Source organism: Spiroplasma sp. ChiS, assembly GCF_002968355.1.
Lineage (GTDB): Bacteria > Bacillota_I > Bacilli_A > Mycoplasmatales > Mycoplasmataceae > Spiroplasma > Spiroplasma citri.
In genome coordinates, this window is record NZ_PUUH01000183.1 from 1 (window position 1) to 57,671 (window position 57,671).

Sequence of the window (57,671 nt, forward strand, 5' to 3'; positions counted from 1 at the left end):
TTATGGTTGATTTTTGTAATTTTTATTATATTATTTAATTAATAAATTAATTAATAAAGATTTGTTGCACTTCATTTTACATAATTCATATCTATTAAACCATAAAAAATAATTATTTTTTATAATTATACTTAAGTATAATTTGGCGAGTATTTTCCGAGCCAATTGACTTTGAAATTACTTCTGGAAATTTTAAAACATTAATATGAACTAATTTTCGTTGTTCTTTATTCATAACAGGTAACAATTGCTCTTTTTTTGATGATAAAACTCTATTAACAACACTTTGCACAGCTTCCATTAACATTAATTTATCATAATTAAAAATAATAATAAATTTAAAATCATTTTGAAATTTACGACTAACATATGTATGCAATAATGTTTCTAGAATAAAAACAAAATCAAAAATATTAATATTTATTTTGAAACCTTTAATATTTAATGTAATTAAAAATTGTTTATTAGAATATGAAAAAGACATCTCATAATCTTTCGTTAATAAGATATCGTTGATAATACTGTCTAAATGTTCTTTACAAAAAGAAATAATATCATTAATTTCAAAAAAGGTCACTTCTATTCGCTGAAAAAATCATTTTGTTGATAATTCAGTTTTATAAAAAAATTTTTTACTTGAATTATTTAAAAATTCTCTAATTTTTTTTTGCGACTTAAATTTTTTTATGAAAATCATTAATCTTTATTTTTTACTTTCTTATTATGTAAAGAAAATTTAGATTTTTTAGGTTTTGATTTAACCGGATTATAAGAAATTTTATCGGCATTATTTGTTTTTATTTGTTTTGTTTTTGTAATCTCAATATTTTCAACATTATTATTAGTTGTTTTTAAATGTGGCTTTCGAACAAATAAATGCTTAATTTTTTGTCCAAATGGTTCTCTGTTTTTATTTTTTTTACTTCGTTTCTTAACTCGTAAAAAATGAAATCCTAATGTTTGTAAAATTTGAATAAAGGCTGAGAAAATCCAATAAATAGCAACCCCAGACGCGATTGAAATTGTAACTACGAAGAAGACAACAATCATTACTCCTTGCATAATAAATTGCCGTTTACGTGCTTTTTCCTGTTCCTTTGTAATAACTCTTGTTTTACGAAGGTTTAAAATAGTTGGTAAAATCATTGAAAGAATTTGAATTGGCAAATATACAAATAATAAAGCTAAATAAACATAATTTCCACTAGTAATCATATCTCATGGTTTTTCAATTAAAGAAATTTGCCCAATTGTGGCCATTTTTAATTCTCGTGTTGCTCTAACAACAGTATACATCGCAATTAAAAACGGAATTGATAAAAAGGAAGAACCAATTGTTGATAATGGTGAAACTCCTTCTTTTCGATACAACTGCATCATTTCCATTTGTTGTTTTTGTTTTGCCGCCAGATCTTTTGAACCTTTATACTTGGCCTGAATTTCTGCTTGTTTAATTTGCATTAATTGCATTTTGTCTTGATTTCGTTGTGCTTTTCAACTAAACATTAAAGTAATTAAACGCACAATTAATGAAGTTAAGAACAGTGCACCAATAATTCCTGCACCATTGTCTAATCCACCAAAACCATAAATTAAATTAACTAAAATTCAAGCAACAGGGAATACAAAACAACCATAAAACGGTGAAGATGTTTTAACAAAAGCATCAGATCATGTTCTAATTGCTAAATATGGATATTCATATAATTGTCCATTTTCAAAATGAAAAAAGTGTTCTTTCCCAACATTAGCGTATCCTAAAATAATTTCAAAGAAAACTCCTGGTTTATATACTTTTTGACCAGAAACATCTAAAATTTGGGTAGTTCCATATTTTGGAACCATCATTTGCCCACAACCTCATAACATTGATATAATTAAAAAAAGATACAAGACTAATTTTGTTCATTTCCAGGCAATTGAATATCAAGGTTTTCGTGTTTTTTTCCCATCTGAGAAAATATAATCACGATAGTTCACTATTTCGCCTCCTTTTTACATTTTGATTTTCTTTAATAAAATTTCTTTATTAATTAAATAACTATTGCTAAAATATGATTTTCGAACAATGATGATTTGATCGTAACCTTCTGTTGCTGAAAAATCAAAATTTAACATACTTCGAATTTGTCTTTTTACTTTATTTCTAACAACGGCATTTCCTAATTTTTTACCGACAGATATTCCAAAACGATGATAATTAAGATCATTTCTTTTAAAATAAATAAAATAAGGGTTAGTTTTAATAAAAAAACGGTTATTTATTATTTTTTGAAATTCATAATTTTTTTTAACAATAAATTTTTTTTTCACATTTCAACACAAATAGAAAAATAAAGTATTTTATCAACTTTTTTAAGCTGATAATACTTTTCTTCCTTTCGCTCTTCTTTTACTTAAAACTTTACGGCCTGAAGCTGATTCCATTCTTGCTCGAAAGCCATGTGTTCTTTTATGTTTAATTTTACTTGGTTGTCACGTTCTTTTCATTACTAGCACCTCCTTATGATATAAATTATTAAGACATCATATGAATAATATATTAATTAATAAAAAATATCAATTAAAAAAATATTTTTTTAAAAATAAAAAAAATAGAGATGCTATGTTTCTTATCCCTATTTATCTTTCTACTTAAAATAATATTATTTTGTGTAATTTGGTGGTTCTTTGGTAATTGCAATATCATGGGGATGTGATTCTTTTAAACCATTATTTGAAATTTCCACAAACTGAGCTGTTTTTTGTAACATTAAAATATTTTTTGCACCACAATAACCAAAACCGCTTCGTACACCACCAATAAATTGAAATAAAATATCACTTAATTTACCTTTTAATAAAACTCGTCCTTCAACTCCTTCTGGAACTAATTTACGATTCTTATCTTGAAAATAACGATCAGCACTACCTTTTTTCATAGCAGCTAATGAACCCATTCCCATATATGTTTTATATTTTTTACCTTCAACAATCATTTCTTCACCGGGTGCTTCAAATGTTGAAGCAAAAACTGAACCCATCATTACAGCGTTAGCACCAGCTGCAAGTGCTTTAACAACATCACCAGAATATTTAATTCCACCATCAGCAATGACTGGAATTTCTTTTCCTTTGCAAGCCTCATAGACATCATTAATAGCTGTCATTTGAGGAACTCCAACTCCAGCAACAACTCTTGTTGTACAAATACTTCCTGGCCCGACACCAACTTTAATTGCATTAGCACCAGCTGCAATTAAATCTACCGCTCCTTGAGCAGTAACAACATTCCCAACTATTAAATCAATGGTTGGAAAAGCTTTTCTAATTTTTTGAACCATATTAATAATACCTTGACTATGACCGTGTGCTGAATCAACAACAATTACATCAACTCCAACTGCAACAAGTTTTTCAACACGTAATAATGTACTTTCATCAATTCCAACTGCTACACCAACTCGTAATCGCCCTTGTTCATCTTTACAAGCATTAGGATATTCATCACGATTATTAATATCTTTAATGGTAATTAACCCAGTTAAAATATTTTTTTCATTAACAATTGGCAGTTTTTCAATACGATTATTTAGCAAAATATTTTTTGCTTGCTCTAAATCAATCTTTTCATGAGTTGTAATCAAGTTTTTTACAGTCATAAATTTATCAACCGAAGCAGTTAAATCATGACATGCTCTAATATCACGATTTGTAATTATTCCTAATAATTTGTTTTCTTCATCAACAATTGGCAGACCCGAAATACGATACTGAGCCATAATATTTTCAGCATCCTGAACAGTCATTGTTGGTTTTAATGTTATTGGATTAATAATAAAACCGGATTCATTACGTTTAACTTTTTCAACTTCTGCCACTTGTTTATCAATTGATAAATTTTTATGAATAATTCCAATACCACCTTCGCGAGCAATTGCAATTGCCAATTTTGATTCAGTAACAGTATCCATTGCTGAAGATATAAAAGGAATATTTAACTCAATATTTTTTGTTAATTTAGTTCTTAAATCAATCTGATATGGCAAAATATCTGATTTTTGTGGAACTAATACTAGATCATCAAAGGTATAAGATTTTTTAATTTGCATGTTTCTTCCTCCAAAATATTTAATACAAAAAATTTAATAAAAGAAACATGACCATTAAAACCAATTAATAAAAGGTCTTAACAAATTAAAAATAAATTAAGACCTATAGTATTTAATTTAAGGTTAATTGTATAGACACTAGACCATATTTCTAGTATATATAGGATTATTGTAAGTATTAAATTATATTAATTATAACAAAAAAATAAAATAAACCAATAAAATTACCATTTAAATTAGATTCTATTATTGTTTGTACTTACTCATATAACTTCACTTTTCTAAAATTTTTAAAGTTTAACTTATTACTTATAAATTTCAAACATTTATTAAAAACATTCGATATTTTACAAAAATTTGCTTATTATGAAATTTTATTACTTTCCACAATAAAAAATGATTTACACCATAAAATGTTAATAATGTGGAAAACAATAAAAATATTCAATAAAAACAATGCTTTTAAAGAAAATATAAAAAATATTTAATGTGGAAAACAATTAATTTTTATTAATTTTACTCATTTTTTAGTACTTTTCCACATCTTTTATTTATAATTAATAACGATAAAAACTATTGGAGATGAAATTAATGAACACAAAAGAATTATGGATTGAAGTTAAAGAAATATTATCTCGTGATGAATCAGTTTCCCCAGAAATTTATAACTACTATATTAGTGACACAAACTTATATACTGTATCTGATAATAACTGCTTAATTACAACAAAATCAGAAATTGCAATTGGTGTTTTTGAAGCAGGATTAAATGAAAAAATTAAAAATATCTTAAAAAAGATAACTGGAATACAATATAATATTTCATTTGAATTAGAAAAAAATATCAATAAGCAAGCATCTGTAATTAGTAAAATTGACACATTAACAGAAAACAATAACCTTGCTTACTATGAAAATTATACTTTTGAAAATTTTGTTCGTGGTGATTCTAATCACGAAGCAATGCAAGCAGCTTTAGCAGTTGCTTTAGATCTTGGAAAAAAATGAAATCCATTATTCATATATGGAGACTCTGGACTAGGAAAAACACATCTATTACATGCAATTGAAAATAAGGTAAATGAAATTTATAAAACAAATAACCGAGTAAAATATTTAAAAGCTGATGAGTTTGGAAAAATTGCTATGGATATTTTAAACCAAGGCCATGAAATTATTGAAGCTTTTAAAACATCTTATGACATTTACGATTGTTTATTAATTGATGATATACAATTATTAGCAAAACGAAATAAAACAAATGAATTATTTTTTCATATTTTTAACTCATATATTGAAAAAAATAAACAAATTGTAATCACTTCTGATAAATATCCTGATGATCTAGGCGGTTTTGAAGCTAGAATTATTTCTCGTTTTTCATATGGTTTAAGTATTGGCTTAGATTCACCAGATTTTGAAACAGCACTTAAAATATTAGAACAAAAACTAAAACATCAAAATAACTTAGGATTATTTTCAGAAGAATCACTAGAATTTATTGCTTTAAATTTTAACAGTGATGTTAGAAAGTTAGAAGGAGCAATTAAACGATTATTATTTTTAGCTGTTATGAACAAAAAACCAAATGAAATTATTACATTAGCTGATGTTGAAAAGGCATTTAAAAATGCCCCCCTGCAAAATAATGAAAAAATTACCCCTAAAAAAATTAAACAAATTGTTGCTGACAATTACAATATTACTATCAAAGCAATGATGAGTAAATCACGAGTTAGTAATGTTATGCAAGCACGACAATTAGCAATGTATTTTTGTAGAACATTACTAGATGAACCATTTACAAGAATTGGAACAGAGTTCGGTGGCAAAGACCACACAACTGTGATGAATAGTGTTAAAAAAGTTGAAGCACACATTAGTACAAACAAAGAATTTAAACATTTAGTAAATGCAATTCGTAGAAAAATTGAAGGAAGATAGCACATTATTTTCCACGATTGTTTTTTAATAAAAAATAATATTATTCAAAACTTTATCAAGTTTTCCACATTTTCTACAATATAATACTAATAAATAAAAAACAATATTTTAACAATGGTATATAATTATTTATATATTACAAAATATACTAAAGTAAGGAGTAACAAAATGATTGTAAACATTAAAAGAGATAAAATATTAGATGAATTATTGAAAGTAAGTCGGATAATTTCTCAAAAGACTTTAATTCCTTCATTATTGGGAATTTTAATTGAAGTTAAAAAAGACAAAATTACTTTTACTACTTCTGATGGTGATACATCAATTAAATCAGAAATTATGGGTAATGATTTAAATATTACTCGAATTGGAAGTGTCTTAATTAAAAATAAATTTATTGTTGAAGTTATTCGTAAAATTGAAGATGAATTTATTACATTAGAAGTAGTTGAGGGCAATTTAATTAAAATTAAAGCAAATAATTTTGATTCAGTTTTAAATACATTAAACTCAGCAGATTATCCACATTTATCATTTGAGACAGAGGGTAAAGAAATAATTTTTACAAGTACAGTATTAAAAGAAATTATTTCACAAACAAGTTTTGCAATTGGAGAAAAAGAAAAGAGAATAGTTTTTAATGGTTTAAATATTAAAACAGATCAAAATAATAAAAAATTAATAATTACTGCAACTGATTCATTTCGATTATCATGTAAAAAGATTGACTATAGTAATAATTATAATTTTGATGTTATTATTCCTGGAAAATTTATTAATGAAATTGGGCGTTTAATTTCAGAAAATGATCAAGAAATTAAAATGAAAATTACTGATAAGTCAGTTAGCGTTATTATTAATAATACAATTGTTCAAACAAAAATTATTGAAGGAAAATATCCTGATACAAGTAAAGTTATTGCAACTTCCTTTAATACTTCATTAACAATCAATAATCGTGAACTAATTAAAATTATTGAGCGAGCTAGTGTTTTATCAAATGAGACGATGACAACAATTGTTACATTAAAAATAAAAGAACAAAAAGTTTTAGTTACTTCATTTACACAAGAAATTGGTAACACAGAAGAAGAAATTAGAGACTTTAAAGTTGAAGGAGCAGACCAAATAATTGCTTTTAATTCAAAATATATTTTGGATGCTTTAAAAGCCTTTAAAACAAAAGAAATTACAATTAAAATGATTGATGAAACAAAACCATTAATTATTAATGCTAATGATGATCCAACATTACAACAATTAGTTTTACCAATTCGGTCATATTAAAAACTCATTACTGAGTTTTTTTATTTTATAACTTTTTTATAGGGTTAAATTAGACACTAAAAATATAAAAATATTTTTTAGGAGAATATTTAAAATATATTTGATAATTTAGCCCTAAAATTAGGTAATAATGGTAAAATAAAAGAAAGCGGAAATGGAGAGAATTATTTATGGGTGATAATTATAATTCAGAATCAATTCAAATTTTAGAAGGTTTAGAAGCAGTTCGAAAACGACCAGGGATGTATATTGGTGCGACAAATGCAAGAGGTTTACATCATTTAGTTTGAGAAATTGTTGATAACTCAATTGATGAAGTTTTAGCTAATTTTGCTAATAAAATTAAAATTATTCTTAATAAGGATGAATCAATTACAGTTATTGATAATGGACGTGGAATTCCAATTGAAATTCACCCAAAAACAAAAGTTTCAACATTAGAAACTGTTTTTACTATTTTACATGCAGGAGGAAAATTTGATTCAAATACATATAAAATTTCTGGAGGTTTACATGGTGTAGGAGCTAGTGTTGTTAATGCTTTAAGTAAATATTTAAAAGTTGAAGTTAGAAAAAATAATAAAAAATATGTAATGGAATTTCATAATGGTGGTCAAATTTTGACACCAATTAAAGAAGTTGGTTCAACTTCAGAAACTGGAACAACAGTAACTTTTTTACCAGATGAAAATATTTTTAAAGAAACAACAATTTTTAGTTTTTCAACAATTCAAAATCGAATTAAACAATTAGCTTTTTTAAATAAAGGCTTAGAAATATCATTAGTTGATTTACGAGAAGAAGATGAAGAAAAAACTGTTCTTTATCAATTTAATAATGGAATTAAAGATTATGTTTTAGAACTAAATAAAACAATTGGGACACCATTAAACGATGTTTTTTATGTGGAAGGAATAGAAGATAATATTGTTGTTGAATTTGGTTTACAATATAATGATAATTATTCAGAAAATATTTTTTCTTTTTGTAATAACATTAATACCCATGAAGGTGGAACTCACGAAGAAGGTGTTAGATTAGCCATTGTTCGTGAAATAAATAATTATTTTAAAAATATTAATAAAAATAATAAAGGTAATGAAGATAAATTTACTTGAGATGATATTAAAGAAGGAATGACAATAATAATTTCTATTCGTCATCCTGATCCACAATATGAAGGTCAAACTAAAACAAAATTAGGAAATAGTGAAGTTAAAAAAAATGTTTCCAATATTGTTGGAAAAGGATTAAGTAGTTATTTGTTAGAAAATCCAGAAGATGCAAAAAAAATTATTGAAAAAATAAGTTTATCGTTAAAAGCAAGAATTGCTGCACAACGTGCAAAAGAAACAACACGTCGTAAGATAGTTATGGATAGTTTTTCATTACCAGGTAAATTAGCAGATTGTGAAACAAAAGATGCTAAGATAGCTGAACTTTATATTGTCGAAGGAGATTCTGCTGGTGGAAGTGCTAAATCGGGCCGAAATCGAAAATTTCAAGCAATTTTACCGTTACGAGGAAAAATTTTAAATGTGGAAAAAGCAAAACAAATAAAAATATTTGAAAATAATGAAATTAATTCAATTATTACTGCATTAGGAGCAGGTATTAAAGATAATTTTAATGATAAAAAATTACGTTATCAAAAGGTAATCATTATGACTGATGCTGATGTTGATGGCGCACATATACGAATTTTACTATTAACATTTTTTTATCGTTATATGAAAGATTTAATTGAAAATGGCAATATTTATATTGCTCAACCACCATTATATAAAATACAAAATAGTAATCAGATTCGATATGTTTATAGTGATAATGAATTAGAACTTTATAAAGAAGAATTATTAAAACAAAATAAAAATTATACAATTCAACGTTATAAAGGTTTAGGAGAAATGAATCCAGAACAATTATGAGAAACAACAATGGATCCAGAACGGCGTTTATTACTGAAAGTTTCTGTTAATAATGCATTTGAAGCAAATTTAATTTGTAATGAATTAATGGGTGAAAATGTTGAACCACGGAAAAAATTTATTCGTGAAAATGCAAAATATGTTAAAAATTTAGATGTCTAGAAGGGAGGTATAATGATGAAATCAGAAAATGATGGATATGATTATGATGGTAAAATTCGTGATATTGATATTGCTGATGAAATGAAAAATGGTTTTTTAGATTATGCAATGTCAGTTATTGTTTCACGTGCAATTCCTGATGTTCGTGATGGATTAAAACCAGTTCATCGACGCATTATTTATGCAATGTGAGATTTAAAAATGACTTACGAAAAACAACACAAGAAATCAGCACGAATTGTTGGTGAAGTAATTGGGAAATATCATCCCCATGGTGATACTGCTGTTTATGAAGCAATGGTTCGGATGGCACAAGATTTTTCTTATCGTTATCCTTTAATTGATGGTCATGGAAATTTTGGTTCAATGGATGGTGACGCTCCAGCGGCAATGCGATACACGGAAGCAAAAATGAGTAAAATTGCTGGTGAACTAATCAAAGATATTGAAAAAGAAACAACAATTTTTATTGATAATTATGATGGTAGTGAAGAAGAACCGACTTTTTTACCAGGATATTTTCCAAATTTATTAGTTAATGGTGCTAGTGGAATTGCTGTTGGAATGGCAACTAATATTCCACCCCATAATTTGAATGAAGTAATTGATGGAGTTATTGCGGTAACAAAAAATCCTAAAATAACGACCGTTGAATTAATGAAAATTATTAAAGGACCTGATTTTCCAACTGGGGCATTAATTACGGCTGGAAACGGTTTAATTAAAGCTTATGAAACAGGTAATGGGGCAATTACAATTCGTTCAAAGATTGATATTGAAGAAAATAATAATAAAAGACGAATTATTGTGTCAGAGATTCCATATCAAATTAATAAAGCAAAATTGTTGGAACGAATTGCAGAATTAGTTCGCGATAAAATTATTAATGGAATTAGTGACCTTCGTGATGAATCAAACATGGAGGGGGTTCGTGTTGTTTTAGAATTAAAACGTGATGCTCAAGAAAATGTTATTTTAAATAAATTATATAAATTAACGCCACTCCAAACTAATTTTTCGTTAAATATTTTAGCATTGTACAAAAACCAACCAAGAGTAATGGGATTAAAACAAATTTTAAAATATTTTATTGAACATCAAATTGATATTATTATTAAACGTAGTCAATTTGAATTAAAGAAAAATCGTAATCGTTTAATCATTTTAGAAGGATTAAAAATTGCTCTTGATAATATTGATGAAGTAATTGCAATTATTAAACAATCACAAACAACACAAATTGCATCAGATGCCTTGATTAATAAATTTAATTTAGTAGGTGAACAAGCACGGGCAATTTTAGAAATGCGCTTACAAAGATTAACCGGATTAGAAATTGAAAAAATTAACAATGAAATTAAGGATATTAAAGTGGCAATAACCGAATTAGAAGAAATTATTAATAATAGTGAAAAACAAATTGACATTATGATTACGGAATTAACAGAAATTAAGAAAAAATATGGTGATGAGCGTCGAAGTCAAATTATTAAAGAAGAGCTAACAGAAATTGATCCAGAAGAATTAATTCGCCGGGAAGACATTTTAATTATGTTAACACAAGATGGTTATGTTAAACGAGTATCTGATGATACTTTTAAATTACAAAATCGTGGTGGGAAAGGGATTATTGGTTTAACAAATATTGAAGATAGTTTAAAAAAAATTATTAGTGCTAATAGTATTGACTCATTATTAATTTTTTCAAATTTTGGGAAAGTGTATAAATTACGAGCTTATAATATTGAAACATATTCACGGCATGCACGGGGATTACCAATTATTAATTTAATTGCAATTGATAAAACAGAAAGTATTCAAACAATTATTGCTGTAGATGAATCAATTTCAACAGAGGATAATTTATTTTTCGTAACAAAAAAAGGTCTTATTAAAAAAACAAAAATAAGTGAATTTAAGCAAATTCGCCAAACAGGAAAAGTAGCAATTGAATTAAAAAATAATGATGAATTAGTAAGTGTGATTATTACAAAAGGATATGATGATGTTATTATTGGAAATAATATTGGAAAAGTAATTCGATTTAATGAAAAGGAAATTAGACCAATGACGCGACAATCAGTTGGGGTTAAAGGAATTGCTAATGATGCTACTGGAGAAACAATTGGGGTGAGTTCAGGGCGGTCTGCGAAATATGTTTTATCAGTAACTGAAAATGGTTATGCAAAAAAAACACTAATTAAAGATTATCGTTTAACAGGACGAAATACTAAGGGTGTTAAGTCAATTAACTTAACAGATAAAACAGGATATTTAAAATTTGTCCAAACTGTAGATGGTGATGAAGACATTTTAGTAGGAACAAAAAAAGGAAATATTATTCGTGTTTCTCTAGAGCAAATTCCATTATTTGGACGAACAACATCAGGTGTTAAAATTATGCGATTAGAACAAGATGATAAATTAGAAGTTATTGAAATTTTAAAAAAGAAAATTAACATTGAAGGAGAAAGATAAAAATGTTAGATCAAAAAGGAATTGTTGAAAATTTTGACGAAGTAATAAAAAAATTAAACCGCCGTCATGATGATTTTTCATATTTACAAGATATTAAAAAATTATCAGTTCAACGTCGCGAATTAATTGGTAAATCAGAAAAATTAAAAGAAAAACGAAATCTTGAATCAAAAAAAGTTGGAACCTTAATAGCAGAAAAAAAAGACCAAGAAGTACAAAAAAATAAAAAATTAATTAATACAATTAAACAAGAAATAGAAATAATTGATGGACAACTAGATGAAGTTGAAAAAAAAATTAAAGCAATTTTAGAAGTTACGCCTAATATTCCAGATGATTCAGTTCCTAGTGGGGAAGATGAAAATGATAATGTTGAGATTCGTAAATGAGGTAAAATCTCAAATCATCAGAAAGTAAAAGAACATTGAGAAGTAGCAACAAAATTAGACTTAATTGATTTTGATCGGGGAACTAAAATATCAGGTTCACGTTTTGTAGTATATAAGGGAATGGGAGCCAAATTGGAACGTGCTTTAATGAACTTTATGTTAGATGAACATGCAAAACGAGGATATATTGAGATTGAACCACCAATTTTAGTACAACCACAAATTATGTATGGTACGGGAAACTTGCCAAAATTTAAAGAGGATTTATATTATATTGAAAAAGATAATTTATATTTAATTCCAACTGCAGAAGTACCAGTAACTAACTTATACCGTAAAGAAATTTTGGAAAAAGATCAGTTGCCAATTTATCATACTGCTTATACACCATGTTTTCGTCAAGAATCTGGTTCTGCTGGGCGTGATACAAAAGGAATTATTCGTTTGCACCAATTTAAGAAGGTTGAAATGGTTAAATTTACTACAGAAGAAGCTTCATTTGAGGAATTAGAAAAAATGGTATTAGATGCAGAAAATATTCTCCAATTATTGGAAATTCCATACCGTGTAATCTTATTATGCTCAGGTGATATGGGATTTTCTTCAACAAAAACATATGATGTCGAAGTATGAATGCCTGGTCAAAATAAATATCGTGAAATTTCATCTTGTTCAAATTGTCTTGATTTTCAAGCACGCCGGATGAAATTACGTTATCGTGATAATAATGAAATTAAATATGTTCATACTTTAAATGGTTCAGGTTTAGCAATTGATCGTTTAATTGCTGCCATTTTAGAAAATTATCAAAATAAAGATGGAAATATTACAATTCCAAAAAAATTACAACCTTATTTTCAAAACCAAACTGTTATTGTCTAAAATGTTTCACGTGAAACATTGCGGATTTTAATAAAAAGGATATGCAAAATAAAATTCTATGCTATAATTATTTATGTCATTACAATAGTTACATTTGAAATTGGTCAGGATCGGAAGGTAGCAGCCATAAGACTAAGGACTATGTGTAATGACATTTTTTATGATAAAGGTGAATTTATGAAAGATACTACATTAATTTTCAATAAATTATATAAGTTATCACAACGAGCATATAAGAAAAAACATGTTCCAATTTCTGCATTAGTTGTTGACCAAAGTGGTAAAATTATTGCCATTGCATATAATAAAACAAGAAAAAATTCAGTAACAACGCACGCTGAGATTTATGCTTTAAATCAAGCATGTCGAAAAAAAAGAACAAATAAAATTAGTGATTGTTCAATATGAGTTACTGTTGAACCATGTATGATGTGCCTAGGAGCAATAATTAATTCAGGAATTAAAGTTATTAATTATTATTTATCAAATGAAAAATATGGTTTTTTAAAGTCTAATCATACTTTTGATGTCTCAAAATTAAAAGTTCAACATATTAGAAAATATGAAGAAAATATGATTTTAAAAGATTTAATGAAGAAATTTTTTGAACAATTAAGATAGAATATTTGTAATTAAAAGAGTAAAATAAGATTATTATAATAACAATATTGGACGGAGGCATAAAAATGGATTATATTTCTTTATATCGTAAATATCGACCAAATAATTTTGATAAAATTGTTGGGCAAATTGAAATTAGAAAAGCTTTGAAAAATGCAATTATAAATAATACATTTTCACATGCTTATTTATTTTCAGGACCACGAGGGACAGGGAAAACTTCGATTGCAAAAATATTTGCAAAAGCAATTAATTGTATTAATTTAGATAATGGAAATCCGTGTAATGAATGTGCCAGTTGTAAGGAAATAAACCGTGCCGGAGCAGTTGATGTGTTTGAAATTGATGCTGCTTCAAACAATGGTGTTGATGAAATTAGAGAAATTAGAAATAATGTCCAATTACTTCCTACAATGACAAAATATAAAGTTTATATTATTGATGAAATTCATATGTTAACTAATTCGGCTTTTAATGCATTATTAAAAACATTAGAAGAACCACCACAACATGTTGTTTTTATTTTAGCAACAACTGAAAGTCATAAGATTCCCGCAACAATTATTTCACGTTGTCAACAATATAATTTTCGTAAAATATCAAAAGTTGAATTAGAAAATAATATTATTAATATTTTACAAAAAGAAGAAATTAAATATGATTTGACTGCAATTAAAGAAATTGCCCTTTTAGCTGATGGTAGTGCTCGCGATTCGCTAAGTATTCTAGAACAAGTAATTATGTTTTCTGATCGTAATGTTACCTTGGAAAATGTGAATATTATTTTTGCAACAGTTTCAAAAACCATTAAATTAAAATTGTTAAAAGATATTTTAGAATATAAAACAACTGAAGTTTTAATCGCTAGTAAAAAAATTTACCAAGCGGGTTCTGATTTTGAAGTTTTAACATTAAATTTGTTAGATATTTTAAAAGAAATTTTTGAGTTTAAACAAACTAATAATTTAATTTTTTTAAGTTTATTATCAGAAGAGCAAGCAAAAGGATTTGCTGAACAATTAAGTTCAAAAGAATTAATTATGTTACTTGATTTATTTATTGAAGCAGCAAGTAAAATGCGAAATAGTAAAACACAAGAAATGTATTTTGAATTAATTTTATTAAAAGCTTTAGCAATCTTTGAAAATAATATTAAAAATTTAGAAGCTTTAAAATTAAGTGATTTAATGATTTTAACGTATGAAGAGGGAAAAGAAATTAATCATCATAAAACAGAACAAATTTCTATAAATAAAAAAATAATAGAAAATAATTATGAAAAAAGTCAAGTTCAAATTTTAAAAGATGATCTTATTGTAGAGAAAAAATTAAAAACCAATGATGAAGTAATTCATTTAAAAGAGCCAAAATTACCTAATAACCAACTATTATTTCATAATTTTTCATTATTTGATGATGAAGAACCTAATATTACTTCTTTTAATAACATAGAATTACAACAAGATAAAATCATAGTAGATGAAAATGATATTCAAACTAATTTTAAACAAACAAAGGAAAAAGAAAGTTTTGAAACAATTGGATCAGAACAAGTTTCTTATGGAAAAGAATTAGAAGGAATAAATGACTTGCAAAAATATCGTGATGATATGAAAAATAAAATTAATATTTATGAATTTTCTAATATTAATTATTCTAATAATCAAATTTTTAATATTTTAATTAAAGCTAGTAAAGAAGAACGAGAAAAATTTGAAAGTAAATTTATGGAATTAATTAACGAAAAAAGTAAAGTAGTTCAATTAGATAAACTAATTAGTTTCTATGATGTTAAATATGCGGCTGCATCAGAACAAGGGCTGATTATTGTAACTAATACAAAACCAGAAGCAAATTGAATTAGTTTTGAAATGTGTGATTGAGAATTTCGTAATAAGATTTTCCAAGCATTTGATTTTGATTTTATTATTATTGCCTTAAGTGAAAATGAGTGAAATAATGTTCGCAATGATTATGTTAAAATTAGACAAGCAAATAAATTACCGCAACCAACATTAATTGATGTTGAAGAGTTTTACCAAAATTTATTAGTTAAACAAATTGATAACTATGAGGAACATAAAGATGTTCTTGAAACTGGTAAACAAATTTTTGATAACATTAAGATAGTTGAATAATTGATTGGAGATTTAAAATGAATTATTAAGAATTAATTATGGAATTAAAAACTATTTTAGGTGTTGGTAAAAAACTGCTGAAAGAATTTTTAATAAATTAATTATTAAACCATCATTATTACAAACATTAGAACATGTTTTTAATGAAATAAAAAATAATTATCATCAATGTCCAATTTGTTCAACATTAATGCAAAACAATGTTTGTTTGTTTGTTTTGCCATAATGATTTACGTGATCAAACAAAACTTTGTGTTGTTAGCAATTTCTTTGATATTATAAAAATTGAAGCAACAAAAGTTTTTAATGGAGTTTATCATGTTTTAAATGGTGAAATTAATGTAAAAAATGGTATTACACCAGATAAATTGACTTTTCCTGCGTTAGAATCCCGAATGAATGATAAAATTATAAAAGAAGTTATTATTGCTGTTGGTGCTACTTTTGAAGGAGAAGTAACAGCTCAATACTTAAAAACATTTTTGCAATCTTTTGATATAAAAATATCACGTTTAGCACAAGGCATACCAATTTATTGGTGGTTCTTTAGATTATTATTGATGAGGTAACGTTAAAACAAGCTTTAGAGGAGCGTAAAGATGTTTAGGAACAGAGGGAGTGTAATGATGCTATTTATAACATTAGAAGGAATTGATGGTTCCGGGAAAACAACGATTTCAAAATTATTAAAAGAAAAATTACGGTCAGAGGGATACCAGGTTGTTTTAACAAGAGAACCAGGGGGCAATGAAATTGCTGAACAAATTAGAAATGTTATTTTAAGTAAACATAATTTGGGAATGGACCCATGAACAGAAGCTTTATTATATATTGCTGCTCGTAGGCAACATGTCGTTGAAGATATTTTGCCTGCATTAAAACGAGGAGAAATTGTAATTTGTGATCGTTTTATGGATTCCACTTCAGCATATCAGGGATATGCTCGTGGGTTAGGAATTTGAACATTAGATGAAGTACAATCAATTGTTTTAGGTACAACAAAACCAGATTTAACTCTTTTTTTTGATATTGAAACAACAATGGCGAGTGAAAGAATGAAAGTTCGAAATGAGGTTGAAATGAACCGTCTTGATTTAGAAAAAAATTCGTTTCACAAAAAAGTATACGAAGGATATCAAGTTTTAATTAGTGAGAATGCAGAGCGCATTAAAGTTATTGATGCTAGCAAGTCAGTTAATGAAGTATTAGAGCAAGTATATTATTATGTTGATGAAATTATTCAAAAAATAAAGGACAAAGAAAATGGATAATTTATTTACAAAACATGATGTTGAGAAAATGATATTATTTAAAAATTTAATTTTAAAAAATAATTTATCAAATCAACTTTTGATTTCTTGCAATAATAAAGTTAAGTTAGAAACATTTGCAACAGAAATTATTAAATTTTTATTATGTTTAAAAAAACAAGAAGCAGATTGTGAATGCGATATTTGTCAACGCGTTAATAATAAAACTTATTATGATTTAAAAATTAAAGGTGATTTTGAAACAACAATCAAAAAAGAAGCAATTCAAGAAATTATTCAAACCTTTAATTATTCTGCGTTAGAACAAACAGGAATAAAAGTATATGTTATTAATGGTATTGATTTATTAACGTTAGAAGCTGCTAATTCATTATTAAAATTTTTAGAAGAACCTAGTCAAAATACATATGCTTTTTTATTAACAACTAATAAAACAAATGTCATTGATACTATTAAATCACGTTGTTTAAATATTATTTTAGAAAATACAACTGATTTATTAGAAATTGATGATTTTAAAAATGAATTTATTTGTACTTTTTTTAGCAATTTTATAAGTAACCCAACAAATAACTTTATTCATATTCGCCAGTTAAACAATTATGATAGTGTTGAATGCCGCCAATTTTTTTTAGCAATTGCTAATGTTTTAAAAAACAAAGAATGAGAAAAATATCAAATTACAGATCAAAATTTAATTCAAAAATTAAATCATAAAAATAGTAGGTTAATTGAAATTTGTTATACTATTGCAAATTTATTACTAGAAAATTTAAATAAAGAATTAATTTTAGAAAAGGGATTAATTGATTGGTATAACGAGGTGTAAAGTGAAAGTTTTAAATGATTTATTAGATTATGAAGGAATTAAAATTAACCAACAAACTGATATGTTTAATTTTTCATTGGATACAGTGTTATTGGCTCGTTTTCCAACATTAAATACAAGAATAAAAAATATTTTAGATATTGGTACTAATAACGCAGCAATTCCGTTAATTTTATCAACTTTAACTTTAGCAATAATTACTGGAATTGAATTGCAAAAAGAAGCCGTGCAATTAGCAGAAGAAAATATTTTATTAAATCATAAAACTGAGCAAATTAAAATTATCCATGATGATATTAATGAGTATGTTAAAACTAATGCTAATTTTAAATATGATTTAATTATATGTAATCCGCCTTTTTTTAAAGTTGATGGAGCAAAATTAAATGAAAAAAATAAATTATTAATTCCAGCACGTCATGAAACAAATGTTACATTAGAAGAGATTATTTTTGCTGCTAAGAAATTAGTTGCAAATCGTGGTTATTTTGCTATTATTCATCGTACAACAAGATTATTAGAAATTACTTCATTGTTAATTAAATATGGTTTTAATATTAAGCGACTACAATTTATTCATCCTTTTTTAGAAAGTGAAGCAAATAATGTTTTAATTGAAGCTCGATTTCAAAGTGGTGAAGGTCTTATTATTGAAAAACCAATTATTGTTCATAATAAGAATTATCATTATACAGAAGAGGTTTTAAAATTATTTCGAAAATAGGTGATTAAAATGGAAACTAAACTTTTAAAACAGAATGAAAAATATGTTATTGGTGTGTCTGGTGGTCCGGATAGTATGTTTTTACTTGATAATATTTATAATTCAGAATTAGATATTAATAATTTTATTGTGTGCTTGGTAAATTATCAGAAGCGAAAAGATAGTGACTATGATGAAGAAATTGTTGTTGAATATTGTCAAAAACGAAATATTAAAATATGTGTAAAAAAAGTAACCGCAAGTGACTATGAACAATATCAGGTTAATTCCCATAATTTTCAAGCAGTTGCTCGTGAGTTACGATATGATTTTTTTTTACAAATTAGTGAAAAATATCATTGCCAGGGAGTTTTAATTGCCCATAATTTAACTGATCATATTGAAACATATATTTTGCAAAAGCAACGAAATGGAATTGTTGAATATTATGGTCTAAATAAAACTAGTTATTATTATTCTCAATTGTTGGATAAAAAACTAAAAATATTGCGAATTATGTTAAAAATATCAAGAGAAGAAATTATTGAATATTTATTTCATCAGCAAATTAATTATGCGATTGATTCAACTAATATTTTAGCAATTTATAATCGAAATATTATTCGTAATGAAATTCAGCATATTAATTTACAAGATATGTTATTAGAAATTGAACAAAGAAATAAAGAAAATGAACAATTAAAATTAATTGCAAAAAATTATTTGATTGAAAATTTTGGACAAATTAATGTTACTATTTTTAATGCTCTTAATAATATTCAGTTGCAAAAAATTATTATTTTTAATTATTTTAAAACTAATAAAGTTGTTCATTTAATTAGTAATAAAAAAAGAAAGTTTTTAGATGAAATAATTAAGGAATTAAGAAGTTTAAAACCAAATATTATTCTTAAAATTAATTCAAGATATTCTTTAATTAAATCATATGATAATGTTGACATTGTTAATAACGAGCTTTTAGAATTAACAACAATTCAAATTACACCAACAACTGTGTTACCAATAAGATGAAAAGAAAATATTATTAATTGGGGAACTAAAAATAAGTACGATTTTAAAATAACAGCAGCACAATGACCAATCATAATTACTAATGATTTATCTTTGTTAAGAAATGTAATGGTTAATAAGGTACGTTTAAATCGTTGATTTATTAAAAATAAAGTACCACTTTTAGCACGAAAAAGTTATTTTGTGTTAGATAAAAATAATAATCTTATTTATGGAAACAATTTAGTTGATTTAAAAATTAATAAATTTATTAATAATACTTTAGCGGAAAAATACAATTTTTTTTTTTTTTTTATGATAAAATAGTCTAGAATTGGTTCATTGTTTTAAATGACCGAAAAAGATTAATTTTAAAAGTCTTAATAGAGGAGAAATAGTTATGAATAAAAAAAGAATGTGATTTGCAATTATAAGTTCGTTAATTTTTATTGGTTTGATTATTTTAACAATTGTATTATGAACAAAATCAGATATTACAAAAATTAGCGAAGGAGATATGCAAAAAATTGGTAATACTCAAAAGTATAAAGAAAAAAATATTGATGAAATTACTATTAAGGCTAATGTTGGTAAAAATACTGTAGTTATGGAAGGAATCATTAGATATTCTGAAGATGGTGATATCAAAACTGTTCGTTATAGTTCGGAATGAAACCGTGAAGGGTTTAGATTTTATACTTATAAGGATGGAATATTAGTAACTAATACATGAGATGAAAATTTCAAAAATAAATTAAAAGGTGGCCTTGTTTCACTTGACCGTGAATTTGTTCCAATGTGACAAGCAATGTTAATACAATTAGTACCATGATTATTAATAATGGGAATTGCTGTCTTTATGATTGTTCGATTATCAAAAATGTCTGGTGGAATGTCGGGAGCTAATCCCTTTTCAATGGGGAAAAATAAAGCACGTCAAATTCAATCAACCGTTAAATTTTCTGATGTTGCAGGAATCAATGAGGAAAAAACAGAGTTAGTTGAGTTAGTTGATTATTTAAAAAATCCACAGAAATATTCAAGTATGGGTGCTCGTGCTCCAAAAGGAGTCCTAATGGAAGGACCACCAGGGACAGGAAAAACTTTATTAGCAAAAGCTGTTGCTGGAGAAGCTGGTGTACCATTCTTCTCAATTTCAGGTTCTGAATTTGAAGAAATGTTTGTTGGAGTTGGTGCTTCAAGAATTCGTGAAATGTTTATTGCTGCTAAAAAAGCGGCACCATGTATCATTTTTATTGATGAAATTGATGCTGTTGGTCGAAAAAGAACTGTTTCAATTGGAAGTGGTGCTAATGAACAAACATTGAACCAATTATTAGTTGAAATGGATGGTTTTGGAACTAATACGGGAGTTATTGTTATGGCAGCAACAAACCGAGTTGATGTATTAGACTCTGCTTTATTAAGACCAGGACGTTTTGACCGTCAAATTCAAATTTCATTACCAGATATTAATGAACGAGAAGCAATTTTAAAATTACATGCCCGAAATAAATCAGTTTCAACAGAAGTTGATTTTAGACGAATCGCAGAAAGAACGCCAGGATTTTCTGGGGCCCAATTAGAGAATGTTTTAAATGAAGCAGCAATTTTATGTGTTCGTAAGAATTTAAAAATTATTAATGTTAATATTATTGATGAAGCGATTGATCGTGTTGTTGGTGGACCAGCAAAAGAATCACGCAAATATTCAGTAATGGATAAAGATATTGTTTCTTATCATGAAGCTGGTCATGCTTTAATTGGTTTACGTTTAGAGGCAGCGAGCAAAGTTCAAAAAGTTACTATTATTCCGCGAGGACAAGCAGGGGGTTATACAATTATGACTCCAAAAGAAGAAACAATGTTTCATAGTAAAGAAAACTTATATGCGACAATTACTGGTTATTTAGGTGGCCGTGCATCAGAAGAAATTATTTTTGGAAAAACAAAAATAACAACAGGAGCACATGATGATTTAGAAAAAGCAACTAATATTGCTCGTCATATGGTTACTGAATATGGAATGAGTTCTTTAGGATTAGTACAATTTGAATCACCAAAAGATGAATATACTGGAACAAGAAAACGCTATTCAGAGGATATTGCAGCTAAAATTGATACTGAAGTTCGCAAAATTTTAGATGATTGTTATGTAACAGCAAAAGCATTAATTGCTGAAAATCGTAGTTTATTAGATTTAATTGCTGAAAGTTTAAAAATATTAGAAACAATTACCGCAGAACAAATTGAATATATTGATAAATATCATAAATTACCTGATGAAGTGATTCGTGAAAAAGAACGTGCAGCAAAGCATAAAGAAAAAAAAGCAAAAGGTGAAATTTTCGAAGTTAAACCAAAAGAACGAAAAAAAGATCACCCAGAAGATGAAAAAAATAATGATCCAAATAAGAAGTAGGCTAATTAAGTCTACTTTTTGTTTTACTTTTAACGATGATTATACTATAATTGCAAAGGAAAGAAATTTATAAAGGAGTTTAAAGGAATGGATAAAGTAACGAAAGCAATTAGTAATGTTCATAATGTTAAAATGACAGTTGTTGATGCAACTAAATCATTAAATGATATTATTAAATTACATGCGACTAATCCGCTTGCAACAATTGTGTTATCAAGAGTTGTTTTAGCTACTATTTTAATTGGTAGTGATATGAAAAATGCAACTGATAAAATGACAAGTATTATTAATGGAAATGGTCCAATTGGAACTATTATGGCAGAATATAGTGGTCATAAAGTACGGGGTTTTTGTGCTAATCCACAATTTGATGTTGACCAAATTAATCGTAAACATAATGTTATTTCACAAGTAGTTGGTACAAATGGTTATTTACGAGTGATGAAAGATTTAGGAATGAAAGAAAGTTTCTCAGGTCAAATTGAGTTAATTTCTGGTGAAATCAATTTAGATTTTAATTATTATTTAGCACAAAGTGAACAAATTAAATCAGTTATTGCATGTTCAATTAAAATGAATGAAGATAATACAATTGCAAAATCAGTTGGTTTTTTCGCTCAATTGTTACCAGAACATAAAGAGGAAGATATTGACTATTTAGAAGAAAAAATTGAAAATTTAGAAAATATTAGTCATAAATTAATTGCTGAAGATAACTTAATTAATATTTTTAAACTCATTGATCAAAATGCTAAAGTGTTAGAAGCTGATGAAGTTAAATTTGAATGTAGTTGCTCATATGAAAAGGCTTTAGAATCAACAAAATTATTAGGCGATGAGCAGCTTAATGAAATTTTAACAAATAATGATGAAATTGAAATTGCATGTGATTTTTGTCGCAAAAAATATCATATTAAAGCGAGTGATTTAAAAAGTTTACTTAAAGAATAAGCACAAGATATCTTAAATAAGTTGATAAAATTATAATAATTTTGTTATGATATTATTATGATAAAAAATAATTGTAAAATGTATTTTAATATTCAAAGGGGAGGCACAACACAAGATGGCTGAAATTAAAGATGTACCCAATAAAGACCAAACAAAACCACATGGGAAAGAAGCTAAAGCAAAAAAACCAAATGACAAGAAAGCAAAAGAAAAAGTTGATTATACTGCCGTTAAAGAATTTAAACAAAAGTTAAAAGAACAAAAGAAACAAACTAAGTTATATTCAAAACAAATTTTAAAAGGGGAAATTATCTCGACAACAAACAGTAAAGCAGATACAAGTAAATATGTAATTGAATTAGTTAATGTTAAAAAATCGTATATTACTGGGGAAGTTGAAACACCAGTTTTAAAAGGAATTGATTTAAAGTTAGAAAAAGGAGACTTTATTGTTATTTTAGGTCCTTCTGGATCAGGAAAAACAACGTTACTAAACATTATTTCAGGTTTAGATAAAGTTTCAAGTGGGGATGTTTTTGTTATTGGTTATAACTTATCGTTATTAAAAGATGTTGATTTAACAAAATTTAGACGAGATAATGTTGGCTTTATCTTCCAACAATATAATTTATTAACTAATTTAACTGCTAAAGAAAATGCTGAAGTTGGGGAAAATTTAAGTAAAAATAAAAATAAAGATATGACAATTAAGGACATTTTTAAAACAATTGGAATGGAAGAACAAATGAACAAATATCCTCACCAAATGTCAGGGGGACAGCAACAACGGGTTTCAATTGCTAGAGCATTAGCAAAAAATCCAGACATCTTATTTGGTGATGAACCAACAGGAGCTTTAGATGAAGAAATGGGTCGAAAAGTACTTGAAATTTTAGTTGATGTTAATAAGAAATATAAAACAACGGTTATTATTGTTACGCATAACCCAAATATTGCCGATATTGCTAATACAGTTATTCATGTTCGTAATGGATTAATTGACCAAATTAAGAAAAATGCACATCCAAAGAAACCAAGTGAAATTGATTGATCTTAATCTGTAAAACACATATTAGTGTTTTACATTTTTTTATTAAGATTAAAAATATTTTTAAAAATAATAAAATAATTTTAGAATACTTTAATGAATTATTAAAATTTGTTACAATTAAATAGAAGCTAGTATTCAACTATTTACTTACAAGTAACAATTTATTAAGGAATATTTTTTGTAAGGAGGAAATTGAAATGCCAGATTGTGATTTTTCTTGCCATGCATGCCAATGCTCATGTGCAAGTACAAACAGTGATCACAAATGTTTTGAATGTGATTGTAACTCACCGCATGGTCGAAAATAATATTTTGTTTCTCGTTCTCGAGAAACTTTTTATTTTTCAAAATATATTATATTTACTATAAAAAAGAGGAATTAAACTTAAAAATAGTTTTTTTATTGAATTTATTGTTATTTTTGATTAAGATTTATCTAATGACTGTTAATTAAAGAAGGAATTAGAAAAATGAGAATTGGAAATATTGAAATCAAAGGGCAATTTTTTTTAGCACCAATGGTGGGAATTACGAATGAAGCATTCCGAATTATTTGCCATGAATTAGGAGCAAGATTAGTTTATGCTGAAATGGTTAGTGATAAAGCAATTTTGCAAAAAAAATGAACGAACTTTACAAATGATTAAAGTAAATAAATTAGAACATCTAATTTCAATGCAAATTTTTGGAACGGATATTGAAACCTTTGTTGCAGCGGCAAAATATGTTGACCAACATAGTGATTGTGATATTATTGATATTAATATGGGTTATTCTGCATCAAAAATTGCAATTAAGTCACAAGCGGGGTCATATTTATTAAAACATACCCAACGCGTTTATGAAGTTGTTAAAGCAGTTGTTGAAAATGTTACTAAACCGGTAACTGTTAAAATTTGAATTGGTTGAGATGAAGAAAATATTAATTGTGTTGAAATTGCAAAATATTGTGAGCAAGCAGGTGCACAAGCAATTGCAGTTCACGCTCGAACACGAAATCAATTTTATTCTGGAAAAGCTGATTGAAATTGAATTAGGAAAGTAAAAGAAAATGTTTCAATTCCAGTAATTGGAAATGGTGATGTTTTTACTTGCGAAGATGCAGAACGAATGTTAAAAGAGACTGGTTGTGATGCAATTATGTTAGCACGAGGAGCACAAGGTAATCCATGAGTATTTAAACAAATTCAACATTTTTTAGATACTGGTGAAAAAATTGAGCAACCACCATTAGATGAATGACAGAATATTATTTTCCGTCATGCAGAATTATTATTAAATTTAAAGGGAGAACGAATTTCAGCTAGTGAAATGTGGAAAAATTTAGCATTTTATTTTAAAGGAAAACCAGAAGCTACTAATTATAAAATTAGGGCAACGCAAATAAATACAATATTTGAGTCAAAAACGCTTGTTAATGAATATATTGCCTATTATAATAGTAATATTAGTGTTGCTAAATAGTAAAAAGGAGAATTAAAATGGAGAAACGTAATTTTACAGAGCAAGAGCAAATTAGACGTGATAAGTTAAAAAAGTTGGTTAATGATGGACATAATCCTTTTATAATTGCCAATTTTGACCGAACACATACGAGTAAAGTACTTAATGAACAATTTAATCATTTATCAAAAGAGATATTAGCCACAAGTAGTGATAATATGACAGTTAAAATTGCGGGTCGAATTAAAACATTTCGAGAAGCAGGAAAAGCTAGTTTTGTAACATTACAAGATCAAAATGGAATTTTTCAAATTTATGTTCGAAATGATGAAGTTGGTGATGAAAAATATCAAGAATTTATTAATTTTGATTTGGGAGATATTATTGGGGTTACTGGAATAATGATGAAAACAAACACTGGAGAGTTAACAGTGCGAGTTAAAGAATTTGTTTTATTAGCAAAAGCATTACGTGCATTGCCTGATAAATATCGTGGAATGACTGATATTGAAGAAAAATATCGTCGTCGTTATGTTGATTTAATTATATCAACAGAAACAAAAGATATTTTTATTAAGCGTAGTAAGATTATTGCTTTAATGCGATATTTTTTTAATAGTAAAGGATATTTAGAAGTTGAGACACCTGTTTTACAACCTATTCATGGTGGCGCAGCGGCAAAACCATTTGTAACTCATCATAATACATTAGATATGGATTTTTATTTACGAGTAGCAACAGAATTACCCCTAAAACGGTTAATTGTTGGTGGTTTTGAAGGAGTTTACGAAATAGGGCGATTATTTAGAAATGAAGGAATGGACACACGCCATAATCCAGAGTTTACAACAGTTGAAATTTATGTTGCATATCAAGATATGAATTTTATGATGCAATTAACAGAGGATACTATTTGCTACATTGCGAAAAACATTTTAAATAAAAATGAAACAGAATATGATGGAGTAATGATTTCATTTCAACAGCCATGAAAACGTTGACATATGGTTGATGCAATTAAAGAGTTAGTAGGAATTAATTTTTGAAAACCAATGACTTTTGCTGAAGCAAAGAAAATTGCAAAAGAAAAAAAAGTACCAATTGAAAAATTTCATACTTCTGTTGGACATATTATTAATTTATTTTTTGAAGAATTTGTGGAAGATAAATTAATTCAACCAACATTTATTTATGGTCATCCTGTTGAAGTTTCTCCCTTGGCAAAAACAAATGCAGAAGACCCAAGATTTACTGATCGATTTGAATTATTTATTAAAGGGCGCGAATATGCAAATGCTTATTCAGAATTAAATAATCCAGTTGAACAATATGATCGTTTTGTTAGTCAATTAGCAGAACGGGATAATGGGAATGATGAAGCACAAGAATTAGATATTGATTTTATTGAAGCATTGGAATATGGAATGCCACCAACAGGTGGATTAGGAATTGGAATTGATCGCTTAGTTATGTTATTAACAGGGCAAGATTCGATTAAAGATGTATTATTATTCCCCCACATGCGGTCAAGAGGAAAATAGGTGATTGTATGGAATTTGGTATTGAAATTGGTTATACTTCAATTTTAACATTACGTGAAACAGTAGAAGCAATTAGTCTAATTAAACGTGAATTAGTTCGTCGTTTTATTATTCAATTTAATTTATTAAAAGTTGATGCACCTTTAATTACTACAGAAGAAAAAGGACTTAATGATGATTTTCAAATGACAGAACGACCAATTGATTTTGATATTTTACCAACTAATTTAACTGGTGAAATATTTCAGTCACATAATAAATGACGACGAAATGCAATTAAACAATATGAATTGTTAGAAAACGAAGGAATTTTAACAACAGCAATGGTTTTACGTCGTGACATTAAGCAATCAAATAGCCAAGCAGTAAGTTTTAGCGAAATTGGATTTGATTTATTATTGGAAGAAAAAGACATTACATTATTAAAAATTAAAGAAACAATTGATAAAGCAACGAATATTATTAGTGATGTAGAAGATATTTTATTATTAAAATTTCCGCAATTAAATAAAAAATTTAAGAAAAAATTAAATTGAACAAGTCAAATTGAATTGCAAAAAGCAATGCGATTATTAAGTTACCAGGAACGTTTGAATCGATATACAAGAGAAAATGGTGCTACAATTTTATATGGTTTAAAAAATAGTATTACTAATAATACAATTGAAATTAGTGAATCGCAAGATGTTTTTAATTGGGAACTCTATGCGAAAATTTTTGTTTATGATTTTGTGTTAGAAAAAGCTATTTGTATTGGTTATTGTGCTGCTACTGTTAATCGTGATGTTTTAAAAAACCAATTGGCAGTAACAAAAGAAACAAGTAAATTAAGAACAGAATATGATGCAAAAGTAGCAACAAATGACTTGCCAGTTACACTTTCGTTTGGACTTTTTAAGTCACAATTAGATTTATTCTTGTTAGAAAAACAACATATTGGTGAAGTTATTGCTTCGGTTTGAAGTGATGATTTTTTAGAATATGCTAAGAAAAATGGAATTGAAATTTTATAAATGAAAAATTATACGGTAATTATTGTTGCAGCGGGAAAGTCATCACGTTTTAATCAAAAGGACAATAAGTTGTTATATCAACTTAATAATAAACAAACTATTATTGAGCAAACATTAATGTTATTTTTAAACGATCCACTTTGTACTGAAATTATTGTTGGTGTTAGCGAAGAAACTTTAACTTTTTTATTGAAAAAAAATTATCAAGCAAAGAATGTGCAATTTATTATGGGCGGAGCAGAACGAGTTGATACAATTTATCAATGTTTAATTAATCATAAAATTAGTAATGATATTATAATTATTCATGATGGTGTCCGTTGTTTTACGAGCTTAACTTTTATTAATCAATTAAATCAAGTTTTTCAGTCACAAAATTATGAAGTGTTAGTTTCAATTTTGCCAATTACAGAAACCCTTAAAAAGGTTAAAAATAATTTTGTTGAAAAAACATTACCACGAGAAGAATATTTTACAACTCAAACTCCACAAATTTTTAAGGCAGAATTATTATATCAAGTTTATGAATCATATTTCCAGACGAAAAATAAAACAATAATTTATGATGATAGTTATTTAGTAGAGTTGTTTTCACCAAAAACAAAAATTCATACAATTTATGGTGAAAAACAAAACATTAAATTAACTTATGCTGATGATTTAAAATTATTAAAATTAATAAAATAACTCTTACAATTGAAAAAAATATAAGGTATAATAATTGGCGAGTTAGTAATGCTTGAATTATAATTATTAGCTCCTTGTCCGAATAGGACCTAGACCAAAAGGAGGAAAATAAAATGCGTAAATATGAAATTATGTATATATTAAATCCCGAAGCAACTAATTTAGATGAATTAGAAAGTAAATTACACCAAATTTTAGAAGCTAATGGGGGAAAAATAGAAGAACACGGTAAATGAGGAATTAAGGACTTAGTATATCCAATTAAAAAGAAAACAAAAGGATATTATGGAGTATTAATTGTTAATACAACATCAGTAAATATTGATGAATTTCTTCGAATTAGTCATATTGAACAAGATGTATTACGAATTCTAGTAATTAATACAGAAAAAGAAAAAGGATATATTCAATCAACTTTTTATGCAAAAACAGAAGTTAAGAATGATAAACCAGACCGTGATCGTAAACCAGGGAATAGAAAACCTAAATTATAAACGTCATGAACAACGTTCAGAAGGTGAAGAAACAAAACCAGAAAATGCACCAACTGAAACAAAAGAATAAGAAAAATTAGGAGCGTGTAAGAGTTATGTTAAATCGAGTTTCATTAGTAGGAAGACTAACCCGTGATTTAGAATTAAAAAATTCTGTTAATAGTAAACCATTTGTTGCTTTCACATTAGCAGTAAATAATAATTTTAATAACCAAGCTTCGTTTATTCCATGTTTTGCTTGGAATAAAACGGCAGAAAATATGGCCCGTTATTTAAAAAAAGGATCATTAATTGCATTAGATGGACGTTTGCAAACGAGAACCGATAATGTTAATGGTCAAGTTACAACAATTGTTCAAGTAATTGCTGATATAGTTTCTTTTTTAGATTCAAAAGGGGCTGGTGCTAACATTGGTATTCCATCAATGCCAATTGCTAATGATTTTAATAACACAACTTTTGAACAATCAGAACCACAAGATGATAATAATATTACTTTTGATGGCGATGATGCAATTTTATGAGACTAAAAAGAAAGGAAAGTAAAAATGAATCCAAAATTTAAACGTTTTAAAAAACAATGTTATTTTACAAAAAATAAAATAACATACATTGATTATAAAGATGTTGAATTATTAAAAAAATTTATTTCTGGTAATGGTCAAATTTTACCAAAACGAGTGACAGGAACAACTGCTAAAAATCAAAGAATGTTAGCAACAGCAATTAAAAGAGCTCGTCAAATGGCTTTATTACCATTTGTTATTGATTAAAAAAATACTTACTTTTGTGAGTATTTTTTCTTTTTTCGTGTAGAATTAATATGATATATATAGGCACTAAAAAAAGTTAAGGGATGACATTATGAAACAAAGTCCAAGATTTATTAATGTTTTCAGAACAGATGCAAAAGAAAAAATAGCAAAAAATCGACTACAAATAATTAAGTATATGCTAATTTGCTTTGTGCCTTTTTTGTATGGTTTTATTTGTTGCTGGGCTTTTTGAAATCCATTAACAAAAATTGGTAATATCCCGATGGCAATTGTTGATAATGATAGACCACCTTGTATTGCCTATGTTGTTCAGAACATTAGCAGTTTGTCAAAAAAGTCCAAGAATGATTTGAAAATAATAAAAAAATTGATAAAGCTCTTTATAAACTGCAATATCGTTATGATAGTATGGTGAATTTATCTGTTACAAATAATAAGTTTTATAATGCTAATACAAAAGCATTAGAATTAGAACAAAACGGTATGACTATTAAATTAAACTATTTGCATGGTAATGAAACTACTTTTAAACCAGTTGACAAATATTTAGCTCAATTACAAGTTAATAGTGGTTTTACAGAAAATATTTTTAAATTAATGCGTGCAATTGGTAATCATAGTCCAACAGAAGTTATTAAAAGTTTAGAATATTTAATGGAAAATATTCCTCATTTTTGATCAACATATAAACAAAATTTTTTAGCTGGACAAGTGTTATATACTTTTACTCAAATTAAAACTGCTTTGGTTCATTCTGCCTTGCCAGAAACATTAGGCACTCCAATGTTTTGAGTTTTTGCGCAATGAGATGAATCAACGAATACATATTATTTAACTGGCCGTGATTTTAGCAATTATTTAGAAAAAATTTTATTAATTATTGATCCTAATACTCCCATTGGAAAAATAATCTTAGACTATGTTGAGAAAAATCATTCACAATATTATGAAATTATTAAAAAAACATTAGAATGAATTGAAAGCGAAGGAAAAAAATTTATTGATGGTTTTGTTCGTGAGATTTTTCCTAATTTGGATGAACATGTAACTTGACCAAGATATAGTGCAAAAGCTCAGCAAGTAAAGTAATTCGTGATTGAGCAAATTTAAATTCATCAATTTTTCAAATTCCAGTTCATATTCAAGGTTATCAATATGGTGAATATGGAGTTGGCTTAGGTGAATTTTTTATGGCAATTGCAATGTGAGTTGGAGTTTTAATACAAACATTTATTTTTAAACGTACTTGTCGAACAAAACGAGCCCGTTGATATCAGCACTATTTTTCAAAATTATTATTAATGTTAATTACAACAGTACTTCAAACCACAATTCTTGCGCTTTCATTAGCGGCATTAGGTTATAGTTGTTTGGGAATTAGTTTTGGTTTATTGTATGTTTGATTATTATTTTTACTATCATTGAACATGCAATATGATTTGCTCCTACTGATGGGGATGTTGGAAAATATTTAATTGTTATTTATTTAATTTTAAATTTAACAGCAGGTTGAGGGACTTTCCCAGCCTTTATGCAAGCAACGTTCTTCCATTTTATTTCATTTATTACACCGTTTAAATATGTAATTCATGGAATGGGTAATATTATTTATGGAATTGGAACAGGTGAAGGCTCTTTAGCACAATATCAAACTGAAATTATACAAAATACTGGCATTTTATTAATTTGGATTCCAATACTATTAATAATTAGTTTAGGGTTAACTTATTTATGACGACAAAAAGAATTATAAGGAACTTTCAAACTGAAAGTTTTACAAACTGTTTTATTAGAAAAAAATATTCCAATTCAGAGAAATATTAATCAAACTTTAAGAAAATTATCAGATCAAGAAGTTGAAGGAATAAAAAAACAGATTTTAATTGACCAACAAAATATTTTTGAAAAGCAGCAACTTAAAAAGATTGACAAAATGCAAACAAAATTTGAAGCAACAAAAGATCCAAAATATTTATATCAAATTAAAAAAAATAAAGCAAAAACCTTTACTGTTGAAATAGAAGAAACAGATCGAGATAGTATTATGTAAAGATAATTAAGGAGAACAGTTATGGATACCAAAAAAATACCAACTTTTAAAGAAATTTTGAAAAAAGAATGGCATCAACAAACAGCTAAAGATAAAACTCGCATTATAAAATTTATTGCAATTTGTATTGTGCCATTTTTGTATGGTTTCTTTTGTGTTTGGGCTTTTTGAAATCCACTTCTTAAAACTGACCAAATTCCAATGGCAATTGTTAATCGTGATGCTAATTTATGTGTGATTTATAAACCTAAAAATGATAAGGATCAATCAATTGCTAATGCAACAGAAGTTCGTTATTTAACAACAAAAGATAAGGCGACTTGTTTAGCAACGGTTAAAGAAAATGAGATTGCCCGTTATACAAGTATTAGTGATAATGGGATTGTGGGACCACATTATTATGATAAGAAAAATAATAATGTTCAAATTAACATTAGTAGTATTACTTTAAAATTAAATTATTTGAAAAATGAAGCAACTGATTTTAATCCGATTGATAAATATTGAGTACAATTACAAATTCCAGAACATTATTCAAGTCATTTAATTAGTATTTTACGCAACATTGGTAGCGGTGTTTTAGATGCTGATCAGTTTTTGACAGATATTACTTGAATAATAAATAATCCAATTAACCTTTGGGCTACTTATAAACAAAATTTTTTAATTGGTTATTTTGCAACAACATTTACAAATTTGCGAGAAATTTTTGTTCGCGAAGCAGTTCCACAATTAATTTTATCGATGCTTTATACAATTTTAGCTAACCCGGATGGTTCAGTTGATCGTTCTGTTTATCAATAATATATTCAAAAAATTAATACAAAAAATTTAATAGATGAAACAAATAAATTAGTAACAGAAGGGAAACTAACTACAGAACAAGGAAAAATTATTAATTCCTTATTAAAGGTTTATGGAATTGTAAAGGGAAAAATGCTTTCATTTATTTGTGGTGCAGAAAATGTTGTTAGCAAAGAAAAATATTTTGCGAATAGTGATGAGTTAGGGAAACATTTAAAAGATATTGTTAGCATAATTGATATTCCATATAATGTGCAAGGTCATGAATATAACCAGTATGGAATTGGTTTGGGTGAATTATTTATGTTAATTGGTATTTGAGTTGGTGCTTTAACACAAACATTTGTGTATGACGGTAAAGGAAGAACTAAAAATACTTTGTTTTATCAACACTATTTTAGTAAATTGTTATTAATGTTATTAACATCTTGGATTCAAGTGACATTAATGATGCTTTCCTTATTAATCTTAGGGTTCGGTCAAATTGGACCAGTTTATGTTTGACTATGGTTATGACTCTTATTTTTAGGCTCAATTTTCAATATTATTATTTGTTCAATTTGATTAGCAGTTCCTGATGAAATGTTGGCGCGTTTTATTGCTGTTGTTTATTTAATTATTAATTTATCAGCAGGTTGAGGGACTTTCCCTTCCTTTATGCAAGGAAAATTCTTTGATATTTTATCCTATATAACACCATTCCGTTATGGATTACATAATATTGGTACAATAATATATGGTTTATCATCTCCAACAATTGTAGGAATTAGTGAATATCAAACTGAAATTATTAAAAATATGGTAATTTTATTTATTTGAGTTATTATTTTTGCTATACTAGGATTAGTAGGAACCTATTATCGTTTTTTAAAAATAAAATATGGAACATTCAAGATAAAAGTAATTTATCAAGCAATGAATAAAATTGATAGTATTAAAGATTATAAAAAAATACTAGTACATTAAATTACTTGACAAAAGAAGAACAAACTTTAATAAAAACAGAGGTTTTTGCACAATTAGCAACAAAACAACAGAAGAAGAAAATAAAAAAAACAACATAAATAATTAATTTTATTTTTAAAATATTAAATATTGTATTTTTTCTTATTGATGATAGTTTTAAATGTATTATTAAACTATCAATTTCTTCTAAGAAAGGATATTCCAAATGTATTTCAATTTATTATTTAGTTCAGACAATAATAATCCATTGCATGATTTTTTATCAATTTCAACTTGACAATCACTTGTTAGCATCCTTATTTTCTTTGGAATAATGGTTTTATTATGATTTTGAATTAAAAAAACAAAAATGCGATTTATTTTTCGCGTTTTATTAGGATTAGCAATTGGTTTAATTTTTGGAATTACTATTCAAGCAATTAATGATTTCCCATATAATACAACTGAACCATCAGAATCAATGATTAATCCAGTGATTCCAGATCCAAATGATTCGGGAAAAACTATTCCAAATAATATTTATGTTTTATGGGTACATGAGTTTTCAATTTGAGTTAATTTATTTAGAATGATTTTCTTAAATGCAATTTTATTGATGACTGTTCCTGTTGTATTTTTAGCAATTGCAAGAGCTGTTTCAAAACCAGGAAAAGATGTATCTTCGCGAAGAGGAACTATTATTACAATTACTATTTTATTATTAAATGTTGCAGCAATGTTTATTATTTCATTATTTATTGGGATTGCATTTAATATTGGTAATGGCTTTACAATTTCAGGAAGCGGAAGTTATGATAAGGATGCATCAAAGCCATTGCCAGAAATTATTTGGAATTATGTGCCTTCTAATTTTGTCCAGCCATTTCTTTTAGGAACAATTCTTCCTGTAATGGTAATTACTGGTTTAATTGGGTTAGCTGTTAAGAAATTAACTAAGCGACATCCAGAAGATATGCAAAAGATTTGTGATGGTTTTGACCGTTGATGAACAATTATTATGTCATGTTTAATGTTTATTATTAAATTAATGCCATATGCTGTAATGTCAATGATTACTTATGCTATTATTTCGCGACCAATTGGATACTTAGCACAGATTGGAATTGTTGTTGGAATTGGGTACTTATGTTTAATAATTGCTTTAATTTGGCATTCATTGTTATTAACATTGTCAGGAGTAAATCCATTTAAATGATGGAAGTTTGCTATCAATCCGGTAATTCAAGGGTTTACAACTCAATCTTCTAATGTAACATTACCCTTAACAATGAAAGTTTTAAAAGATGATATGAAAGTAAAAGAAAATCTTGTCGGGATATCCGCTCCTTTAACCACGACGATGGGTTTAACTGGTTGTGCAGGTGTACAAGCAGGGATTATTGTTTCTTTTATTTCAACAGCTGGTTTATATGATTTAACTGCTGCTAATTTCTTTATTGTTTTATTGGTAGTAGTTGTAGCTTCGTTAGGAATTGCTGGTGTGCCAGGAACAGCTAGTGTTGTTACTGCTGGTGTTTTAGGAGGAATTGGTTTAGTAACTTTATATGTGCCAGTTTATGCAATTATTGGGGCCCTAGATGGCCTATTTGATATGGGACGAACAAGCGTCAATGTTGTTGGAGGGCTACAAGCAACAACAATTGCGGCTCGGTTAACTAATTCATTAGAAAATGAAGACTTAATTCTTTTTAAATGATCAAGATTGTGAAGAAAACGAAATCGGGAAAAAAGAAAAAAACAAGAATAAAGGCGGAGTCCTTTATTTTTATTTTAGTAATCTAAGGTTATAATATTATTATAGAAAAACGTGAGTTGAAAAATATGAAAGTAATAGTAATAGGTGGTTCAACAGCTGGAATGACAGCAGCAAGTAAATTAAAACGGATGTTAAAAAATGATGTTGAAATTATTGCTTACCAAAAGTTTCAATACCCATCATTAGGAGCTTGTGGAATCCCTTATTATGTTGGAAAACATTTTGACAATGCTGAAAGAATGATTGCACGAACTGTTGAAGAATTTCAAAATAATGGGATTCTTGTTAAAACTAGTTGCGAAGTAACACGCGTTGATTTTAAAACAAAAACTATTTATGGAATTAACTATAATACAAGCCAAGAATTTATTGATAATTATGACAAATTAATTATTAGTATTGGAGCAACACCACGTCGTCTAAATTTAGCAGGAGAAAATGCTACAAATGTTTTTACAGGAACAACATTAGAATCAGCAGTTGAATTATGTTCGAGTTTAAAAAAAGTAAAAAATGTTACTATTATTGGTGGAGGATTTATTGGACTAGAATTTTGTGAAAGTTTTGGCTTGGTAAGAAAAAGAATTACATTAATTGAAGCTGATAAATGAATTTCACAAAAGTTACTTGATGAAGATATGGCACAATTATTAGTCAATAATTTAGAAAAAAATGAATTAAAGTTAAAACAAATACCAAAGTAACGGAGTTTGTTGTTGAAAATAATAAGGTAACAAAAATTAAATTATCACCACAAGAAGAAATTGTAACAGATTTAGTATTAGTTGCAATTGGAGTTGTGCCGGCAACTAAGTTTTTGAAAACAACAGATTTAAAAATGAATTTGGAGCAATTTTAGTGAACAGCCAATTTGAAACAAATATTAAAGATGTTTATGCTGTAGGTGATTGTGTGATGACAAAAAATATTATTGATAATAAATTAAGTTATATGTCATTAGCAACAATTGCAGCCAAAAATGGCAAGGTTCTCGGTAATATTTTAGCAGGAAAGAAGGACCATTTTCCTGGAGCAATTGGAACAAGTATTATGCAGGTTTTTGAAAGTGAAATTGCTCGAACAGGATATACAAAAGAACAGACAATTTTAAATGGTTTTAATGCCAAAGAGATTGTTGTAAATGGGACAGATCACACACACTATGTTGCTGATGCTAAGCCAGTAAAAATTAAAATAATTTATGACCAAAAAATAGGATTATTGTTGGAGCACAAATTTTTGGTTATAATAAGGCTAGTTTAAGAATCAATGCTTTAATTCCAATTATTTGGACAAAAACTAAAATTGGTGAAATTAAATATTTAGATTTACCATATTCACCTCCTTTTGCAAAAAGTGTTGATGTATTAAACGTTGCTTTAGCAAAAATTAATGAATAATAAAAATTAAAGGAGATAATAATATTAAATGACAGTAAAAAATGCAATTAATTGACGGAAAACTGTTAAAAAATATAATAGTGAAAAAGTAATTAATTATGAAGATTTAACAGTAATACTTGAAGCAGGGCGCTTAGCACCTTGTTCATTAGGAATTGAAGTGACTAATGTTGTTAGTATTACAAATCAAGAATTAAAAAACAAATTTGCTGATGAAGCAATGCTCGGATGAAATCAAGAAAAAGTGAAAAATGCTAGTTGTATAATGCTTATTACGGGTATTAATCCATCTTATTTAGTTTCAACTGAATTTTTAACAAAACGACTAAAACGGGTTATTAATCAAACAGATGAGTTAGAAAAGACAATTAAAAAATATCAAAATTTTTTACAACAAAAAGAACATCTTTTTGCATTTGTTTCAGAACAAGCCCATATTGTAACTAGTTTTATTACAATTCAAGCTGCTGATTTAAAAATAGGAACTACTATCATGGGTGGTTTTAATGCAAAAAAATGTGATGAATTATTAGCAAAACATTGTTCGTTTGATCAAGAAAAGCATCATACAGTTTTAGTTTTAGCCTTAGGATACTATGATGAAGATGATGATAAAGCAACAATGCCACGTGTTAGAATTGATTTTAATGAATTTGCAAAGATTATTAAATAATCTTTGTTTTTATTTAAATATGTGTTATCATTATTTACGTGTAAATAATATGCAGTCATATTTTTAAAAGTGAGGTGAGTTATATGGCAAGAGAAGGAATCCATCCAAAATATTTTGATACTAAAATTATGTGTACAACTTGTGGAACAGAATATATGAGTGGTTCTACTAAAGGAGAAGAATTAAAAGTTGATACTTGTTCTTCATGCCATCCCTTCTATACAGGTAGTCAACAGTTTGCTAATGCAGCTGGACGTGTTGAACGATTTAAATATAAATTTAATAAAAAAGAAGAGTTAGTAAAACAAGCAGAAAAAGCATCAAAAGTACAAAAAGAACTTAACAAAAAAACAGTTAAACCAAAATCTGATGACCAAAAAGCAGAATAATTGGTAAACCTTTATCTTTTCAAGATAAAGGTTTTTTTGATATTTTGTAATGTAATTTTATTAAATTAGAATAAATGTAAATTTAACTTAACAATAACTATTTTTTATTATTTTTATTTGGGTATAATAAAATTAATTGGGAGCGTGATATTTTAATGGGATTGAAAATTAATAATTTAAAGTATAAACGATATAAAAAAGTTATTTTTAATGATTTAAATTTTAGTGTTAATAGTCAAGAAGTTTTGGGAGCTCATTTTGAAAATAAGTTTTCACAACTATATTTTTTAAAATTATTATTGGGAAAGAAAAAACCACGTAGTGGAAAGATTTATTTAAACAATACGAATATTACAACTTTACTACCAAAAGAACGAAAAATTGGTTATGTGTCACCAGGACCATTAAGATTAGCTTTTTTACCAACAAAATTACGTCTTGCTTATCATATTTTAAAAACTCCAAAGTTTTTACATGATAGTTCATTAAAATATAACAAAAATAAATATTTTTATAAAAATTTAGTTTTTATTGGTAATGATTTGAATAAACAAGATTTAATATTAAAAACAGATAAAATTATTAATGAATATTTTACTAATTCAATTCATATTAAAGAAGAATGAATAGAGACTTATTTAACTAAAATTAGTGAATTCCATAAAAAAGAAATTAGTAAAATTTTAGATGATGATAAAGATTCAATTTTAATTCAAAGTTTACATACTTATACATACAAAAGAGAAGAAATTCGTGTATATGAAGGTTATCTTGCATTTTTACAAGCTTTATGAGATAAAATCTATTATATTTCTGACTTAGATTATTTGTGTGATTGCTATGATATTGCTAAAAAAAGAAAACGTAAAGATAAAAGTTTTAGTTTTATTGGGGCAAAATTAGTTTGTGAAAAGTATTTAAAAATATTGCAGACTGAAATTACATATGAACGGTATCTCTTAATTAAAGCACGAAAAGCATTAAAAAAATATCGTCTTAATGTTATAAATATGGTTTTAAAGGATGGCAAACATAAGAGTGTTATTAAAGGAATTTTAAATAAAAGTAATTCTACAAATATAATTACTTGAACAAAATTATCAGAAGATCAATGATTTAACTATAATCAAAAACAAGAACAATTAATTGCAAATTTATTACCAGATGAAGCAACAATTATCAAAGGAAAATTTTTAGAATATTTTCATAAATATCATTTAGAATTATTAAATAATACATTACAAACTAAAGAAAAAGATAATTCACTTGCCATTGAAGAAGCAAATGAAAAAGTTGTGACAGTTTATAATCAAGCTTTTGAAGAAGTTAAAAAAATAATGAGTAGTTTAAATATTAAAATGAATTGATTTAAACTTACTAAAAACTTAAGTAGTTTTGATCATACTAAAATCAGATTAATTAATGCCATTTTAAGTAAGAAAGAATTAATTATTTTACATAATACTTTTGATAATTTAACTCATAATGAAGCAAATGAATTAAATGAAATTTTACTTAGTTTAAAAAACTATAATCCGCAGTTAACTTTTTTAGTTTTAACAAAGAATATTGAAAATATTAAAAATTATGTTACAAAATTATTATTTTTTGATAAGGATAATAATTACAAATTAATGTCAAAAAATCATGCTGAATTTTTACCTAACACAATTAATTTATATCAAATAATGTATAATAGTTCAGAAAAAATTTTTAGTATGAAATATTCTGAAGCAGAAAAAGTTTTAGAAAATGAGCAAATTAAAATTAAATTACCTAAAGGAACTAAATTAATTGATCAAAAAGAATATTTTTTAGCAATTAATCCAAATTTAATTTCATTTCAGAAGACAAAAGAATTTAACAAAGACTTACATTTAGCATATAAAGGACATGTTAAGTCGATTAAAAAAGTTGTTAAATCAATTGTTTGTTTTTTTGAAGTTAATAATGATGTTATTTTTAAAATTTTATTATCAGAAAAAGAACTAAATTTAAAAAAAACAACGACAATATATTTTAAAAAGAATGCATTATTAGTTTATGATAAAGTTAACAGTAACTTAGTTGCTAACATATAAGTGAGGAAAACAAATGCAAGATTTAAAAGGGCTTATTTTACAAAAAATTAAAGATTATAAAACAATTATTTGTTTACGCCATATTTCACCAGATGGTGATGCATATGGTTCAGCATTTGGATTAGCACAATTTATTAAAGATAATTTTCCGAATAAGAGAGTATTAGTTGATGGTGCAACAAATGATTTTTTAGTTTTCTTAGCAACACCTGATCTTGTACAAGTAGAAGATTATCAAGATGCATTAGTAATCGTAACTGATACAGCGAACATTGAACGAATTGATAGTAAATATTGGCAGCAAGCGAAAGAAATTATTAAAATTGATCATCATCCTAATGTTACGCCATTTGGTGATATACAATGAATTGATGAAACTAAAATTGCGGTTTCAGAAATGATTGCTGAATTGGTTTTAACATCAAAATTAACGGTAACGTCAGAAGCAGCTAGATTAATTTTTACTGGAATTGTAACAGATTCAAATCGTTTTATGTATAGTAAAACTTGCCAAAATACTTTTATGTTAGCAGGGCAATTAGTTGCTACAGGTTTTGATTTGCAATCAATTTATCAAAATTTATATGAAGAATCATGAGTCAATGTGCGCTTTAAAAATTATTTGTTATCGCAAGTACTTATTTATAATAAAGAAATTAGTTATGTTAAGATAACTGATGAAATGTTAAAAGAGCATAAAATGAGTTATGAAACTGTTAAACCATGAGTCAATATTATGAGTAATATTAAAGAATTTAAAATTTGAATGTGAGCAATTGAAAATAAAGCAGAGGGTTATATAAATCTTAGCATTCGTAGTAATACTTATATTGTTAATAAGGTAGCAGAAAAGTATTGTGGTGGTGGTCATCAGTTAGCAAGCGGGGCGAAAATTTATCAGTGAGAAGATTTAGAACAAGTTTTAAAAGACTTAAGTTTTGTAATTAAAAATAACATTAAATATATGGGAGGTTAAGAATGTATTTTTTAAATAGTAAAGCTGAAATAGGATGAATAGAAGTTATCACTGGTTGTATGTTTGCTGGAAAAACTGAGGAGTTTATTCGTCGTTTAGTTCGCCTAAGTTATGCTAAATTTGAAATTCAAGTTTTTAAACCAACAATTGATAATCGTTATAGTGAAAACCAAGTTGTTAGTCATAGTAAAAAAGCAGTTGAAGCAATATCAGTTAAGGATTCTGATGAGTTATTAGCAAACCTTAAACCAACAACATTTGTTGTTGGGATTGATGAAGTACAATTTTTTGATAATAATATTGTTAAAATTGCTGATTCTTTGGCAGATAAAGGAATTATTGTTATTGTTAATGGTTTAGATAAAGATTTTCGAGGCGAAGCTTTTACTAATATTGAGCAATTAATGACACGAGCAGAAGAGGTTAAAAAATTACATGCAATTTGTGTTAAATGTGGAAATTTAGCAAATAGAACACAACGTTTAATTAATGGGAAACCAGCTAATTATTATGATCCAATTGTTTTAATTGGTGAAAAGGATAAATATGAAGCTCGTTGTCGTCATTGTCATGAAGTAACATATTAATTAATTTAGGAGGAAAAAAATGTTAACAAAAAATGGATTAAATGCTGAAGCTTATTTTGTTATAAATAGTAAGCCAAAAAATGTAAAAAAAATAAAGGTCATTTTGTTGAAAACTTGCCAATTAATTCTAAAATTATTATTTTAGAAGATTTATTAATTAAAGAAAATGACAATGTGATTGTTAATGGTAATGTTTTTAAAATTAGTCAAAAAATTATTAATAAACATCACATTAAGAAAACATTTGAAAGTTGTGAATATCGATTAACTTTAGTTGACCAATTAAAAAATTTGCCAAAATTTCAAACATTAATTTCAAATCAATAAAAAATCATTAATTATTATGATTTTTTTTATTATAATGAATTAAATTAATCATTATTATTTAAAATATATTATAATTGTTAAGTGTCTAAAAAAGAGGTGAAGCAAATGAATCAAAAAACAATTGAACGATTAGAAACGATGTTAAAGCGGTGAAATTTAATTAATGAAGAATTAACGAAACCAGAAATAGTTAATGATGTTAAAAAATTAACTAGTTTAGCAAAAGAACAAGCACAATTAGAGGAAACCGTTGCTTTATACTTAAATTATAAAAATGTTTTAAATAATATTAATGAAGCAAAATTAATTTTAGAGACAGAAAAAGATTATGAATTAATTGAATTAGCAAAAGAAGAATTAAAAACTTCGGAAATAAGAAAAGAACAACTTGCAGCAGAATTAAAGGTAATATTATTACCAAAAGATCCTAATGATGATAAAAATGTTATTTTTGAAATTCGTGGAGCAGCGGGTGGAGATGAAGGAAATATTTTTGCTGGTGATTTATATCGAATGTATATAAAATATGCAGATCAACAACATTGAAAAGTAGAATTAATTGAAGCAAATGAATCAGAAGCAGGAGGTTTTTCTACAATTTCGTTTATGGTTAAAGGAGATCGTGTTTATTCAAAAATGAAATTTGAATCAGGGGCACATCGTGTTCAACGAATTCCAAAAACAGAAAGTAAAGGTCGAGTACATACATCAACTGCAACCGTTGCTGTTTTACCAGAAATTGAAGAAGTTGATTTTGAAATTAAAACTGCTGATTTAAAAATTGATACTTACCGTGCTTCAGGAGCAGGGGGACAACATGTTAATACAACTGATTCAGCTGTTCGAATTACGCATTTACCAACGGGGGTTGTTGTAACTTCCCAAGATGGTCGTAGTCAACATGATAATAAAGCATTAGCAATGCAACATTTACGAAGTAAGTTATATGAAGAACAACAACGTAAAATTAATGAAGAACGTGGAACATTAAGAAAAGATGCAGTAGGAACAGGTGACCGGAGCGAAAAGATTCGAACATATAATTATCCTCAGAATCGGGTTACCGATCATCGTATTAATTTAACACTACAAAAATTAGACCAAATTATGGAAGGTAATTTAGACGAAATTGTAGTAGCATTAATTAATGAAGAACAGAGATTGAAAATGGAAGAAAACTAATGACAGTTAATGAATTAATTCAAAAGTCAGAAGATTATTTGAAAGACTCAAATAATGCTAATTATCTTACCGATATTAAAATTTTAATAGCATTTTTTATGAAAACTTCGTTAGCAAAATTATATGCAATTCAAAATGATAAAATTAACTTTAAGATTGATGATTATTGACAACAGTTGATTGCGTATCGTAATGGAAAACCAATTCAGCATATTACTAATTTACAAAATTTTTATGGATATGATTTTTATGTTGATTATAATGTTTTAATTCCCCGTTATGAAACAGAAGAATTAGTTGATAATATTAATATTATAATTGATGAAATGTTTCTTAATAATTGTAATAAACGATTAACTTTAATTGACATTGGAACTGGTAGTGGAGCAATTGCAATTATTTTAGGCTTAGAAAATCCAAATCTAACAATTTATGCTAGTGATATTTCAATTGAAGCATTAAAAGTAGCAAAAAGAAATATTAAGCAGTTAAATTGCAAAAATGTTAAATTATTGGAAGGTGATATGCTAGAACCATTTATTAAAAATAAGATTAAAGCTGATCTTCTAGTTTGTAATCCACCTTATATTCCAAATAATCAAAAGATTAGTCATCGTGTTAAAAATTATGAACCGCATGTTGCTTTATTTGGTGATGCTGATGGCCTGTATTTTTATCGAGAAATTTTTCAAAATTGACAGAAAGTTGTTAAAAAAAATGGTATTTTATGTTTTGAACATGGTTATGACCAAAAAAAAGATTTAGAAAAATTAGTAAAGGAATATTTTCCGAATCAGAAATATTATTTTCAAAAAGATATAAATAAAAAATGACGAATGTTATTTATTAATATTTTGTAGTAAAATAAAAGAAACTTAAGTGTGAGGTGCAGATATGGAAGATAAACTTAAAAATATTAAAAGAACTCGCATTATTAGTATTGCTTTTTTACTAGTTTTATTTATCATGGTCCCATATTTTACTTTTATGTATGTATCACATAGTGATCAACTTTTAAAAAAATACTTTCATTTTATTGCAACAGTACCTAAGGATGTTTTAGCAACATTTACAACACCTGATTTACCAAATAAGTTTTTAATCTTTGGTTTGTCATATATTGCGTTAGGAACATTAGCGGGTGCGATTATTAGTAGTGTTTTTTACATGCATCACCAAAAACGAACAATTAATTTTAATAATAGAATGTTGCTAATTGGAACAGTTTTTATTATCTCTTTTTTATTTAGTGCTTGTTTATTATTTTCACTTGCAGAATATTATTATGATTTATTTACAGAGTGATGTCGTTCTTTAAGAGGCGGTTATACTGGGCCTGAGTTTGTTAAAAATATTCAAGATATGATTCATCCAGATATTCCAAATCGAGAAGCAATTGTTAACGCATTAATTAACTTAGCTACGGGACCTGGAACAAACAATAAGTATCCATTAACTTGAATTGGTCTTAATGCTATTTGATGAATTACAGGATTACAGATGATTTTTATTATTTTTATTATGTTAAAAGTTGGTTTTAAATTAGAATGATTATTAAATGATAATATTAATCTAACTAAAAAAGAAGAATTATTTGTTTTAAAAGATACATTTAATCAAAGCCGTCTTAAAAAGTTTATTAGTTTATATTTAATTCCAAATGAATTTAATATTTCACTATGAGTCGTTTTTTTTTCAAGTATAGTTTTTATTCCACAATTTGTTTATACAATTATTATTGGCAGTAGTTTTACTGATGCAAACCGATTTTTTTTATTTTCTTATTTCTATCCACATTTAACAATTAACGCTATTATTCCAGATACAAGTAGTATTTTGGATAATCCAAATATTGATTATTTTAATATGACAATGAATATGCCAGGGTTAGGAATTTTTATTAGTGTTGTGCCAATTATTTCTTCTGCTTTAATTATTTCAATGTTATTTGCTTTTACTTTTGTGATGTTGAAAAAACCAAATTTAACTAAAAAGGGTTTTATTAGTTTTTATGTTAGTTTTTTAATTGTAACTGGAACTTCACTAGTAATGTTTCTGGTTTCTCAATATGAATTAACAAAAGCAGTTGATTATTGAAACAGTCAAAGCGAGAATTTTAAAGAAACGGTAATGAAACCACTTTTTAAAACAACACATTTGGATTACTTTTGATTACAAGGAAATGAATTATTAGCAAGTAATATTTTATTATCTGCTTTCATTACTGTTTTATCAATTATTGCTTTTTCACATATTTCAAAAATTAAAAGTAATCATATTAGCAATGAACAAATTAAATCAAATTTAAAAGGTTAATAAGAAAGGAGGCTAATTATATATGAAAGTATATACTGTAAAAGATCGCAAAGAAATTATTGCTAGTTATTTAGCAGAAAAAGTGATTATTGTTCCAACAGATACTATTTATGGAATGACATGTATTATTAGTTCACCAGTAGCAAAAGCAAGAATTTTTAAAGTTAAAGGTCGATCAGAAAAAATGTATTTATCAGTTATTGTTAGTTCAGTTCGAATGGCAAAGAATTTTATTGACTTGCCGCGTGAAGATTTAAAACTTTTTAAAAAGAATGAAACTATTACTATAATAGGTAACATAAAAGATGATATTAATAAGCTTTATAACATTACAGAAGATAATACAATTGGAATTAGAATTACAAAGTCAAAATGATTAAAAAAAATTATTAATAAGGTTGGACCAATTTATGGGACAAGTGTAAATATTAGCGGTCAGAATTATGCTAAAGAATTTAATGATCTTCAAAAATTTAATGTTGATATTATTGTTGACGCTGGTTATTTAGATAATCGTCCTTCAAAGATTTATAATTCTTTAACGAAAGAATTTATTAGATAAGGAGATAAAAAATGGCAAAAAAAATAAATAAAAAAAAATGATCATGATATCGAATTGTTAATCTTGTTGTTTTATGTATTTTAATCTTGTTAACATGTATTTTTACTGTTTTATTTGTTATCAATCATGAAAAGTATACGGTTGCTTTTTTAATTACAATTTTATTTTTAGGTGTTTGAGTTATTGGCTACTTTATGGGACATTTCCTTTTTATAAATAAAGATAATCTTTGAATTGGGGCAAGAAAACTAATGAGGGACTATCGTAAAAAAGATGATGATGGTAGCAATCCACCATCAGAAAGCAAAGAAGAAAGAATTAAACGATTAGAACAAGAACTTGCTGATTTAAAGAAAGAACACAATGGTTAATTTTAGAAAAGGATAATATCATACCAAATTTAATTTCATAATGCAATTTTTTTATAAGTTTTTTTGGAAATATGATATAATTTAACTATAAAGAAATGAGGCAGGAGGACTACACGATGTACATCAATCCATTCGAAAGAATGAAAAATTTAAAATTAAATACTGATGAAACAAATACAATAAATATGAAAAGCAATGATCGAAACATAAATTTATTACAAGGCAACAATGAAGATGGGGAACTAACAGGAGATTCTCTAAAGAATAATAATCATAATATTGAAACTAATGAACTTAAGATTGATGGAATTACATTATCAAGTTTTGAAATTATTCGTGATTTAATGAAAATATTTAAAGAAAAAAATAACGAAATGCAGTTTTTCTTAGCAGTTATGGACAAAGGAAATTGTGATTCAATGTCTGAAATTGTTACTTCATTTTTTTCAATGCCGCTTGTTAATATTGATTTATTACGTATTGAGTTATATGCTTCACCATTTTTATTTCTACTTAAAAAAATTATTAAAGGACTACCGAAAGTTAATTTAGAAGATAAAAAAGTTTTATGAGATCGTGTTAAACTATTTGCACGAACTTTAAAACAAAGTGAATCGTTAGAACAAGTTAATGATTCGAATTCAATTGTAATTGTTAATGAGTTAGAATTTGATGATCCATTAGAATATATTAGAAAAGAATTTGAAGAAATTCTACGTGCTTATGACATTACAGAAAATATTGTAGTAATTTTTAATAATATTGATTTAGTGGAATATGTCAAATTTAAACAAATATTTAGTCTAGTACAAGCTATTTTTAAAGGAATTTTACAGTTTAAATTTATTGCTGGATTAAATCCACTTTTAATTGAAACTTATGTTAAACAAATGTATGGCAATTATGCAACAGACCAATTGGTTGCGCATGAAGTTAGTGTTTATAACAAACGATATATTATTAAAAATGAGGATGATAATGTCGTTACTAAAGAACCAACAAAAGAAGCAGTTGATTCTTATCATCCAATGTCAGATTTTGCTTCTGTTTCTGTTAAAACAGAAGATGAGGATGATGAAACGATTGGCTTTGATTATTGATCTATGCGCGGTGGAAAGTAAATAGAGGAGGATAATTAAAATGTTTGTGTTTTTAGTAACATTAGGGTGAAGCATAATGATAATTGGAGCGATAGTTCAAATTTTTATTGCTATTTTAAACCTTTTGGTAATGCAATCTGTTGCGCTTCCATCAATTTTAAATTCAATGAATGATATTTTCCAAAAATCAATTTTTAAACAAGAACAAATTTTAAGTTATTTAACAGGAGATATTTGAGGATATACAATTATTGCTTTAACAATTTTTGTTGCATTATTAGTTATTACATTAGTATCAGTTCAACTGCATCGTGTTAAAAAAGGGCAATTAATTGCAAAACCATATATTAAAATGATCTTTGTTACATTAATTATTGCAGCACTAATTTATGGGAAAGTAGCAGTATTAATATTAGCAGCATTAATGTTTATTGGTTTATTATTCATTGAATCATCATTATTTGATGTTGAGTTTTTACAAAATTTTGTTGAAGAACGAAATATGATTGTTATTTATCACCAAGATAAAAAACTTGAAAGAGAGGTAAATAAAGAGGGAAAGTACCATGGAAGCGTAACTTTGGGAGTTGACGCGACTATCGCAGGGATCGGAGAAACCGAAAGAAATTTCAAAAACAATGATTACGTAAGAGAGGATGATAGTAAAAAATTATCTCATCAAAAATCAAATTCATTTTTTTCATCAAATGAATTAAATAATTTATTTAATTCTGATAAAAATGATGTTGATGAACATGAATTAGCAAATTTAATTAATGATATGACACAAACTATGACAAATCCACCAAAACCAGCGGTTTTTGAAACAAAATTAAATACAACGGAAACTAATTTAAAGCAAAACGAGTCTAAAGAATTATCAAAACCACCAGTTGTTAATGAAGTTGAGCAACAGGAAACATCAAAATTGGAATTAGAGCAATTAGAAGAGCAAAATTCATCAAATGATGATTACTCACAAGGTGAAACAGTTGCGGAAATCCCTCTTCCATTCTTGGATACCAAATCAAATGATGATTATAAGTTCAATGCTGATATTAAAGGTTTTGTTGATAAAACGGTTGTAAACGAAAATAATGATTTTAATGAATCAGAAGATGAAAAACTAAATTTTTCTTTTTTAGATGATGAATTTTTAAATTCATCATGAGCAGCAGACAAAACAATGACAAGAAAAGAAAAGAGACTTTATAATAAATGAAGTGAAATGCAGCAACAGGCTCTTAATATTAAACAAATGGTAGAAGAAGAAGTAGAAATAGCAGAAGTAAAACTTAAATTTATTAAAAAGAAAGCTAAAATTTATAATGTCCTTGCTAAACAAGCAAATGGATTAGTAAAAAAATTGAAGTTAGGACCAGAGCATGAATTAAAATTAATGCGTATTGCTGAAATATTTAGTAATAATTCACAAGCCACAGTTGATTTTCTTAATGACCAAATTTTAGCAACAGATAGTAATGTAATTGATAATGTCTTGAATGACAACATTAATATTGATGAGAAGTTTAATGAATCATCAGAAAATATTAGTTTAGAAATTAATACTTTTAATAATGTTGTAGATAATGATAAAACAAAAAAAGAGATAGAAATTATGAACAACAATATTAAACTAGAAAACCAAGAAATACAACGTACAGGAATTATTTTTATTCCATCTGACCATAATATTGATAAATTAAAAGGAGAATTATTACCTGATATTAAAACATCAGATGATGAAGAATCAAAGACAGATAATGTTTCAGATAATTATGATTATCCTTTTGCTGAACTAGTAGGGTTAGATGATTCACAAGTTGAGCATAATGATGAAATTAATTCAGTTGTAAATGAAAATAATTATGATGATGAAATAAAACCTTCTGAAAAAAATGACCTTTCAGAACTATCAGCTGAGCAACAAACAGAAGAACAAATAGAAAACAATTTGGCAGAGTTAGTTGAAAATGAAATAAAACCAGAAAATGAGTTAAAAACTGATGCAATTAATTTAGAATTAACTCCTGATCCACTAGATACATCATTAGGAAACAATATGGCAACAGATATATTTAATATTCCAATGAATGAAAAAGAAAATACTATTTTAAGAAAAACAGAAGATAGTACACTTGCAGAAATACTTACAACAAATGCTGAAGCAACAAATCAATTAGAAGATAAGACAGATGAATCAAATGAAAATAAAGAAGAAACTCATCAAAGTCAATTATTGCATGATGTTGCCTCAAGTGAAATAAATGAAACGCTACAATTAGAAATTAAGCCAATTTTAAAAGAAGAAGTGTCATATAGTTTAGATGAATTAGATGATAAAATTATAAATGGTGATTTTTCAAATTTGGATGATGAAGTAATTGAATACTTTAATCAGCAAAAACCAGAACCTATTAAAGAAACAGTGTTTGCAGAAGAACCAGTATTAAAGGAACAAGCACCACCATTACAACAAGTTATGCCAAATGATTTTGAATGTCGTTTTGAAAAAATTGAAGAATTAATTAAAGATTCAATTAACTTGCATACAGAACACACAAAAACATTAGGAGAAGTACAAGAGCACTTAAAAACTTTAACTTTAAAAGTAGAATCATTAGAAATAAAATCAGCTGATTTTGCAAAAAAAATTAAAGATGTTAAAACTAAAAAACATATTAAACATCATGGTGTTGTACCGATTGATCAATTTTATCCTCAAATTAGTGATATTAATTTAGTATCAACACGTTATAATTTATATAATAAAAAAGGATATTCTAACACATATGGAGTTGCTAATTCTAGTGAAAGTTCATATGTCTTAGGTAATTATTATCGAACTAAAAATGGTAGTTCACCTCAAGAAGAAATAAGTGTAAATAATAATCAATTTGCTGACTATAATCACCTTAATTTACATAATATTTCCAAATATACTAAACAAGATATTCCTTTTGAAATTTGTAAAAAAAAATAACAAATAAAAATTATTATTTTGTTGATTAACATTGTAAATAATTTTATTAATAATTTTATTAAAAAAGTTAAATTTAAGTTAATTAAATTTAACTTTTTTTATTTAGAAAGTAGTTTTTCTTTTCATTCGTTTAAAAATATGTTAAAAATAGATTAGCAATGAGATATTGCATTGTTAGGGCATTAAACATAATAATTTAAGTATGAAAGGAAATATTCAATTGCCGAATAATAATTAATTAAAAAATATAATTTATTAATAATTAAATTTATTAATAATTAATAGTAAATGGGAGGAAATAAACAATGATAAAATTGCTCAGTGTTTTTGTAGCAGCAACTTTGCTAAATGGTTCGAGTCTTTTTCTTGTTGCATGTGCCAAAAAATATTATTTCGATAGTAATATTTGAGTTATTACCGATGCTGGTATTGTGACCGATGCATCTTTTAATGAATCAGCATGAGATGGAGCAAGTAAATATGTTGTTTCACAAAAAGATAAAGAAATTTTACCATCAAAGTGAAAAACAAGTCGTTATCGAGTTAGTTATTATGAACCAGCAAGTCAAACACCATCTGACTTTAAAACAGCTTATTTAACAGCATATATTGCCGGAGCAAAAACATTAATTTTACCAGGTTTTGTTCATGGTAATACAATTGGATGAGGCGCTGAATTAGCTGATAATTTAATTTATATTGATGGAAGTAGTCAAAATATTCATTTAGGAATGGACCCCAAAAAACCCTTAGCAACAAATGTTGTTGGAATAAGTTATGAAGCTGAATCCTCTGGTTTTTTTGCCGGAATTGCAGCAGCATTATGATTAAATGCTAATCAAAGTAAATATCCTTCGGGTTTAAAAATATCTACATATGGTGGAATGGATAATCCTGATGCTGTTTCAAATTATATGTGAGGTTTTTTAGTAGCTGCTGATGTTTTTAATACAATCATTAGTAACAACAATTTTCCAAACTTATTTAAAATTAGAGCAGATATTTTAGCACAAGTTCAAAAAATGAATCCAGCAATAACTTCTTTACAAAAAGTTGAAAAAGTACAAAATGTTATAAAAAATAATGAATCATGATTTTCACAATCATTTGAAGTTGGACATGGGAAAGATATTTCAGATGAATTACTTTCTCGCAGAGCAAGCATTATTTTCCCTGTTGCAGGTCCACAAACCCAAGATACTATTGGCCGAATTAAATATAATAAATCACCAGCTAAAGTTATTGGTGTGGATACAGAACAATCTAAAATTTATGGAGAAGACATAATTGTAACAAGTGCTTTAAAAGAAATTGTAACTTCAACCCAAGAAGCTCTACAAAATATTTATTCGGATAAATGTGGTTATCAATCTAATAGTAATACTTGAGATAATAATAAAGTAACATCGGAATGTTGAATTAATACTGACCAATCATCAGTACAACATCCAACTTGAACAGGGATTGAAACAACAAAGTCAATTAATGAAAATACTGTTAATTTTATTCATAATAAAACTGATGATTTAACAAAGGATACAGCATTTGATAAGATCATTAAAGTATTACAAGATGTTTATTCACGAGGAATTGGTGATATCCCTCCTGTTGCAGCGAAAGTATTTACAACAACATTATTAAATACATATCAAAATAGTGATACATTGAAAGCTTATATTTTAGATGCAATTGAGGCTGCTTTGTAATAGAAGGAAAGGACATAATATATGAAAAAAAATAATGAATATGTAATTGAAATGAATAATATTACTAAGGTTTTTGGTGATTTAATTGCAAATGATGATATTACCTTAAAAGTTAAAAAAGGAGAAATTCATGCTTTAATTGGAGAAAATGGAGCAGGAAAATCAACATTAATGAGTATTTTATTTGGTTTGTATGAACCAACAAAAGGAGAAATCCTTATTAATGGAAAACCAGAATATATTAATAATCCTATTAAAGCAAATCAATTACGGATTGGTATGGTTCATCAACATTTTAAATTAGTTGATATTTTTACTGTACTTGATAACATTACGTTAGGATATGAACAGCTAAAAGGGAAAGTATTTTTAGATCGTTCAAAAGAAGCCCGTGATATTGCTCAAATTGCAATTAAATATAATTTGCAAGTTGATTTTGGTTCAAAAATTGCAAACATTTCAGTTGGAATGCAACAACGGGTTGAAATTTTAAAAATTTTGTATCGTGGAGCAGATATTTTAGTTTTTGATGAACCAACAGCTGTGCTAACCCCACAAGAAATTGAAGGTTTATTGAATATTATGCTAGCTTTAAAAAAAGATGGGAAAACCATTATTTTTATCTCCCATAAATTAGATGAGGTGAAAAAAATTGCTGATCGAGCAACGGTTATTCGGCGTGGAAAAGTTGTTGAAACTTTTAATGTGCAAGATAAAAATGAAAAAGAAATTGCTGAAGCAATGGTTGGACGTAATTTAGTTGAAATTAAAAATTCAGGGCAAGCACCACAAGAAGATGTTTTATTAAGAATTGAAAACTTATCAGTGAAGAAAAAAGGTCTAACGCGTTTGATGGCTTTAGATGATTTTAATTTAACCGTTCATGCGGGAGAAATTGTTGCAATTGCTGGAGTAGAAGGAAATGGACAGACCGAATTAGTGAATGTCTTAACCGGATTAGAAAAAGGAACCTCGGGGGAAATAATTTTTAATGATATTAATGTAACCAAAAAAAGTATTTATGAGCGCTATCAAAATGGAATGTCCCATATTCCTGAGGATCGTCATAAATATGGCTTAATCTTAGAATTTAATGCAATTAATAATGTTGTTTTACAAAATATTAATCAAAAGCCATTTTCAAATTGTGGTTTATTAGATAAAGGAGCAATTCAGTTATATGCTCAACAAATTGTTAATAAATATGACGTGCGAGGTGCAAATTCTGGATTTGCTGTTACACGTAGTTTATCAGGAGGTAATCAGCAAAAATTAATTATTGGGCGAGAGTTATCACGGCAACATAATATTTTAATTGTTGTCCAACCAACAAGAGGCTTAGATGTTGGGGCAATTGAATATATTCATAATAAAATTTTAGAAGAAAAAGCACAGGGGAAAGCAGTCTTATTAGTTTCATATGAATTAGAAGAAATTATGAGTTTAGCAGATCGCATTGTTGTTTTACATAATGGACGCATTACTGGTGAAGTTGCTGGCAATAAAGTTAAACGTGAGGAAATTGGTTTAATGATGGCAGGAAGATATCAAAAGAAAGGAATAAAAATTAATGCAAACACAAATTAAAAATTATGGGTGATTATTAAAACAAAAAACAAGAATTTTTTTTCGTTCAAATGAATTTAAAACTAAAATGAATTATTTTAAAGCATCTATTTGTGCAATTATTGCAGGAGTTCTTCTTAGTTTTATTATTATTGGTGCAAATGCATCAGATCCATTATTATTTTTTAGTTATGTTTTTCGGTTAGCTTTTCACCCATTATTAAAAGATTCAACATTAACTTATTGAGCAATTTATATTGTTGCAGGATTAGCTGTTGCGGTTGGTTTTAAAGCCGGACTATTTAATATCGGTGTTCCTGGCCAAATGTTATTAGCGGGTAGTATGACAATTGTTTTAGGTTTAAAAAACCCAGCAATTAGTCAAGGTGCTGGTGTAATTGGAGCATTATTTATTTCAATTATTGCTGGTGCAGCGTTAGCAACAATTGCAGGAGCATTAAAAGCTTATTTTAATATTCATGAAGTTGTTTCAACAATTATGCTAAATTGAATTGTTTGATATGTTATGAAATGAATGTTTATGAATCCAGCGCATGGAATGTGAAATTCAAATCAAAATTCAACAATTGATATTGTGACAACAGCCCCAAATTTTAATTTAGTATTGAATGGACAACTGTGAATTATTCCGTTTATTATTGCAATGTTACTATTAGGAATAATTGTTTTTATTATGAATTATACTGTTTTAGGGTTTCAAATTAAAGCAGTTGGAAAATCAAAAAATGCTTCTTTATATGCTGGAACAAATGTCAAAGCATATACTATTGTTTCAATGGCACTATCAGGTGCTTTATCGGGCGTTTTAGGAATGTTATATTATATGACGCAATCAACAGTATTACAATTTACAACAGATGCATTACCAGTTGTTGGATTTGATGCAATTGCTGTTGCATTAGTTGCTTTTACAAATGGGTTTGCTATTTTACCAATTGCTTTACTATGAGGAATTATTAAAACAGCTGCTTTGCAAGCAACGCAATTACCTGATTTTCAAATGTCAAAACAGATGGGTCAATTGATTTTTGGAATTATTATTTATATGACTGCAATTTCTACTTTATTTATTTATTTTAAACCAATCTTTTGATTGCATCGTTGATGAAATATTCAACACAATGTAGAATGAAAGCAAGAATATAATAAATATCAAGCACAAATAAAGGATTATCAAAAACAAATTAAGAATACAAATAAAATGTATCGAATTAAAATGCAAGAATTAAAAAAACAAGGAACTAAAGAAGAAATTAAAGCATATCGGAATGAAATTAATGATCAATTGACTTTATATGCTGGAAAAATTACCACTTTAAAAACAGAAATTTGTTTTTTTGAAAATTTAAAATATAAAGAAGCAACAAAAATTGGACAATGTGGTCTTAAAACAAAGTATAAATTAGCAACATTTATTGCCCTTGGTTCGGCATTAGATCATTTTGTACAAGTAAAAAATGAATATTTATTAAAAAAACAAAAAATTAGTTTTTTAAAAAATAATTATTATCAAGCAGTATGGAAAGTAAAAGGACAAGGAAAACAAGAATTATCACAGTTTTATAATTTGCCAAAAAAAGAATTGTATGCTAAATTAGCACATTTACAGTCACAATATGCTGACTTAGTGCTAAAGCAAGAGGAAACTATTAAAAAATTGCGTGAAAGTTATTATCCTGTTTTTAATCAAATTCAACAAAAATATTTAAATGATTTTAAAAAATTGCAAAAAAAAGAAGCAATGATTACTAAAAAATTAAATCAAGAAATTAAAGCATTAAAGCGTCAACAATGTCATGAAATGTATCAATTTAGAATAACAAATTATCAAAGCAAGAAAAAAATTAAACGGGAATTAAGAGTGATTAATCGTCAAATAAAAGGAGATGTTAAGGTTCAACAAGAAGTGGCATTGTTAAAACAAAATTTAAAACTGCAATTAAAAGAGATGAAACAACAATTTAATATTGAATATCAAGTTATGCGTAAAAAACATAAAACAAAGATGCCACAGTGAAAAAATGAATTAAATCAAAAATTAAAGCATATTAGAAAAGTTGTTTCAGAAGATAATAAAATTTTAAAAGCAGAATATCATCGTCAAAATGCCACTTATCAAGTGCAAAAAGGAGGAAAAAAATAATGGAAGCAGTTTCACAATTATTTGCTAATGGGTCAGTTCTTTTTGCCGTATTATTAATTGCCGCAATGGCGGGTTTGTATTCAGAACGAGCAGGAGTTGTTAATATTGCTATTGACGGAATGATGATCGTTGGTGCATTAGTCTATGCGTTGCTTGGAAAAGTATTATCACAATATGGTAATGGAATGCAGATTATTGCTTTATTAATTGCCGCAATTTGTGGTGGAACCTTTGCCTTATTACATGGTTTTGCTTCAATTACTTTAAAAGCACAACAAGTAATTTCTGGAACGGCGTTAAATTTATTAGCAACTGGAATTGGATTATTTTTTGTTAGTATTCCATCCTTAGCAGCTGGAAATATGATTAAAACAGGATTTAGTACAATTGGGATTGATTCATATCAAATTATTAATATTTTCTTAATTATTGCAATTGCTTTAGCAGTTTTTACCTTTGTTTTCTTTAGATTTACAAAAACAGGTTTACGTTATGTTGGATGTGGTGAGAATCCTAATGCAGTTGATGCAGCGGGAATTAATGTAATTAAAACAAGATATAAGGCAGTTATTATTTCTGGATGTTTAGCAGGACTAGCAGGGGCAATGTTTACCCATTATGTTTCTGGACAATTTCGTGGTGATGTTCAAGGACAAGGATATATTGCTTTGGCAATTATGATTTTTGGACAATGATGAATTCAATATATTACATTGGGAGCAGTTTTATTTAGTTTTTTAATTGCTTTAGCAGGAACATTATGACGTTTTGCTGATTGAAATATTGCGGATCCATCAAATCAATTATTAAAAATTTTACCATTTGTCTTTGCATTAGTAACAATGGTCATTTTCTCGAAATATTCTAAAGTACCAAAAGCATCCGGAATCCCATTTGATAAATCATTACGATAAAAACAACCGATATTGGTTGTTTTTATTTATATTTTCTTATTTTTTTTATAATTAATGTATTCTGAGGATATATTCTGTAAAAAATAAGGGGAAAAACTATTTATGAAAAAACTATTCATTATTTTTAGTGTTGTCGGATTATTTATCACTGGAATAACTAGCAAAATTACAAGTTGTCGAATGATCAAATATCGTGATGCTAATTATAGTAATTCAAATTTACAAAATGATATGTTAATTTGGATGAAAATTGCCAGTGATGTTAGTAATGAGATAACAAATTATGATAACAATGGAAATATTAAAAATTCAAACAAATTTCCAGAATTAAATCAGTTTTATAATTTAGTTAATCAACATAATCAGTCACTTGTTCTTGACCGTTCAAATGCTCAGATTAATTTAGGATTAAGAAAGTTTCAAAATGAATTTAAGGAAATATTTCAAAAATTAACTGTTAAAATTAGTGAAACATATCAAAATTATTTTAATACTTTAGAGAGAAAACCATTATATTATCTTGAAGAAGAAGATAAATTTACTTTAACTTATGTTGATTTAGATAAAATTAATAAATTAACTAATACTGCAACAACTGGAGTTCGGGCAGTTCAAATTCAGTATGAGTTTATGTTAGATTTAAGTTTTAAATCCTTAAGACAAATCCGGACATTTACAGTTACTTA

Annotated in this window: 53 protein-coding genes, 1 other RNA gene, 1 pseudogene and 1 riboswitch (1 of these 56 running past the window's edge); of the genes and pseudogenes, 50 read left to right on the forward strand and 5 right to left on the reverse strand. The window is 26.8% G+C overall.

Features of this window, described 5'->3' with window-relative positions:
• Positions 1 to 112: 112 nt before the first annotated feature.
• The 5 genes from C6B38_RS05040 to guaB all read right to left on the reverse strand — a co-directional run bounded on the left by C6B38_RS05040 (position 113) and on the right by guaB (position 4,091).
• Positions 113 to 697, reverse strand: a complete 585-nt coding sequence (locus C6B38_RS05040) for a R3H domain-containing nucleic acid-binding protein (RefSeq protein WP_105298878.1) — start codon at positions 695 to 697, stop codon at positions 113 to 115.
• Positions 697 to 1,980 carry a membrane protein insertase YidC gene (gene yidC / locus C6B38_RS05045; protein WP_105298879.1) on the reverse strand — a complete coding sequence of 428 codons (1,284 nt, stop codon included), beginning with the start codon at positions 1,978 to 1,980 and terminating at the stop codon, positions 697 to 699. Before yidC ends, C6B38_RS05040 begins: the two co-directional genes overlap by 1 nt.
• Positions 1,981 to 1,995: 15 nt before the next feature.
• Positions 1,996 to 2,313, reverse strand: coding sequence for a ribonuclease P protein component (gene rnpA, locus C6B38_RS05050; protein WP_105298880.1), 318 nt, complete (start codon positions 2,311 to 2,313; stop codon positions 1,996 to 1,998).
• 42 nt (positions 2,314 to 2,355) lie between these two features.
• Entirely contained in the window at positions 2,356 to 2,490 is a 135-nt protein-coding gene (rpmH, locus tag C6B38_RS05055; RefSeq protein ID WP_004028019.1) for a 50S ribosomal protein L34, read from the reverse strand.
• Between the two features lie 155 nt (positions 2,491 to 2,645).
• Positions 2,646 to 4,091 carry an IMP dehydrogenase gene (guaB, locus tag C6B38_RS05060; RefSeq protein WP_105298881.1) on the reverse strand — a complete coding sequence of 482 codons (1,446 nt, stop codon included), beginning with the start codon at positions 4,089 to 4,091 and terminating at the stop codon, positions 2,646 to 2,648.
• An 86-nt stretch (positions 4,092 to 4,177) separates the two neighbouring features.
• A riboswitch (purine riboswitch) is annotated at positions 4,178 to 4,275 on the reverse strand.
• A 407-nt stretch (positions 4,276 to 4,682) separates the two neighbouring features.
• On the opposite strand from guaB, the gene dnaA reads away from it, so the two are divergent.
• The 50 genes and pseudogenes from dnaA to C6B38_RS05285 form a co-directional block, all read left to right on the forward strand.
• On the forward strand, positions 4,683 to 6,035 hold the full coding sequence (dnaA, locus tag C6B38_RS05065; protein WP_105298882.1) for a chromosomal replication initiator protein DnaA: 1,353 nt from the start codon (positions 4,683 to 4,685) through the stop codon (positions 6,033 to 6,035).
• A gap of 168 nt (positions 6,036 to 6,203) precedes the next feature.
• The gene (gene dnaN, locus C6B38_RS05070) at positions 6,204 to 7,322 is read left to right on the forward strand and encodes a DNA polymerase III subunit beta (RefSeq protein ID WP_105298883.1); all 1,119 of its coding nucleotides are present in this window, start codon (positions 6,204 to 6,206) and stop codon (positions 7,320 to 7,322) included.
• A gap of 170 nt (positions 7,323 to 7,492) precedes the next feature.
• A complete protein-coding gene (gene gyrB, locus C6B38_RS05075) occupies positions 7,493 to 9,412 on the forward strand; it encodes a DNA topoisomerase (ATP-hydrolyzing) subunit B (RefSeq protein ID WP_105298884.1) in 1,920 nt (639 codons plus the stop codon).
• Positions 9,413 to 9,427: 15 nt separating this feature from the next.
• Positions 9,428 to 11,890 (forward strand): DNA gyrase subunit A, encoded by a 2,463-nt coding sequence (gene gyrA, locus C6B38_RS05080; RefSeq protein WP_105298885.1) that lies wholly within the window; start codon positions 9,428 to 9,430, stop codon positions 11,888 to 11,890.
• A 2-nt stretch (positions 11,891 to 11,892) separates the two neighbouring features.
• Positions 11,893 to 13,161: a serine--tRNA ligase gene (gene serS / locus C6B38_RS05085; RefSeq protein ID WP_105298886.1), complete on the forward strand. Its 1,269-nt coding sequence runs from the start codon at positions 11,893 to 11,895 to the stop codon at positions 13,159 to 13,161.
• A 70-nt stretch (positions 13,162 to 13,231) separates the two neighbouring features.
• Positions 13,232 to 13,322: signal recognition particle sRNA small type (gene ffs / locus C6B38_RS05090), an RNA gene on the forward strand.
• Between the two features lie 16 nt (positions 13,323 to 13,338).
• Positions 13,339 to 13,782: a deaminase gene (locus C6B38_RS05095; RefSeq protein ID WP_105298887.1), complete on the forward strand. Its 444-nt coding sequence runs from the start codon at positions 13,339 to 13,341 to the stop codon at positions 13,780 to 13,782.
• 65 nt (positions 13,783 to 13,847) lie between these two features.
• Positions 13,848 to 15,920: a DNA polymerase III subunit gamma/tau gene (dnaX, locus tag C6B38_RS05100; RefSeq protein ID WP_105298888.1), complete on the forward strand. Its 2,073-nt coding sequence runs from the start codon at positions 13,848 to 13,850 to the stop codon at positions 15,918 to 15,920.
• 200 nt (positions 15,921 to 16,120) lie between these two features.
• Complete coding sequence (locus C6B38_RS11160) at positions 16,121 to 16,489, forward strand: toprim domain-containing protein (RefSeq protein WP_233485549.1); 369 nt, start codon at positions 16,121 to 16,123, stop codon at positions 16,487 to 16,489.
• 57 nt (positions 16,490 to 16,546) lie between these two features.
• On the forward strand, positions 16,547 to 17,191 hold the full coding sequence (gene tmk / locus C6B38_RS05110) for a dTMP kinase (protein ID WP_105298889.1): 645 nt from the start codon (positions 16,547 to 16,549) through the stop codon (positions 17,189 to 17,191).
• Positions 17,184 to 18,020, forward strand: a complete 837-nt coding sequence (locus tag C6B38_RS05115; RefSeq protein ID WP_105298890.1) for a DNA polymerase III subunit delta' — start codon at positions 17,184 to 17,186, stop codon at positions 18,018 to 18,020. The genes tmk and C6B38_RS05115 overlap by 8 nt, the downstream gene beginning before the upstream one ends.
• A 1-nt stretch (position 18,021) precedes the next feature.
• Positions 18,022 to 18,744: a tRNA1(Val) (adenine(37)-N6)-methyltransferase gene (locus C6B38_RS05120; protein ID WP_105298891.1), complete on the forward strand. Its 723-nt coding sequence runs from the start codon at positions 18,022 to 18,024 to the stop codon at positions 18,742 to 18,744.
• A 9-nt stretch (positions 18,745 to 18,753) separates the two neighbouring features.
• Positions 18,754 to 20,061, forward strand: coding sequence for a tRNA lysidine(34) synthetase TilS (tilS, locus tag C6B38_RS05125; RefSeq protein ID WP_105298918.1), 1,308 nt, complete (start codon positions 18,754 to 18,756; stop codon positions 20,059 to 20,061).
• A 73-nt stretch (positions 20,062 to 20,134) separates the two neighbouring features.
• The gene (gene ftsH / locus C6B38_RS05130; protein ID WP_105298892.1) at positions 20,135 to 22,156 is read left to right on the forward strand and encodes an ATP-dependent zinc metalloprotease FtsH; all 2,022 of its coding nucleotides are present in this window, start codon (positions 20,135 to 20,137) and stop codon (positions 22,154 to 22,156) included.
• Between the two features lie 87 nt (positions 22,157 to 22,243).
• A complete protein-coding gene (locus tag C6B38_RS05135; protein WP_105298893.1) occupies positions 22,244 to 23,107 on the forward strand; it encodes an Hsp33 family molecular chaperone HslO in 864 nt (287 codons plus the stop codon).
• A gap of 115 nt (positions 23,108 to 23,222) precedes the next feature.
• Positions 23,223 to 24,164: an ABC transporter ATP-binding protein gene (locus tag C6B38_RS05140; RefSeq protein ID WP_105298894.1), complete on the forward strand. Its 942-nt coding sequence runs from the start codon at positions 23,223 to 23,225 to the stop codon at positions 24,162 to 24,164.
• Positions 24,165 to 24,628: 464 nt separating this feature from the next.
• Positions 24,629 to 24,805, forward strand: a complete 177-nt coding sequence (locus C6B38_RS11930; protein WP_255401077.1) for a tRNA-dihydrouridine synthase — start codon at positions 24,629 to 24,631, stop codon at positions 24,803 to 24,805.
• Entirely contained in the window at positions 24,798 to 25,622 is an 825-nt protein-coding gene (gene dusB, locus C6B38_RS05145; protein WP_255401078.1) for a tRNA dihydrouridine synthase DusB, read from the forward strand. Before C6B38_RS11930 ends, dusB begins: the two co-directional genes overlap by 8 nt.
• Before the next feature lie 17 nt (positions 25,623 to 25,639).
• Positions 25,640 to 27,142 carry a lysine--tRNA ligase gene (gene lysS, locus C6B38_RS05150; RefSeq protein WP_105298895.1) on the forward strand — a complete coding sequence of 501 codons (1,503 nt, stop codon included), beginning with the start codon at positions 25,640 to 25,642 and terminating at the stop codon, positions 27,140 to 27,142.
• Between the two features lie 8 nt (positions 27,143 to 27,150).
• Complete coding sequence (locus tag C6B38_RS05155; protein WP_071890284.1) at positions 27,151 to 28,155, forward strand: asparagine synthetase AsnA; 1,005 nt, start codon at positions 27,151 to 27,153, stop codon at positions 28,153 to 28,155.
• Positions 28,156 to 28,842 (forward strand): IspD/TarI family cytidylyltransferase, encoded by a 687-nt coding sequence (locus tag C6B38_RS05160; RefSeq protein WP_105298896.1) that lies wholly within the window; start codon positions 28,156 to 28,158, stop codon positions 28,840 to 28,842.
• A gap of 113 nt (positions 28,843 to 28,955) precedes the next feature.
• On the forward strand, positions 28,956 to 29,336 hold the full coding sequence (rpsF, locus tag C6B38_RS05165) for a 30S ribosomal protein S6 (RefSeq protein ID WP_233485551.1): 381 nt from the start codon (positions 28,956 to 28,958) through the stop codon (positions 29,334 to 29,336).
• 95 nt (positions 29,337 to 29,431) lie between these two features.
• A complete protein-coding gene (locus C6B38_RS05170) occupies positions 29,432 to 29,866 on the forward strand; it encodes a single-stranded DNA-binding protein (protein WP_105298897.1) in 435 nt (144 codons plus the stop codon).
• 18 nt (positions 29,867 to 29,884) lie between these two features.
• Entirely contained in the window at positions 29,885 to 30,109 is a 225-nt protein-coding gene (gene rpsR / locus C6B38_RS05175; protein ID WP_004028042.1) for a 30S ribosomal protein S18, read from the forward strand.
• A gap of 414 nt (positions 30,110 to 30,523) precedes the next feature.
• A complete protein-coding gene (locus tag C6B38_RS11165) occupies positions 30,524 to 31,201 on the forward strand; it encodes a hypothetical protein (RefSeq protein WP_233485552.1) in 678 nt (225 codons plus the stop codon).
• A 101-nt stretch (positions 31,202 to 31,302) separates the two neighbouring features.
• The gene (locus tag C6B38_RS11170; protein WP_233485553.1) at positions 31,303 to 31,587 is read left to right on the forward strand and encodes a hypothetical protein; all 285 of its coding nucleotides are present in this window, start codon (positions 31,303 to 31,305) and stop codon (positions 31,585 to 31,587) included.
• The gene (locus C6B38_RS11175; protein WP_233485554.1) at positions 31,512 to 31,865 is read left to right on the forward strand and encodes a hypothetical protein; all 354 of its coding nucleotides are present in this window, start codon (positions 31,512 to 31,514) and stop codon (positions 31,863 to 31,865) included. The genes C6B38_RS11170 and C6B38_RS11175 overlap by 76 nt, the downstream gene beginning before the upstream one ends.
• 318 nt (positions 31,866 to 32,183) lie before the next feature.
• Entirely contained in the window at positions 32,184 to 32,966 is a 783-nt protein-coding gene (locus tag C6B38_RS11180; protein ID WP_233485555.1) for a hypothetical protein, read from the forward strand.
• A 132-nt stretch (positions 32,967 to 33,098) separates the two neighbouring features.
• Positions 33,099 to 33,932: a hypothetical protein gene (locus tag C6B38_RS11185; RefSeq protein ID WP_233485556.1), complete on the forward strand. Its 834-nt coding sequence runs from the start codon at positions 33,099 to 33,101 to the stop codon at positions 33,930 to 33,932.
• A 205-nt stretch (positions 33,933 to 34,137) separates the two neighbouring features.
• A complete protein-coding gene (locus C6B38_RS05190; protein ID WP_105298898.1) occupies positions 34,138 to 35,679 on the forward strand; it encodes a dicarboxylate/amino acid:cation symporter in 1,542 nt (513 codons plus the stop codon).
• 110 nt (positions 35,680 to 35,789) lie between these two features.
• Positions 35,790 to 36,547, forward strand: a pseudogene (locus C6B38_RS11190) (FAD-dependent oxidoreductase).
• Entirely contained in the window at positions 36,547 to 36,951 is a 405-nt protein-coding gene (locus C6B38_RS11195) for a hypothetical protein (protein WP_233485557.1), read from the forward strand. Before C6B38_RS11190 ends, C6B38_RS11195 begins: the two are co-directional and overlap by 1 nt.
• Before the next feature lie 165 nt (positions 36,952 to 37,116).
• Complete coding sequence (locus C6B38_RS05200; RefSeq protein WP_105298899.1) at positions 37,117 to 37,761, forward strand: nitroreductase family protein; 645 nt, start codon at positions 37,117 to 37,119, stop codon at positions 37,759 to 37,761.
• An 83-nt stretch (positions 37,762 to 37,844) separates the two neighbouring features.
• A complete protein-coding gene (gene rpmE / locus C6B38_RS11200) occupies positions 37,845 to 38,150 on the forward strand; it encodes a 50S ribosomal protein L31 (protein ID WP_105298900.1) in 306 nt (101 codons plus the stop codon).
• Positions 38,151 to 38,305: 155 nt separating this feature from the next.
• A complete protein-coding gene (locus C6B38_RS05210; protein ID WP_105298901.1) occupies positions 38,306 to 40,231 on the forward strand; it encodes a hypothetical protein in 1,926 nt (641 codons plus the stop codon).
• 13 nt (positions 40,232 to 40,244) lie between these two features.
• Positions 40,245 to 41,207, forward strand: coding sequence for a DHH family phosphoesterase (locus C6B38_RS05215; protein ID WP_105298902.1), 963 nt, complete (start codon positions 40,245 to 40,247; stop codon positions 41,205 to 41,207).
• A 2-nt stretch (positions 41,208 to 41,209) separates the two neighbouring features.
• Positions 41,210 to 41,794 (forward strand): thymidine kinase, encoded by a 585-nt coding sequence (locus C6B38_RS05220; protein WP_105298903.1) that lies wholly within the window; start codon positions 41,210 to 41,212, stop codon positions 41,792 to 41,794.
• A gap of 114 nt (positions 41,795 to 41,908) precedes the next feature.
• Positions 41,909 to 42,121 (forward strand): hypothetical protein, encoded by a 213-nt coding sequence (locus C6B38_RS05225; RefSeq protein ID WP_233485558.1) that lies wholly within the window; start codon positions 41,909 to 41,911, stop codon positions 42,119 to 42,121.
• A gap of 105 nt (positions 42,122 to 42,226) precedes the next feature.
• Positions 42,227 to 43,303 carry a peptide chain release factor 1 gene (prfA, locus tag C6B38_RS05230; protein ID WP_105298904.1) on the forward strand — a complete coding sequence of 359 codons (1,077 nt, stop codon included), beginning with the start codon at positions 42,227 to 42,229 and terminating at the stop codon, positions 43,301 to 43,303.
• Complete coding sequence (gene prmC / locus C6B38_RS05235) at positions 43,303 to 44,163, forward strand: peptide chain release factor N(5)-glutamine methyltransferase (RefSeq protein ID WP_105298905.1); 861 nt, start codon at positions 43,303 to 43,305, stop codon at positions 44,161 to 44,163. Before prfA ends, prmC begins: the two co-directional genes overlap by 1 nt.
• A 34-nt stretch (positions 44,164 to 44,197) precedes the next feature.
• Entirely contained in the window at positions 44,198 to 45,619 is a 1,422-nt protein-coding gene (locus tag C6B38_RS05240; RefSeq protein ID WP_105298906.1) for a polypeptide chain release factor methylase, read from the forward strand.
• Between the two features lie 22 nt (positions 45,620 to 45,641).
• Positions 45,642 to 46,181 carry an L-threonylcarbamoyladenylate synthase gene (locus C6B38_RS05245; RefSeq protein ID WP_004028056.1) on the forward strand — a complete coding sequence of 180 codons (540 nt, stop codon included), beginning with the start codon at positions 45,642 to 45,644 and terminating at the stop codon, positions 46,179 to 46,181.
• Positions 46,182 to 46,192: 11 nt separating this feature from the next.
• Positions 46,193 to 46,552: a hypothetical protein gene (locus C6B38_RS05250; RefSeq protein WP_105298907.1), complete on the forward strand. Its 360-nt coding sequence runs from the start codon at positions 46,193 to 46,195 to the stop codon at positions 46,550 to 46,552.
• Positions 46,553 to 46,668: 116 nt separating this feature from the next.
• Positions 46,669 to 47,673 carry a hypothetical protein gene (locus tag C6B38_RS05255; RefSeq protein ID WP_105298908.1) on the forward strand — a complete coding sequence of 335 codons (1,005 nt, stop codon included), beginning with the start codon at positions 46,669 to 46,671 and terminating at the stop codon, positions 47,671 to 47,673.
• Positions 47,674 to 47,692: 19 nt separating this feature from the next.
• Positions 47,693 to 50,635, forward strand: a complete 2,943-nt coding sequence (locus C6B38_RS05260; RefSeq protein ID WP_105298909.1) for a hypothetical protein — start codon at positions 47,693 to 47,695, stop codon at positions 50,633 to 50,635.
• Between the two features lie 305 nt (positions 50,636 to 50,940).
• Positions 50,941 to 52,341, forward strand: coding sequence for a BMP family ABC transporter substrate-binding protein (locus C6B38_RS05265; protein WP_105298910.1), 1,401 nt, complete (start codon positions 50,941 to 50,943; stop codon positions 52,339 to 52,341).
• 21 nt (positions 52,342 to 52,362) lie between these two features.
• Positions 52,363 to 53,928, forward strand: coding sequence for an ABC transporter ATP-binding protein (locus C6B38_RS05270; protein WP_105298911.1), 1,566 nt, complete (start codon positions 52,363 to 52,365; stop codon positions 53,926 to 53,928).
• The gene (locus tag C6B38_RS05275) at positions 53,912 to 56,071 is read left to right on the forward strand and encodes an ABC transporter permease subunit (protein WP_105298912.1); all 2,160 of its coding nucleotides are present in this window, start codon (positions 53,912 to 53,914) and stop codon (positions 56,069 to 56,071) included. The genes C6B38_RS05270 and C6B38_RS05275 overlap by 17 nt, the downstream gene beginning before the upstream one ends.
• The gene (locus C6B38_RS05280; protein WP_105298913.1) at positions 56,071 to 56,985 is read left to right on the forward strand and encodes an ABC transporter permease; all 915 of its coding nucleotides are present in this window, start codon (positions 56,071 to 56,073) and stop codon (positions 56,983 to 56,985) included. Before C6B38_RS05275 ends, C6B38_RS05280 begins: the two co-directional genes overlap by 1 nt.
• Positions 56,986 to 57,087: 102 nt before the next feature.
• Positions 57,088 to 57,671: the 5' portion of a hypothetical protein gene (locus C6B38_RS05285; RefSeq protein WP_105298914.1), read on the forward strand. 364 nt of this gene lie beyond the right edge of the window; only the first 584 of its 948 coding nucleotides appear in the window; it begins with the start codon at positions 57,088 to 57,090; its stop codon lies off the right edge, out of view.